Source organism: Streptomyces sp. NPDC054961 (assembly GCF_053609145.1).
In genome coordinates this window covers 391,335-446,210 of sequence record NZ_JBSGWY010000001.1, presented here as the reverse complement: position 1 = coordinate 446,210, position 54,876 = coordinate 391,335, and the positions used below count along the sequence as shown (strand labels likewise).

Here is a 54,876-nt window from a genome sequence, read left to right as displayed (position 1 = left end):
CTTCGGCACCGCGCTGACCGGCGTCGGCCAGGACGCCGACGGCGTGACCGCGGACCTCGCCGACGGCAGCACCCTGCGCGCCGCCTACCTGGTCGCCGCCGACGGCGGCCGGTCCACCGTCCGCAAGGCCCTGGGCATCGGCATGACCGGCGAGACCGTGGACCCCGCTCCGATGGTCGTCGCCGACGTGCGCCTGCGCTCCGGCGCCCTGGACCGCGACCACTGGCACCTCTTCCCGGGCGCGGACGGCGGTTTCGCCGCACTGTGCCCGCTGCCGGGCACCGAGGACTACCAGTTCGTCGCACGGACCGAGGACCTCGACATCCCCGCGGCGATCGCCGCCCTCACCCACCTGGGCTCGGGGGACGTCACCGAGGTCCGCTGGGCCTCCGGCTTCCGGCCGCGTGCGGCCAGGGCCGACCGGTTCCGCGCCGGACGGGTCCTGCTCGCGGGCGACGCGGCCCACGTGCACTCCCCCGCCGGCGGCCAGGGCCTCAACACCAGCGTCCAGGACGCCTACAACCTCGGATGGAAGCTCGGCCAGGTGCTGCGCCACGGCGCGGACCCGGTACTTCTGGACACCTACGAGCAGGAGCGGCAGCCCGTCGCCGAGCAGATGCTGGGCCTGTCCACGCGGATCCACCGCGGCGAGGAACAGCGCGGCGGGGCCACCCGCCAACTCGGCCTGGGCTACCGGGGCGGCCCGCTCTCCGAGGGTGCGGCGGGCGCCCTCGAGGCCGGCGACCGCGCCCCCGACGGCCCGCTCCCCGACGGCGGCAGGCTCTTCGACCTGTTCCGCGGCCCGCACTTCACCCTGCTCGCCGTCGGAACGGACGCGGAACTGCCGGCGCTGGACCCGCAGTTCACGCACGTCCACCGGATCGGGGCGTACGCGCCGTACGGCAAGGGGATCTTCCTCATCCGGCCCGACGGGTACGTGGGCTGGGCGGGCGAGGACACGACCGGCCTGGCCCCCTACCTCGCCCGCTTCGGCGGCTCACCGGCCGGCACGTGAGACGAAGCGCCCGCGCACGACGCCCCCGGTCGCCGAGAAGGCGGCCGGGGGCGTCCGTATGCGCCGCACACGGCGCGCGCCTCAGGCCGCGGGCGCCGAACCGCTTCGCCTGCGGTACGCGCTCACCGCGACGGACGCGGCCAGCGGGGCCCGTGAGCCTGGCCCAGAGCATCGCGTTCACCCCGACCGCGACCACGGCGAACGGCGCCACGGCCGCCACGAGCCGCCCGGCGCGTCCCGCCGAACCAGCCCGAGCCGCATGCGCGGCGCGTGTCCGACGACGTCGACGGCCTCGCGCATCCGCGCGGTCCTGCCCGCGCCCGCGGTGGCCTCGCGGTAGGCATCGGCGACCTCCTCGCCGAACTCCCGGCGGTAGGCGGCCGGGTAGAGCTTCACCAGCGCGGTCACGCGGTCACCGCCCGGCTGAAGGGGGAGCCGGACCCGCCGAGTTCCAGGCGACGGGCCGCTTCCCGGGCCGTACGCGCGATCCTGGCTGACCGACCTGTGCAGCGGAGGAAGCCTCCTCGGGAACGGCCGATTACCCGGCCGGGGCCGACTCGTTGGGCAGCACAGGATCCCCGCCCGGCGGGGACCCCCAGCCACCGGAAGCACTCCGGACACCAGCCACCCGAGGACCCCCATGAAGCCGCGTCTCGCCGCCACCCTGTCGTTCCTGGCCCTCACCCTGACGTCCTGCGGCGGCGCGACGACCGGCACGTCCGGCGTCCCCGCACCGAACGGCTCCCCCGCGGGCTCCCCCAAGAGCTCCCCCACGACGGGCGCGCCGGCCACGAAACGGGAGGCCCCCGCCTACGACGGCTCGAAGCTGGAGCCCGGTGAGAAGAAGTTCATGGACACCGTCTGGGCCGTCTCGGACAACCGGGCCAAGCTCGGACGAGCGGACGCGCAGACCGTCAAGTCCGTCGTCGCCGCCTACTCCCTGGAGTGCCTCGGCGAGGAGAAGGACCGCGAGAAGTTCGTGGACGACCAGGACACGGATCCCAAGATGCCCGCCGCCGACCGCGCGAGGCTCCTCGCCTCATGGCGCTCCGACCTGTGCGGCGAGACCGGCAAGAAGGCGTTCGCCAAGGACGTCGCCCTCACCCGCCAAGGCCGTCAGGACCACGACGTGTGGGGCAAGAACGCCTACGTGGTCACGTACAGGATCACCAACAGCGGGCCCGGGGCCGCGGATTACTTCGCACGGATCGAATTCCACGACAAGGACGGCGACTTCCTGGGTTCGACCGGCATCCTCGCCGACCGCCTCGGCCCGGGAAAGTCCTCCGTCGGCGAATCCGCACCGGTCGCGGCCGAGATCACCAACGGCACCCTCGCCGACATCGCCGGCGCCAAGGTCTCCGAGGTCGAACGCACCCCCGGGGGCTGATCCCGCATCGCGCGTTCCGCCTCTTCGAGCACCCGCTCGACCTCGCTGTGACCTCCGTCGCGGCGGCCGCCCGGAAGCGGCACCGGCGAAAGCCGAGGGGGTGCGGTCGAGGGGAAGCGGCTGGTGGAGCGGGGCCGGCCGGCCGAGGAGCGGCCCGGGGTGTTCACGCCGAGCCGTGGACGTCCGGGCCCGTCAGACGAGGTGGATCGTGAAACGCCTCACGACCTTGGGGGTCGTGGCGATCGTGTCGGAGTGGACCCAGCCGCGAGCCTTCTTGTAGTCCCCGGTGCCGCCAGTGATCGCGTTGTCGAAGGGACCCTGGTCGATGTAGTTGAAGTACATTCCCTGCACCGTGAGCTGGCCGCCCGGGAGGACGTAGGTCACGACGCACTGCTCCGCTTCATCGGCGCCGCCCCGGGTGGTGGTGCACGTGCCGTGGGTCTCGCCGACCTTGTTGTGCGCCTGGTCGAAGAGGTCCGAGCGGACGACGACTTGATCGCCCTGCGAGACGCTGCCGGGGGTGACGGGGAAGCGGGTCAGCTGCTGCACCTCGCCCAGGAGTGTGATGGTCCGGACCTTGTCCCTGTCCTGGGGGGACCCGGTGTCCGTCGCGGCGGCCGCGACGGGGGTGCAGGCGAGGAGGGTGACCAGCGTGGCCGTGCCGAGGCAGGCCGCTCTGATGGGGCGCATCATGCGACTCCTGAGGTTGGTGTTCGAGAATGACCGGATGGCGAACTTTCATCCGATTCCATCCGATTCCGTTCGACACCCTTCATAACCTCGACTCCGCCGCGCCGCGGAGCACCCCGGCACGAACCACCGGCATATCCAGCCGGTCGGACCAAAGCCAGGCGGCGGAGCTCGGCACGCAGGCGAACGGCAGCTCCAGGTGATGCCGGGCCATGAGCTCCTCACCGACGACAATGCCGCCCGCGCTCCAGCCGCCCGCCCGTCGCGAACCGCAGGGGCCAGGTTCGATGCACAGCCACGCTCGCCCGGTGGAGCTTCCGGGCAGGACTCGCACAAATATTCGAACAACTGATTCAATAAGGGGATGGCGCACTTCCCCTTCCCTGACGACCTGGTCACCCTCAAGCGACAGCAGATCCGGATCTACGGCCGGCTCGCCCTCCAGCCCGCCCTGGGCACGGCGGAGCTGCGGCGCGAGCTCATCCGGCTCTCCTGTCTGATCAGCTCGCATCCCTACTGGGAGCAGGGCGGCTGGAGCACCGCGGGCCAGGTCGAGCTGCACCGGGCGGCCTCCACCGGGCCGGCCGGTCCTCGGGGACCGGCCCCCGAGGCGAGGCCGTCGTGAAGGAGCCGGACGGCCGCCTCGAAGCCCGCCTGGAGAGCTGGCGGGCCGTGCGGGCCTGGCTCGCCTGGCAGCAGCGACAGGCCGAGCGGACGATCCGCGCCCTGGAGGCGGAGCTGGCCGCCCGCGCACCGCGCCGGGCGGCCCCCGTGCCCGCGGCGCCGGACTGGAAGCTGGAGGCGGTCCGGACGGGGCACGGCCCGGAGGCACTGTCCGTACACATCGGCGACTGCTCCATGGCCGACGGCAAGGCGATCACCCGCGAGGAGGCCCGGCGCCTGCTCGCCGAGGGTGTCGGGCCGTGCCCGTTCTGCAGTCCCGAGAACGCACTCGGCATGACCGGCTGATCACCGGCCCGGACCGGGTGACGCGCCGGGCCGTGCGGCGTTGATCCCTCCATGGAAGAGATGCTGGAGGTACTCCTCGACGGAGTGACGGAGCCGCGGCTGAAGCTGATCAGCGGCGACGAGGGCCGGGCCCTGATGATTCTCCTGGGCGTGCTCGACGACCAGGCGTGGTCCGACGAGGTCCGGCGGTCCGCGGGGGAACTGCGTATGCGCCTCGCGGCCCGCCTCGCCGAACCCGCGGGCCTCCCGGGCGGCCGCGCCGACGTCTCCGCCCGCGCCGGTGCGGTTCTCGGCTAGGCCGTCTCTTTCGGACCGTGCCGGTCCCGGCACCCGAGCGGGGGGCCACGCCCCCGCCCGCACGCCGAGACGGGCCGGAAACGCCCGAGGTGGGGTTCCGGCCCGCCCTGTACGTCACAGGGGCCGTGTGGCTACTTCGGCATCAGGACGGTGTCGACGATGTAGACATTGGCGTTGGCGGTCTTCACGTCGCCGCAGACCACGTTGGAGCTTTCGTTGACCTCGTACGTCTCACCCGATCCCCTGGTGGCGATCTTGCTCTTCTCGAGCGTGTCGAAGGAGCCGTTCCCCAGCTGCTTCGGGGTGAGCCGCTCCCCCACGACGTGGTAGGTGAGGATCTTGGTGAGCATGGCCTTGTCGGCGAGGACCTTGTCCAGGTCGGCCTTCGGGATCTTGGCGAAGGCGTCGTTGGTCGGCGCGAACACCGTGATGTCCTTCGCGTTGTTCAGGGTGTCGACGAGGCCGGCCTTCTTGACGGCGGCCACCAGGGTGGACAGCGCCGGGTTGTTGGAGGCGGCCGTGGCGACCGGGTCCTTGGCCATGCCGTCGAAGCTGCCCGCACCGTCCTTCGGGACGCCCGAGCAGGCCGGGCCGAACGGCCCGTCCGGCGCCGTCGACGCGGCCGCGGCATCGGGCTGCGAGGGGGCGGAGGCGGCGGAGGCGGCGGCGCCCTGGTCGGCGGAGGAACCCGACGCGCCGTCGTTCCCCGAGTCCGAGCAGGCGGTGAGCGCGAACGGCAGCAGGGCGGCCGCCGCGACGGCGAGGGCGGTACGGCGCAGGCGAGGAGTACTGGTCATGAGGGATATCTCCTGATCGGTTTGCTGGACTTCGGGAAGGGATGCGTGAACTTCTGTCCCGGCCCGCCGTGTTGTCGGGACGGGCGGTCTGGTGGTCTGGTGGGGGGAGGCTGGTCGGGGGGCCGGTTGGGGGGCTGGTGGGGGGTCCGGTCCGGGGGCCGGTTGGGGGTATGGCGGTCTTGGGTTATCCCGCGGTCACGAACACGCTGTGCCAGCCGCTCGCTCCGTCGGGGACGGTCCGGGTGCGCTCTTCGGTCTGCGCCTGTCCGGTGCCGTCGGTGGCGCGCACCGTGAGGGTGTGGCCGCCGGGGTCGGCCTTCCACGGGTAGGACCACTGGCGCCACGTGTCCGGGCCGGCCTGGGCGGCGAGGTCGGCGTCCCGCCACGCGCCGTCGTCGACACGGACCTCGACCCGGCTGATGCCGCGGTGCTGGGCCCAGGCGACCCCGGCGACCATCACCGTTCCGGCCGCCGGGCGGGCGAAGGGTCTGGGGGTGTCGATACGGGCCTGCGTCTTGATGGGTCCCCTGCGGGCCCATCCGCGCTTGACCCAGTACGCGTCGTACGCGTCGAAGGTGGTGAGCTGGATGTCCTCGATCCACTTGCAGGCCGAGACGTACCCGTAGAGACCCGGTACGAGCATCCGCACCGGGAAGCCGTGGGCGAAGGGCAGCGGCTGACCGTTCATCCCGAGGGCCAGCATCGCGTCCCGGCCGTCCATCACGTCCTCGACCGGGGAGCCGAGGGTCATGCCGTCGACCGATCGGGCCACCAGCTGGTCGGCCGGTCCGCCCTGCGACGGCGGTGTCACACCGCACTCGCCCAGCAGATCGGCCAGGCGTACGCCCAGCCAGCGCGCGTGGCCGACGTAGGGGCCGCCGACCTCGTTGGAGACGCAGGTCAAGGTGACGTCCCGCTCGATGAGGGGGCGTGCGAGGAGCTCGTGGAAGGTGTACGTACGGGGCCGCGCCACACCCTTGCCGTGGATCCTCAGCCGCCAGGTGCCGGCATCGACCTTGGGCACCACCAGCGCCGTGTCCACGCGGTAGAAGTCGTCGTTCGCCGTGGTGAAGGCGCTGATGTCCGCCACCTTCAGCCGCACCGAGGAGGGCAGCGCGGGCGCCGGCGAGGCGGGGGCGGGCAGAGTGACCGCGGCCCGGGAGGCCACGGCGCCCTCGCCCCGCCGCCCCGCCAGCGCCCTGCCCACGGCCCCGGCCCCCGTGGCGGCCACGGCCGTGACGGACGCCGCCAGCAGGAAGCCCCTGCGCGAGAAGACCGAGCCGGGGCGGCCGGTACCGGGCCGCGAGCCAGGGCCGGAGGCGGGTTTCCCGGCGAGGAGGAAGAGGACGCCCGCGCCCGCGGCCGCCCCGGCCAGGGAGGGCAGGGCGTCCGCCAGGCCCTGGGCGTCGGGGCGGGTGAGCGCGGCGGCCGCACCGACGGCACCGAAGAGGAGAACGCCCGCGGCTCCCGAGCGGCGGTAACGCGACGAGGCGACGCCGAGGACCACGGCGAGGAGACCGAGGACGGACAGGATGCCGAGCTGCAGTACGAACTTGTCGTTCTCGCCGAACGTCCGGATCGCGTAGTCCTTCAGTGCGGACGGCGTCCGGTCGATCGCCGCGCCACCGACCACGGTCACCGGTCCGGCCTGGGGCCGCACCAGCGACGCGACGAACTCGGCCACCGCCAGGGCCGCGAAGGCGGACAGCAGGCCGGACACGGCGCCCAGTGCGCCGCGGGTCAGGGAGGTACGGAAGGTGCTCACACCGGCCATTCGGTGTGCTCCGTACGGCGGATTGGTGCTTCTTGCCGGGGACTTGCCGTCCGCCGGGCCGCCGGGCCCCGCGCGGACGGGAGGCGCCCGGTTCCCCCGATCGGATGACCGATGACCGCAAGATTGGCCGAGACCCGGAGCAATCCGCGGCCGTGGCCACTACGAAGGACGTTCAGGAACACCGGAACGATGTCCGCCACCGGCCCTACACGGAGTAGTGGCCGGTCTACCGTCCGCCAGTTAAGGACTGTTCATGCCATGGATGCACCAGGACGGCCACCTCGGCACCGGGCCACCGCTGTGGGCCCGAGGACGTGGGAGGGGACGCCGATGAGGCAGCAGCCGTACTTCGGCGGCACCGAATCCGGCGGCACCGATTCCGGCGGCCCCCGGCTGGAGGACGTCATGGAACAGGTGGGCCGCGGCGACAAGAACGCCTTCTCCGTCCTCTACGACGCGGTGGCGAACACCGTCTTCGGGATCGTCGTCAAGGTCGTGCGGGACAGGGCGCAGTCGGAGGAGGTGGCGCAGGAGGTGATGATCGACCTGTGGCGCCAGGCCGCCCGCTACCACCCCGCGCAGGGCTCCGTGATGTCATGGGTGGCGACGATCGCGCACCGGCGGGCGGTGGACCGGGTCCGGTCCGCGCAAGCCTCCGCCAACCGCGACAAGGCCACGGCCGCGCGCGATCAGGCACGGCCGTTCGACGAGGTCGCCGAGCAGGTCGAGACCCGGCTGGAGAGCGAGCAGGTACGCCGGTGCATGCGCGGGCTGACCGAACTGCAGCGCCAGGCGGTGACCTTGGCCTACTACCAGGGCATGACGTACCGGGAGGTCGCTGAGACACTGCGGTCCCCGCTTCCGACCATCAAGACCAGAATGCGCGACGGGCTGATCCGGCTGCGCGACTGCATGGGGGTGACCACGTGAAGAAGCACCGGCAACACGAAGACCTGCACGCCCTCACCGGCGCGTACGCCCTGGACACGCTCCCGGAAGAGGAACGCCGTTCCTACGCCGCCCATCTCGAGGAGTGCGCCGACTGCGCGCGTGAGGTCGCCGGCTTCGCCGCGACGACCGCCCGGCTGGCGGCCGCGGTGAGTGCGCCCGCACCCCCGGATCTGAAGCTTTCGGTCATGCGGGCGGTCGACGGCGTCCGCCAGTTGCCCCCGCACACCCGCCCGGACCGGCCGGCCCGCCCTCCCTGGCTCCTGCCGCGTCGGCTCGGTCCGTTCGTCGTCGCGGCCAGCATCGCCGCGGCCGCCGCCTTCGGCGGGATCGCCGTGTGGCAGCACCAGGAGAACCGGACCCGGGCCCAGCACGCCGAGGCGCAGGTCAGGGAGGTGTCCGCCGTGCTGGCCGCAGCTGACGCGCGGACCGTGCACGGCCGTACGAGCGGCGGGGCGACCACCTCCGTGGTGACCTCCCCGAAGCTGAACAAGTCCGTGTTCGTCGCCGCCGGGCTGCCGCCCGCGCCCGCCGGGAAGACGTACCAGTTGTGGTTCGACGACCACGGCACCATGCGCCCCGCGGGTCTCATGCGCCAGGACGGTGCCCGCGTCATGCAAGGGGATCCCAGCCGGGCACTCGCCGTCGGACTGACCCTGGAGCCCGAGGGCGGCTCGCCCCAGCCGACCAGCAGCCCCCTGATGCTGCTCAGCCTCCCCGCGTGAGCTCGGGCCACCGCCGCCGTCAGCGTCCTCGGAGGTGGCGACGCGCGTGAGGGGGGTGCCGCCGCCGACGGCGTGGACGTGGTGCCGGGACGTACCCGGGCCGGCCGTCCGTCCTGGCCTGAGCGGCCGGCGCCCCCGCCCGGTCAGCCGGCGAGGGCGACGAGCCTTTCGTACGCCAGCTGCGGCGTCTGCCGGGCCGTGAGGTGGACGCGGACGTCCAGGAGGTATTCCTTCAGGGCGGTGTAGCCGGCCGTGTACGCCTCTTCCCGCTCCTTCGCGTTCGGCGGCATCCAGAAGACCAGCAGCGGTTCGTGCCGGCGGGCGCCGTCCGGGGCGGCGAAGGACAGTTCGTGGACGAACAGGCGCGCCTCGTCCGCGGGCAGGGCCGAAACGAGCTCGTCCTGCGTCAGATTGCCCTCCACCTCCACCTCCAGCATCAGCATCCCCGGGGTTTCGTCGAGGAGGAGGATCACCGTGTTGATCTCCCGTGTCTCCCTCAGGTGCTGAAGGGCCTCACGGGAGCCTTCCGAGAGGCCGATCGGGCTGCTCATGACATACCTCGGTTCGCTCGTGGCCGGAGCCTGGGGACGGGCAACACGGTTCAGCCCCCACACCGGTGGACGCGTGCGGGGCGGCATGGTGTGCGGACGCCGCCGGGGTGGACAGGAGCACCGGCCGGGCAGGCACCGGCACCACCATCGCTCCACGGACGCGGAAGATCCCGCTTCCGGCACGGGACACACGAGAGACCGCCCGCCCGGACCAGCCCTTACCGGCCGCGGGAGGGTGCGGGAGGCCGCGGGAGGGTGCGGCAGGGTGCGGGACGTGGCGCCGGTCGGACGGGGCACCGTCACGGAGGCACGGCACCGGGCCGCGCCGGTGCCGGCGCCTGCGCGTCGGCCCCCCGCCGGCCCCGGCGCGCGCCGTACGCGTGCGGGTCGTCCTCGGGACGCAGGCCGAGCATGTCCAGCAGCAGCGCCAGATCTCCGGGATCGACGGCGCGGGAGGCCACGGCGCGGCGCGCCGCCGCCCGGTCCGTCGTTCCGGAGGAGGCCAGGAGAGCCGGTTCGTCACAGCCAAAGGGATCCTTCACCTGGCAGATCCCACCATGCCCGCCCCCCGCGTGCAGCCGGACTGCTCCACCTGCACCGCGGTCCCGCCCGGGGGCGCCCCGGATGGTGGTGGGGTGCGGCAGACCGGCGACGCGGTGGATTCAGTGCGCGCCGGTGTCCGTCCTCGGCTCGCGGGGTGTCGTGGCGGCGGCGCGTTCCTCGGAGCTGGTGCAGGCGAAGCGCGGCATGAAGAACTGGGTGACCGGGCCGACGGCGAGTGCGTACAGCACCGTCCCCGCGCCCACGGTGCCGCCGAGCAGCCAGCCCACGCCGAGCACGGTGATCTCGATGGACGTGCGGATGAAGCGGATGGAGCGTCCCGTGAGGGCGGACGCTCCGGTCATCAGGCCGTCCCGGGGCCCGGGGCCGAAGCGTGCGCCGACGTAGACGGCGATGGACAGCGCGTTGAGGAGGATCCCGCCGACGAGCAGACCGATCCGGGTGGGGAGCCCGAGCTCCTCGGGGACGAGCCAGAGTCCGAGGTCGGAGGAGAACCCGAGGACGACGATGTTCGCGACGGTGCCGAACTTCGGCCTCTGCTTGAGGGGTATCCACAGGAGCAGCACCACCGCGCCGACCAGTGCGGTGATCGTGCCGAAGCTCAGGGACGTGTGGCGCACCAGGCCGTCGTTCAGGACGCTCCACGGGTTCAGGCCCAGCGAGGCCCGGACCATGAGCGACAGGCTGAACCCGTACAGGGCGAGGCCGATGAACAGCTGCGGCAGTCTGCGCAACGGCCGCTCACCGAAGCGGACGTAGGAGAGCGGGGGCACGGCCGGGCGCGCACCGGGTCTCGCGGGAGCCCCGACGCTTGCCACCGCTCGGCGCTCCGTCCCGCGCCCGTAGCCGTCGGTGGTCTCCTGCTGCATTCCGCTCGCCTCCATATGGTTCCGGTGGCCTCGTTCCGGGCCGATGAGGTGAGTGTGCAGGGTGACCGGGCCCGACGGCATGGCCAATTTCGGAGAAATGGCTGGTGGACGACCCCGGGCCGGTGCGGCGCCGTGGAGCGGTGGCCCCGCGCCGGACGGACGCGCGCGCCGTCAGACGGACGCGCGCATCCCCGCGGTGGCGGTTCCGGCAGCGTTTCGCGCGGCGCGTTTCCGCGCGGCGACTACCGCCGGGTGCCGGCGCCTCCGGGCGCACGGGTGGACGGCGACCGGAACAGCGCCAGCACGCTCAGGCCGAACATCAGCACGCCCAGGGGGACATGGACCGACGGCACGCGCGCGATGCCCAGCACCACCTGCACCGAAGCGAGCACGAGGAAGCCCGACGCGTAGAGGATGGGGCGGGGTGAGCCACCGCCCGGCCGCCACGCCAGGACCGCGGCGAGCACGTACAGCATGGACGCGCCGTACATCACGCGGGCTCCGACACCGTGCAGGACCTCGCCGTGGGGCGAGGACAACAGCAGTCCCGCGGTGGCCGCTTGGAAGAAGACGGCCAAGGTCTGCAGCGCCACCGCGACCTGCACGAAGGTGAATCTGCCCTGCTCTGCCGTCGTCTGTGTCGCCATGACGCGGTCCCCTCTTCTGCCTCGCGGCGGTGGATCGGTAGTGTCTCGGTAGTCCGACGACGCGGGCCCGCGAAATGTGAGGCGAAGCGCCAACCTCGCCGGCCGGCGCGGAGTTTCGTCAGGGGCGCTGGAGCGGCAGCGGCGGCAGCGGCAGCGGCAGCGGCGGACGAGAAGAACCGAGGAGCGGTCGTCACCATGAACACCCCATCCGTGCCGGTGGACGACCGGTCCGTGCCGGACCTCGGCGTGCTCGTCGGCGAGCGGCGCCGGCTGATCAACCTCGCCTACCGGCTGCTCGGTTCGCTGGCCGAGGCCGAGGACGCCGTGCAGGAGACGTACGCCCGCTGGTACGCGATGTCACGGCAACGGCAGGAAGCCGTCGAGTCGCCCGGAGCCTGGCTGACCACGGTGGCCGGCCGCATCTGCCTGGACACGCTCGGCTCGGCACGGGTCCGGCGCGAGCGCTACGTCGGCCCGTGGATACCCGAGCCGCTGCCCGACCGTACGGAGTGGGTCAGCGGGCCCGCGGGCGGGGTCGGGCCGGCCGACCCCGCCGACCAGATCACCCTGGACGAGTCGGTGAACATGGCCTTCCTCGTCGTACTGGAGTCGATGACACCGGCCGAACGCGTGGCGTTCATCCTGCACGACGTCTTCCGGTACCCCTTCACCGAGATCGCCGAGATCGCCGGCCGGACGCCCGCGGCCTGCCGGCAGCTGGCGTCCTCGGCGCGTCGACGCGTGCGCGCCGAGCAGGCTCCGGCCGTTCCGGCCGCCGGGCCCGCCGGGCCCGCCGGGCCCGCCGGACAGACCGCGCAGGCCGCGCAGACCGCGCAGGCCGGTCTGGTGCGGCATTTCAAGGAGGCCTGGGAGGCCAAGGACATCGGGGCCCTCCTCGGCCTCCTCGATCCCGATGCCACGATGACCGCCGACGGCGGCGGCCTGGTCGGCACCGTCCTGCGTCCGGTCGAGGGCAGCGCACGCATCGCCCAGTACCTGATCCACATCGCCGACGCGGCTCCCGGACTGACGCTGCTGGAACGGTCGGTCAACGGCCGGCCCGGCCTGGTCGCGCAGAACGCGGGCGTCACGGTGACCGTGGCGGCGTTCGGCCTCACCGGCGGCCGCATCACCCGCATCTGGGCGGTCCGCAACCCGGAGAAGCTCGGTCCGTGGACCGAGCACGCGGGGAACGGGCAGGGCTGACGACCGGCCGGCCGGGCGTGGTCGGAGCGAAACCGAGCCGCCCGGCGTCAGCCCCGGGAGGTGAAGGCCGCCCCCACCACGGTCCGCCGGGGTCCGGCGTCAGGTGCCACGAGCCCGCTCGCCGGCGAGCTCGGCGAGCTCCGCGAGGTGGTCGTCGCGGGCGGTCTCCCACGGGACTCCGCCCTCGGCCGAGGGGTATCCGTGGGCGGCGATGTCCTCCAGGACGCTCGCCAGGAGGTCCGCCTTGGCCCGCTCGCCGGCCGCGTACGCGCGGACCGCGTCGGCGGCGGTGGCATCGAGCGGCCGGCGTTCGGCGGCCGGCTGTTCGCTCATCGGGGCCTCCTGGGCACAGTCTCGCGTGGCGCTCCAACGGTAGCGCCAGCCGGGGCGCCGGGACCGCAGGTCCGAGGATCCGGGACTCCGGAATTCCGGATCCCGGCCCGCGCAGGCCTCTGGAGGCCACCCGGCCCTCGAGACGCAACCTGCGAGTTGCGCCCGACGCCCTTGATGTGCAATCCTGGAGTTGCACATCAAGGGCGTCGATGAACGGAGTCAGCTCATGAGCGAGGACCGGATCGAACGCGAGACCCTGATCGCGGCACCCCTGGAACGCGTCTGGTCGCTCGTGGCCCAGCCCGGATTCTGGGCCGCCGACAAGGCCAGCCTGCCCGGCACCGTGGCCAGGGAAGGGGAGTCGATGATCGCGATCCACCCCGAGCACGGCGAATTCCCGGTGCGCGTGGAGAAGGTGGAGCCGCCGACCTACCTGGCGTACCGCTGGACCAGCGCGTTTCCCGGAGAGGAGCTGCGCGAGAACAACAGCACCCTCGTGGAGTTCACGCTGACCCAGGAGGGCGACCAGACGCGGCTGCGCGTCGTCGAGAGCGGCTTCGCGGCGCTGGCCGGGTCCGAGGACCTGCGGACCCGGAACCTCCAGGATCACAGCGAGGGCTGGCCCCTGGAACTCGACGCGCTCAGGACACGCGCGGAACAGACCTCCGCGTGAGCGAAGAGGGTCCCGGCGCCGGCGCCGACGAGGTCGTCAACAACGTCCTCGCCGCGCTGTCCGACCCGACGCGCCGCCGGCTGCTCGACCTCCTCGCCGCACGGCGCGAGGCCACCGCGACGACGCTCGCCGGTGAACTCCCCGTCTCGCGCCAGGCCGTGGTCAAGCACCTCGCCGTCCTGGACGCCGCCGGCCTGGTCTCCGGCAGCCGGGTCGGCCGCGAGGTCCGGTACACGGTGCGGCCGGCGGCACTGGACGCGACGGCACGGTGGATGGCCACGCTCGCGACCGACTGGGACCGCCGACTGGCCACCATCAAACAGATCGCCGAGGCGGCCGAGGCGGCCGACGCGACCGACCAGGACGCACGTCCGACGCCACCCGACTGAGCGGGAGCAACCGCATCATGGACACCACAGCACTGCGCGACGCCTACGGCCACTTCCTCGACGCCGCGGCCGTCCCCGGCCTCGGCGACGCCGAGGACGGCGGGTGGAACGCCGACCAGATCCTGGCCCACGTCCTCAGCGTCGACGCCGCGATCTCGGCGACCGCCCTCGGCGTCGTCGCCGGGGCGCGGCCCGCCTTCGACAACCGGATCTCCCTCGACCCGTGGAACCTCGAGCGGATCATCGCGGAGCACTCGGGCAGGGAGGATCTCGCCGATCACGTCCGCAGCCAGGCCGCCGTGCTCTGCGGCATCGCCGACCGCCTCAGCGAGCAGGCCGCCTCGGTTCTCGTACCCGTGCTCCTCCTGTCCAACGACGCGCTCGCGCTGGACCGGCCGATCCCGCTCGCGAGCCTCATCGACGGCCTCGCCGAGAGCCACGTACCGGGACACACCCAACAGCTCCTCGCGCTGCGCCGCACCGGCCCCGGACACGCCTGAACTCGGCACCGGAGGGGGCCCGTCGAGGCGCCCCCGCCCCACACCGCCCCCCCACCGCCGCGGCAGCCGCAGGGCCCCGTCCCGGCCAGGGCGCTCCCGTCACGTGACCGGGCGTCAGTCGCGGGCGGTCCGGGTGAGCCAGGCGGTCGTCGTGACGGACGCGATCAGTTCCTTGTACGTCTCGTCACCGGGCACGGGCACGACGAGCCAACGGCTCGGCGGGAAGAACCGGCCCTTGGTGAAGGCCAGTCCGCCGTACACGGACCGGAGGAAGGCGGGAACGGCGCGCTTGGGCACGTCGTGGAACTCGACGCCGTCCACGGTGATCTTCGCGTCGTCCTCCGGGAAGAGCCGGACGCTCACCTCCGGGACGCCGGTCAGTTCGACGAACGCCTCGTGCGGCAGCGAACCGTCGGGATCCACCGTCACGAAGGCGCCGGCAGACGTGCGGCGCGAAGTCTGGTCCGCGCCGATGTCCTCGGTCACGGTCATCGTCAGGCGGTACTCGTCGGCGAGGGCGCGGATCGCGCTCACCGCGGCCTCTGTGGTCAACGGACGGGGATGCTCCATGATCGAGATTCTGCCTCATGGAAGGGGCCGGGTCGCGTCGCGGATCCGCGCAACTCCCTTTAGAGCGGCACGGTGTCGTCGGCGCGGAAGGCTCCACCGTGGCCGGGGACGATCAGGTCCGCGGTGGCCAGCACCCGCTGCCGGGAGGCGCGCAGAACCTCGCGGTCCGGCGCGACCGGGTCGTCGGCCGGACCCGCCGAGTGCCACCACAGGTCTCCGGCGAACGCCACCACGCCCGAGTCCGTGCCGGCCAGCAGGGTGATGTCCTCGGGACTGTGTCCGGGCGTGCGGATCAGGCGCAGCGAGGGGGTGAGTTCGTACCCCTCGGCGTCACGGTTGTTCCACCGGTTGCCCTGGTACTCCACCTTGTGGTCGTGGACCCGGGCCCGGCCGAACAGGCCCACGTTCATGGTGTTGTCCGGGTGGTGGTGGCTGAGTACCACGTCGGTGATGTCGTCGGGACCGAGCCCGAGTGCGGCGAGCGGGCCGAGGATGTCGTCGTGGCTGGCCACCATGCCGGGGTCGAAGATCACGTGGCGGCCGGCGTCGGAGATGTAGGAGACGGTGGCGGCGACTCCGGGGCCGGTGGAGCCGACGTAGCCGGTGGTCAGGATCGTGTACACGGCGCTGCGTCCGAGCGGTGCGTCCGTCGCGGTGCCCGCCGCGGTCTCGGTCTCGGTCTCGGTCTCGGTCCGCGTCGTGCTGTCCGTCGTGATGTCCGCCGTCGTGTCGGTCGTGATGTCGGTCGTGATGCCGGTCGCGGTGACTGCCGTGGTGTTCGTCATGGCCCCCATCCTTCCTGTCGGCGGCGGGTGTTCACGAGTGGCACTGCTGCCGCTGATCGCAGGAATCGTGCCATCGGTGCGACACTGGTCCCGTGCCCCCTTTCACGACGGTCGCCGCGTACGTCCCGCCCGGTGTCGGCATGCTCGCCGTCGGCATCGTCACAGAGGTGTTCGGTCCGCACGGGCAAGGGGTACCCGGCTTCGACTTCGCCCTGTGCGCCGACCGGCCCGGTCCGGTCCCCACCGACCTCGGCGTCCCGCTCGCGATCGCGCACGGCCTCGACCGGCTGGCCGCCGCCGACCTGGTGATCGCCCTTCCCGGAGCCGGTTTCCGCACGCCTCCCGGGCGCGCCGTGCTCGACGCCCTGGCGGCGGCGTACGAGGGCGGCGCGCTGGTCGCGGCCCACTGCGTCGGTACGTTCGCGCTCGCCGCGGCCGGTCTGCTCGACGGGCGGCGGGCGACGACGCACTGGCGGTTCGCCGAGTTGCTGGCGCACCGCCACCCGGAGGTCGTCGTGGAGTCCGACGCCCTGTACATCGACGAGGGGCGGATCATCACGGGTGCCGGGGCCGCCGCGGGTTTCGACCTGTGCCTGCACCTGCTGAGGCGGGAGCACGGGGCCGCGATGGCCAACGCGGTGGCCCGCGACATGGTGTTGCCCTCGCACCGCGATGGCGGCCAGGCCCAGTACCTGGCCACCCCCGTCCCCGAGGACTGCCAGGACGAGCGCCTCTCCGAGGTGCTCGGATGGGCCCGCGAGCACCTCCACGAGCCGCTCCCCGTCGCGGAACTGGCGCGGCGCGCCGTGATGAGCAAACGGTCCTTCGCCCGCCGCTTCACCGCCGCGACGGGCACCACCCCGCACGCCTGGCTGCGGAACCTGCGGCTGAGCAGCGCCGAGGAACTCCTGGAGACCACGGACCTGCCCGTCGAGGAGATCGCCCGCCGGGTCGGCTACGGGAGCGCGGCCGTGCTGCGCGAGCAGTTCGTACGCCGCCGGGGCGTCCCGCCCCGCTCCTACCGCCGAGCCTTCACCAGCACGCCGTAGCGGACGGGGACGGGCCGGGCGAACAGCCAGCGCGCATCCGGGCGTCGGGCATGCGGGCCCACGTCCCGCCGGGGACGTGGGTCCGCACTCCCGACAGATACCCCGGCTGACCCGGTTTCAGGCACTATGAGGACGACTTGGTCGCTGCCGGGAGGAATCCGGCGGCTGTCCGCTCCCGCGTCACCCCGAGCCGTGCGGGTCCGTCCGGGTGAAGGAGCCGCCGATGTAGCGGGCGTCCGGGTGGTCCGGGTCGAGGGGGCCGTGGGCGGCGAGGAGGGCTTCGGCGTAGGCCTCCGCGTCGTCCTGCGGGTCGTAGCCGAGGGCCCGCGCCGAGGCGAGGTCCCACCAGGCGCGGGTGTTGGCGCTGATGCCGTTGACGACGGTGTGGCCCACGTCGGGCGCGGTGAGGGCCGCGTGCACGAGGCGGGCGCAGTCCGCCGGGCTGAGCCAGGTGGCGAGCATCCGGACCGAGCGCGGCTCGGCGAAGCAGGAGCCGATGCGCAGGGAGACGGTCTCCACCCCGTACTTGTCGGCGTAGAGGGAGGCCATGTTCTCGCCGAAGGCCTTGGAGAGGCCGTAGTAGGTGTCCGGGCGGGCTGGGACCGTGCTGGCGATCCGGGCGCCGCTCGTCACCGGGACGTAGCCGACGGCGTGGTTGCTGCTGGCGAAGACCACCCGGCGGACTCCCTCCAGCCGGACGGCCTCGTACAGGTGGTACGTGCCCTGGACGTTGGCTTCGAGGATCGCCTCGAAGCTGTCCTCCAGGGAGATCCCGCCGAGGTGGACGACCGCGTCGACGCCGCGCACCGCGGCCCGCACGGCCTCGGCGTCGCGCAGGTCGCAGAGGACGGACCCGGCGGACCCGGCGATGCCGGCGGGTCCGACAGACCCGGCGGTCCCGGCTCCGGCCCGGTCTTCCACCGGCCTCAGGTCGGCCAGGCGCAGCCGGTAGCCGTATCCGGGCAGGCTCGCGCGCAGGAAGGTGCCGACGCCGCCCGCGGCGCCGGTGAGGAGGACGGTGCGGGGGCGGGTCATGAGCGGAACTCCTTTGCCAGTTCTGCGAGGAGCGGCAGCCGGCCGGGGGCCGTCAGACCGAGGTGGTAGAGGCTGAGCCGACTGGCGCCCGCGGCGCGCAGCCGGCGTACGTGGGCGGGCAGCAGCCCGGGATCGGCCGGGGGCTGCACGGTGACGTAGGCGTCGACGGGCAGGCCGTGCCGCGCCGCCTGCCGGACCAGGTCGGCGGTGCCGGGCGCGGTCGGCCAGCAGGGGACGAGCAGGGCGTCCACCTCCTCGGCGGCCCGGACGGTGAGCCCCGGGGAGGGCCCGGTGGCCCAGGGATCGGGGTGGGCGTGCAGGGTGACCCGCGCCCCGGGCAGGGTCTCCCGTACGGCGGCCAGCACCTGCCCGCGCAGTGCGTCGGCGGCGGTGTGCCGCGCCGCGAGGAGTACGGATCCCAGGTCTGCCGGGACCGCGAGGCCGTCCGTGGAGTCCGCGCAGCGTCGGAGCAGCACCACCGCCACGGCCGGGTCGAGGCCCGAGGCGCGCCAGAGCGAGCGGCAGGCGGCGCAGCAGCACACCGACAGGGCGCGCAGGGCGGCGGGCGGGTAGGCGCCGTCGGTCTTCTCGTGGCAGCCGAGGTGGGTGGCGCCGAGCTGGCCCGCGGACTCCAGGGACACCCCGTGGACGGCCCCGGGGGCCAGGCCCCGGAGCGCCTCGGCGGTGAGCGCCGCGCAGTGGGCCCGGACTTCCTCCTGGGCGGGACACAGCGCGTACGGGTAGACCTCGCCGAAGCAGTTCGTGACGGCGAGTTGCGGGTGGAGGGAACCCAGGCGGCTGTTGTGGGCGAGCACCAGCCAGGCGTTGACGGGAAGGCCCTCGGCGGCGAGTACGTCGACGGCGGCGCCGGCCGGGTCGGGTCCGGGCACCCAGTCGGCGGCCACCGGCACGAGCCGGCGGCCGGCCCAGGCACGGTCCCGCACGGGGCGGTAGAGGGCCGAGTGGCGGGCGTCGACGAACCGGCGGTGCGGGTGGAGCGGGGTGGCGGCCCGGGTGGAGTGGTAGGTGAGGGCGAGCGTGACGGCGTCCAGGCCGGCTTCGCGGACCCGGTCGGGGAAGGCGGGGTCGCCCAGGACGTCCCAGGGGTAGGCGTGCGCGGAGACGGTCGGCACGGGACCGGCCGGGGACACGCCGGTCGGCGTCGGGCCGGCCGGTATCGGGCCGTTCAGAATCGAGCCCTGTGGTATCGGACCGTTCGGTATCGGGTCGGTCGGCATCGGGTCGGTCGGGTTCACCATCGCGGGCGCCTCCTGCGGTACTCGGGGTCGAACCGGCGCATGTACGCGGTGTCGTCGCGCTCCCGGATGCCACACCGCAGGTAGTTCTCGTGCAGGCGGGCCAGGGCGTCGGGATCGAGGCGGACGCCGAGGCCGGGGCGCTGCGGTACGGCGACGGACCCGCCTTCGATCGGCAGCGGCTCGGCGACGACGTCCACCCCGTACTGCCAGGGGGTGTGGGTGTCGGCGGCGTAGGCCAGTTCGGGGAGGGCCCCGCCGAGGTGGGTCATGGCGGCCAGGCTGACGCCGAGGTGGCTGTTGGAGTGCATGGACACGCCGATGCCCCAGGTACGGCAGATCGCCGCGAGTTCCGCGGTGCGGCGCAGGCCGCCCCAGTAGTGGTGGTCGGCCAGGACCACACCGACGGCCCGGTCGGCGAAGGCCGGCGGTATGTCGTCCGGGCTCACCACGACCATGTTGGTGGCCAGCGGCATGGGGGCGCTGCGGGCCACCTGGGCCATCCCCTCGATACCGGGGGTGGGGTCCTCCAGGTATTCCAGGAGGCCCTCGGTCTCGGCGGCGATCCGCCGCGACGTGTCCACCGTCCAGGCGGCATTGGGGTCCAGGCGCAGGGGGTGGTCGGGGAAGGCCTCGCGCAGGGCGCGGATCGTCTCGACCTCCTGGTCCGGCGGGAGCACGCCGCCCTTGAGCTTGAGGGACCGGAATCCGTACGCGTCGGCCATCCGCTTCGCCTGGTCGACGATGCCGTCCGCGTCGAGCGCCTCACCGTAAGGGTCCGCCGGCTCCTCGGCACGGATGTCGCGGCCGTCGCGGCCGTCGCGCCCGTCGGCGGGCTCCGGGTGGGCGGCCCATTTGTAGAAGAGGTAGGCGGAGTAAGGGACGCGGTCGCGGACCGTGCCGCCCAGGAGGTCGGCGACCGGGCGGCCGGTGAGCTGTCCTTGCAGGTCGAGGCAGGCCACCTCGAAGGGACTGAGCACGCGCAGGGTGGTCTTCTGCGGGCTGGACCCGCCGGTCAGCCCGTGCCGGTCGGGGGTGTCGGCCCGGTCGCCCAGGACGCCCCTGACGCGGCGCAGCAGGCCGTGCGTGTCGAAGGGGTCGAGCCCGGTGAGGGCCGGGGCGACGGTGCGCAGCAACCGCAGGTGGGGGGCGTCCGCATAGGTCTCCCCCAGCCCGACGAGGCCGTCGCCGCAGCGCAGTTCGACGATGGCGCGCAGGGCCCAGGGCTGGTGGACGCCGGCGGAGTTGAGCAGCGGCGGGTCGGGGAAGGCGACCGGGGTGATGACCGTCTCGCGTACGCGCATCAGACCTCCAGCGTGGCGAGGGCGGCGCGGCCGCGGGCGATGACGGCGGCGAGCCGCTGTTCGTGTGCGGGGGTGGTGTCCACGAGGGGTGGACGGACGGATCCCACGTCCAGGCCGGACAGGCGGGCGCCGGCCTTGACGAGGGAGACGGCGTAGCCGGGCCTCTCGTCGCGCAGGGCGACGAAGGGCAGGTAGAAGGCGGCGAGCAGGGTCTGGACGGCGTGCCCGTCGCGGGCGCGCACCGCGCGGTGGAAGGCGGTCGCGATGTCGGGGGCGAAGCAGAGCACGGCGGAGGAGTAGCACTCGACGCCGATGGCCTCGTAGGCCTGTACGGAGAGTTCGGCCGTGGGCAGGCCGTTGAGGAAGCCGAACTCGGCGGCGCGGACGTGGCCGCTGGTGCGCACGGCGGTGACCAGGCGGAGCATCGCGTCCACGTCGCCGAGGCCGTCCTTGATGCCGGTGACGGTGGGGATGTCGAGGAGGGCGAGGGCGGCGGCCTCGTCGAGGACCGCGTTGGCCCGCTGGTAGACCGTGACGGGCAGGTCGGTGCCCTGGGCCACGTAGCGGATGTGCTCGACGAGACCGGCGGGGGTGGAGGAGACGAGGTAGGGCGGGAGCAGCAGCAGCCCGTCGGCTCCGCATTCGGCGGCGGTGGCGGCGAAGTCACGGGCCAGGCGCGGACCGCCGCCGCAGCCGGCCACGACGGGGAGCCGGCCGTCGGCCACGCGGACCGCGGTGGCGACGACGTCGCGGTACTCGTCCTGGGACAGTGCGGTGAACTCGCCGGTGCCGCAGGCCACGAAGAGACCGGCGGGACCCGCGGCCACCTGCTGCTCCAGGTGTTCGGCGAAGACCGCCAGGTCCACCTTGTCGTCGGCGGTGAACGGGGTCAGCGGGAAGGACAGCAGGCCGTGCAGGCGCATGGGATCCCCTTGGTGCGAAAGAGCGTACGAAGGACTCGAAGACGCGGCGAACGCGGTGGATTCGGTGGAGGAGAGGGGTGTCGTGGATGAGGCGGGTTCGATGGGTACGGACGAAGGGCAGGACGAGCGGCCGTGGCCGGTCCCCCGGTCAGCCCTTGACGGCGCCGGACGTGAGCCCCCGCATGAACTGGCGCTGCATCGCGATGAAGGCGAGCACGCTGGGCAGCAGGGCGAGCAGCGCGGACGCGAGCAGGACGCCCACACCGGCCTCCTCGTCGGCGCGCAGGGTGCGCAGGGCGAGCGGGAGGGTGAACTGACGGGCATCGGTGGCGACCAGGAGCGGGAGCATGTACTGGTCCCAGATCATGGTGAAGCCGAAGATGCCGATGACTCCGAGCGCCGGCCGGCACAGCGGAAGGATCACCGACCAGAAGATGCGCAGGTCTCCGGCGCCGTCGAGGCGGGCGGCCTCCTCGAGCTCGACCGGTATCTCCTTCATGAACTCCGCGGTGACCAGGATCGAGAAGGCCCACGCGCCGACCGGGATGATCATTCCCCAGAGGCTGCCGGTGAGGGAGAGGTCCGAGAGGACCAGGGAGAGCGGGACGGCCAGGATCTCCTCGGGCAGCATCATCGTGCTGAGGATCAGCAGCAGGACCAGCCGCAGGCCGGGGAACCGCTTGCGGGCCAGGGCGTAGGCGGCGGAGATGCTCACCGCGATCTGGAGCAGGAGTCCGCCGCCGACGACGAGGAAGGAGTTGAGGAGGTAGCGCAGCACGTCGCGGTCGAAGGCGGCCTCGAAGTTGGCGAGCGTGGGCCGGGTCGGCAGCAGGGTCAGTGAGGTGGGGTCGGCCGTCCGGTTGAAGGAGCTGGTCAGCAGCGCCAGCAGGGGGCCGGCGAAGACCAGTACGAGCAGGGCGTACAGCAGCAGTTTGACGACGAGGGCGACCGCGCCGCGCCGGGCCTCCAGGCCGAGGGCGGTGTCCAGGCGGCTCACGGGGCTTCCTTTCCGACGCGGGTACGGGTCCGGGTCCGGGTCCGGGTCCGGGAGCTGCCCAGCCGGACGGCCAGGGTCAGGCCCACCGATGCCGTGAGCAGGACCATGGAGCCGGCGGCGGCCACGCCGGGCTCGCTGCGCTCCAGGCCGAGTTTGTAGATCAGGGTCATCAGCACCTCGGTGGAGCCGTTGGGGCCGCCGTTGGTGAGCAGGAAGATCTCGGTGAAGACGCGCAGGCCGCGGATGGCGGCGAGGGTGGACAGGATGAGGAAGGCCGGGCGCAGGGCCGGGAGGGTGACGTGCCAGACCCGGCGCCACACCCCGGCGCCGTCGGCCGCCGCGGCCTCGTAGAGGCTTCGGTCCACGCCCGCGAGCGCCGCCAGGAAGATCATCATGTCGTAGGGGGCTCCGCGCCAGACGCCGACCGTCATCACGGACCACAGGGCGCTGTCGGGGCTGTTGAGGAACTGCGAGGGCGCCGCCCCGAACCAGCCCAGCAGGGTGTTGACGATTCCGTCGGCGGCCGGGTGGTAGAGGATGCGCCACAGCTCGGCGACCACGGCCATGGCGGTGACGGTCGGCAGGAACACGGCCGTGCGGATGATCCACAGGTGGCGCGCGGTTCCTTCGAGCAGCAGCGCGAGGGCGAGGCCGAGGAGCAGCGAGCCTCCCGTCTGGCCGACGGCCAGGACCAGGGTGTGGCCGATCGCGTCGAGGAACGCCCCGTCGGTGACCACCTGACGGTAGTTGGCCGTGCCCACCCACCGGTCGCCCAGATAGGGCCGTACCTCGTGGAAGCTCATCTGGACGGCCCGCCCCATCGGCAGGAACTTGAAGAGCGCGAAGAGGAGCAGGGCCGGGGCGAGGAAGAGCCACGGCGTGAGCGCGTCCCGCCTCGGCGGCCGCATCAGGAGCCCGCTCCCTGCTTCTTGAGCTCGGCGGAGAAGGACGCGGCGAGCTGGGCGAGCGTGGCCCGGGGGTCGGAACCGCAGTCGGCGACCATGCCGTTGAGGGCTTCGGACGATGCCTGGCGGAAGGGGGTCCAGTCCTTGACGACGGGCGAGTAGCGGCCCGCCGTGCGGTAGACCTCGTCGAAGACGAGCCAGCGCTTGTCGGCGCGTACGGAGGCCAGGTCGACGGACCGGTTGACGGGCAGCCGGACGACGTTGCCCGCCGTGTCTCCGGCCATGCCGGCCTTCTGTCCCTCGGCGCCGATGAGGAACTCGGCGTACTTCAGCTGGCCCCGGGGGTTCTTCGAGCCGGCCATCAGGTACGTGTTCTCGCCCTCGGCGAGAACGGAGGGCGCGGCTCCGGGGCCGCCGGGCAGCGCGAGGACCTCGTACGCGTCCGCACCGAGGGCCTTGTCGAAGCGGGCCATGTTGTAGGGGCCGGTGAAGTAGATGCCGCCCTTGCCGCTTTCGAAGAGCGGGTGGGACTGGGTGGTCTCGGCGGTCACCGCGCCCGGGACCACGCTCCTGGCCGCGCAGAACTGGTCCTTGAGCCGCTGGGCGGCGCCCGCGGCGGCCGGACCGTCGATCGCGGGTCGGAAGCTCTTGGCGTCGGCGCCGCTGAAGTAGTCGCCGCCCGCGGACCAGAGGAAGCTCGAGAAGTACCAGTCGAGGTAGCCGCGTTTGGTGCTGCCGGGGATGACGTACCCGTACGTGTCGTCCTTGCCGTTGCCGTCGGGGTCCCGGGTGGTGAAGGCGGCCGCGAGGGCGTCCAGTTGGTCCCAGTCCGTCGGCTGCGCCATGCCCAGCTTCTCGCGCCAGTCCTTGCGCACGAAGAGGGCGAAGGTCTGGGCCGAGAAGGGAACTCCGTAGTACTTGCCGTCGACCGCCTTCGCCGCGTCCCAGGAGGCGGGTATGAGCTGGTCCCCGCCCTGGACCGCTCCCTTGTCGACCTCCCGTACGAGGCCCTGCTTGACCAGCGTGCCCAGCTGGGCGGTGTCGTTGACGATCAGGTCGGGCAGCTTCTTCTGCGCCGCGGCCTGCTGCAGCTTGGTCTCGAAGTCGTCGAACAGGGCGGTCACTTCGGCCGGGATGCCGGTCTCCTTGGTGAAGGCGGCCGCCAGGTCACGGTGGGTCTTCTCGGTGGGCGAGCCCGGGGGCTTGCGGACCCATATCCGCAGCGGTGCCCCGGCGTCACCGGCGACGGCCCCGGAATCGCCGCCGCAGCCGGTGAGGGAGGTGAGGGCGAGCACGGCGGCCAGCGAGGCTGCCAGGGAGGTGGATGCGGCTCTGCGATTCATCGGATGCGATTCCCCGTCTAGATATGTGGACAGGATCTGAGAATGTGGTCGCTCTGCAAGGGGAAGTTAGCCTCCGCTACCATGCCGGTCAACACTCATGAGGAAATGATCTGGAGGGTGGACATGCCCGCTGCCGCTGCCCAGTCGGACGTCTCGACCGTCAAGTCCGCCGAACGCACCGTGCGCATCCTGGAGGCGCTCGCCGCCTCCGCCGAGCGGCTCACCGTCTCCGAACTGCAGGAGCGCCTCGGCTATCCGCGCAGCAGCCTGCACGCGCTGGTCCGTACGCTGCGCGAGCTCAAGTGGGTCGAGGCCGACGAAACCGGCTCCGCCTTCGGGGTCGGACCGCACGCCCTGCTGTCCGGCACCGCCTACCTCGACCGCGATCCGGCCCTGCCCCACGCGCACGAGGTCATCGAGGACCTGCGGGCCGAGACCGGCTACACCGTGCACTTCGCCCGCCGCGACGAGGCCTACGTCCTCTACCTCGCGAGCCGCGAGGCACGCGACAGCGTCCGCGCCATCTCGCGGGTCGGCCGTCGGCTGCCCGCCCATCTCACCGCTCTGGGACAGGCGTTGCTCGCCGAGCTCACCACCGAGGAGGTGGACGCGGTGCTGCCGCGGCGCCTGGAGGCACTGACCCCGAGCACCGTCACCGACCGCGCGGCCCTGCACGAGGAGCTGGCCCGTACCCGCGACCGGGGCTGGGCCCTGGAGCGCGAGCAGGGCACGCCCGGGGTCGCCTGCCTGTCGGCCCCCGTGCACTACCGGATCCCGGCCACCGACGCGATCAGCTGCTCCATGCCGGTGGAAGCCGCCACCGAGGAGGAGGTCGAGCGGGTGGCGAGGGCGGTGGTGGCACACGCCACCGCCCTCGCCACCACGCTCCGCCGGCACGGCATCAGGTAACCGCTCGGCCAGCGGCCGCCGTTGACCGCACGGGAACTCGTCACCGGAACCGGACGCCGTCGTACGGGGCCGGGGCCGGGGCCCCGGTGCGGGCCGGTCAGGGCGTGACCGGGATGTTGGTCAGCCCCTTCACCGCCCTCGTCACGGTGTTGGAGGCGTGGACCACGTTCGGCCGGCCGGAACACTGCGAGACGGAGGTGACCTTGACGGCGTACGCACCGACGCCGCCCAGGTCCGAGGTGTTGTTCCGCCACACCGTGCCGCAGCCGTTCGGGAAGGACGGGGTCGTACCCGGGTGGTGCGTCTCGTAGCCGTTGGCGAAGATGCCGGGTGCGGCGAAGCTGCCCTTGTTGCCCTCGATCAGGTAGTCGACGCCCTTGACGTCCACCCACGAGTCGGCCGAGTTCTCACCGGTGATCCCGCGGCCGTCGAAGGTGTTGCCGCGGATGATCCCGCCGGACGTGCCCTCCTTGACGTCGATGGCCTCGGCCGCGACGTACGGTCCGATGCGGTTCCCCTCCACCAGCACCCGGTCGGAGCGGTCCGCACCGCCGGAGTTGCCGTGGCAGCCCCAGTTGGAGCCGGCGGAGCCGAGGTAGACGCCCTCGCCGTAGCCGGGCTGGACCAGGCCGGTGTACTCGATCACGGAGCTCCGGATCACACCGTCCGCGGACGAGCGCCGGAAGTGGACGCCTTCCTCCTCGACGTGGTGGACGTACAGCCCGTCGAGGGTGACGTGGCGCGAGCTGTCCAGCACCACGCCCTTCTTCGAGTCCCTGACGGTGAAACCGGTCAGGTTCCAGTACGAGGCCCCGTACAGCCAGAGCCCGTAGCCCGGGTCCCAGCCGGTCGTGGGTACGGGGCAGGACGGGGCCTCGCCCGAGGGGCCGTCGTTCACGAGGACCGCGCTCCGGGGACCGGTCAGCGTGATGCGCTGGGCCGCGGTCCCCGGGCGCCGGGTCGTGAAGGAGCCGCGGTACTCCCCCGCGGCCAGCCGGATGGTCTGGCCGGGCACCGCCGCCGCGAGGGCGCTCCTCAGCTGGGCGGAGGTGGCCACGTCGACCGTCCGCGGAGCCGCGGCCCGTGCGGTCGGGCCCAGCAGCCCGAGGGTGGCGAACACGGCGGCCGCGGCCGCCAGAGCCGGGATCACTCTGCGCATGGTGGTCTCCTATCGCTGACGGGCGGTGAGCTGGGAAGGCGCTCCGAGGCCCGCGGCGTTGAAGCCGAAGCTCTCCTCGCGGCCGGGGGCGATGTCTCCGTTGAAGCCGGCGTTGACGAAGGTGAGGCGCCGGCCGCTCTGGGTTCTGGTCGACGACCAGCTGCTGGAGACGCTGGTGCCGCTCGGCAGGTCGAAGCTCACCTGCCAACCGCGCACGGGAGCGGCGCAGTTGTTCCTGACGAACACGTCCATGCCGTAGCCGCTGCCCCAGGCGGACGTCTGGACCGTCCGGGCCGTCAGACAGCCGGCCGGCGCGGTTCCGCTGGGTGTCGGGGTGGGGGTCGGTGTCGGAGTGGGGGTCGGAGTCGGAGTGGGGGTCGGAGTCGGAGTCGAGCTTGCCGTAGGAGTCGGGGTCGGCGTAGGCGTCGGGGTCGGCGTAGGCGTCGGGGTCGGAGTCGTCCCGGCCACCGACGTCAGGAAGAGCGAGGCTCCGGCGTCCGAGCGGGAAGTGTCCACTCCGTGACCACCCGCGTAGTCGAGCCGCTCGCGCCCCGCCCAGTCGGCGATCGCGATGCCGCCCACGTCCAGGTGCCGCCACCCGGTGCCGCTCCAGCCGAACTGGTAGACGCGCTGGTGATCGGCGTAGAACGGGGCGTACGGGCCCCCGGCGGTGGCCTGCTTCGTCATGCTGTTGTTGAAGAAGACGTTGCGCGGGCCGCTGGAGCCCGACCACTTCACCGCCTTCTTTCCCGCGCCCCACCAGATGGGGAACCAGGTCGAGTCGTCCGGTGCTCCGCCTCCCTCCTCCCCGCAGTTCGAGCGGCAGTTGGCCGAACGGTGCTCGTAGGGCACGGTCACCTTGTTCAGCTCGAACAGGTTGTTGCGCTCCCAGCCGCCGTGCAGGTTGAGGTCGGAGTCGAAGTCGTTGCCGATGACCACGTTCCCGGAGGCCGACCACTGGAAGGTGAAGTGGCGCAGGTTCCGGGAGGTGTTGCCCGCGTAGAGCGAGTCCCAGACCCGGGAGCCGCGGAAGTAGCCGTTGCCACCCTTGCCCTTGTTCCAGGATCCGTCGAGCTGGTTGCCGACGATCTGGAGGTGGTAGGCCTCCTCGGTGACGATCGGGTGCGAGCCCGTCATCTCGGTTCTGATCCCGCGGACCCAGGAGTTCGCCGCCCACTTGAAGACGATGCCGTGCATCTCCTGCGCGGGCTCCATGTTGCCGTAGTTGCGCACCGCGTCGGCGGGGTCGAGGCCCTGGATCTCCTGGGTGAGCGCGAAGTCCTCGAAGCCGACGCCGAGCACCGGGTCGACCAGGGGCGCGGCCTTGGAATCGTAGACGGCACCCTCGATCGGCGCCGAGCCGTCCGACGTGGAGGTGACGGGTACGTCGTACTCCAGCGGCTTGTCCAGCGTCAGCGTGCGGTTCGCGGTGTCCACGGCGGTGACCGTGAAGATCTGCTGCCGCATGTGGATGTTCTGCAGTCCACCGTCACCGGGGTGGATGTCCTGCTGGGCGTAGAACGCGAGGGAGTTGGCGGCGCGGATGTTGACCAGGCCGCCGACGGTGAAGGGAGCGAGGGAGCCGCTCGTGGCGAGGGGGACGACGGTGTCTCCCGCACGGGCGGCGAACGCGGCGTCGCCGGTCTTGCCGCGCAGTTTCAGCCCGGACTTCCAGTGCACGTTGACCGTGCCCTCGAAGAGGTCCTTGCGGTTGGCGGGGGCCGCCGCGTATTCGGAGGCGTAGGCCGGGTGCACCGCGCGCGACTGCACTCGGAACAGTCCGCGACCGGGCCAGATCCAGCCGCCCTTGGCGGAGCCGGAGGTCATGCCGTCCTCGTCCCAGTCCGACCCGTCGGGGGTCAGCGCGTCGTACCGGGTATCGGCATCGGGCCGGAAGACGATCCGGGTGCCGCCCGCGCCGCTGCCGGCCCCGCGCAGGGTGAGGTGGTCGGCGTCCACGGAGATCTGGCGGGACACGTCGAGGACGCCCGCGGGAAGGGTGATCAGGGAGACCCTGGTGTAACTCGCCCCCGGCGAGCAGGCGGTGCGGATGTGGTCGACGGCGGACTGGAGTCCGGTGGAGTCGTCGGCGCCGTCGCCCGCCACGACGCCGTACTGGGAGGCCAGCTCGGCCGCGGTGATCCGGCACGCCTCGTCGGGGGTGGTCTGGGCGTCGCCCGGCAGATCGGCGCCGCCCAGATAGCCCGCCTTCGACCAGTCGTACAGACCCGGCAGCGGGGCGCGGCGGTTGGCCCGGCTCAGGTCCGGCCCGGCGGGCGCGGCGACATCGGCGCCCGCGCCGTCCCGGCTCTCGGCGGACGGCGTCTCGCCCGATCCGGTCGCGACGCCCGAGGCCAGCAGTACGGCCGTCACGGCGCCCAGTGCGCAGGCGGCTCTCCTTCGTGCGGTGCGTGGGGACAAGGTTCCTCCTGGCGGTGGGGGGAGGTGACGGCGTACATCGTGCTGTTAAGCGTCCAGCTGGTCAATGACTGTCTCAGCATCAATTTTCGTTCCACATATGTGGATTGCCGATCCGGAGCCTTGCGCGCCGACGCCGGACGTTGATATTCCATGCTGTTAGGAAAGTTTCCTTACGGAGCCCGGATCGTCAACGGGCCGGAGACCATCTCGTGCGACCCCCACGGCCGCGGCCGCTCATCGGAACCACGCACCGAACCACGCACCGGAAGCACGAGCCAGCACCACGAACCGGCACCACGGACGGGACCCACGAGCGGGCGTGGGGGCCGGTCCAGGCAACGTGCGGGTCCCATCCGGCCGTGTCAGGCTGGCGGAGTACCCCTCATGAGACGAACGGGGCGTGCCGTGGAACGAGGAGAGCGGTCCGGAGGATCCTCCGGATCCTGGCGTCGCCGCATCGTCGGCGGATGCTGCGCGCTGTTGCTCCTGGCCCTGGTACCGGGCACGGCGGCCGGTTCGGGCCGCTCACCGGCCGAGGACGGTACGGACGGTCTCGACCCCCGGATCATCGAGATCATGCGGAAGCCGGAGTACCAGAACGCCCAGTGGGGCTTGCTCCAGACCGACCCGGACAGCGGGAAGGTGGTCCACAGCCAGTTCCCCGAGCAGTTCTTCATCCCCGGGTCGACCGCCAAGCTGTTCAGCGTGTCCGGGCCCTGGGACGTCCTCGGCGGGGACCACCGCTTCAAGACCCCGGTCTACGCCGTCGGCGAGCGCAGCGGGAGCACGCTGAAAGGCGACCTCGACCTGGTCGCCCAGGGCGACCTCACCATGGGGGGCAGGACCCGCCCCAACGGCACGGTCGCCTTCACCGACCTCGACCACACGTACGCCAACGACTTCCCCGGCGCCACCCTCACCCCGGAGAACCCGCTCGCCGGGATCGACCTGATCGCGCAGCAGGTACGGCGCACCGGCATCACCCGCGTCGAGGGGGACGTGATCGTGGACAGCCGTCTGTTCCGGCCGGACCCGGTCCTGGTGCCCACGCCGACCCCGCTGATCATCAACGACAACCTCATCGACCTGATGACCAGCCCCGGCGACCGGGCCGGCGCGGCGGCACGGCTGGACTGGCGCCCGAAGGTCGCCCCGTACCGCGTCACCTCGACGGTGAAGACCGTGGCGGCCGGGAAGCCCACCGACATCCAGGTGACGGCCTCCCCCGACGGCACCCGGATCGCACTGTCCGGCACGATCGCCGCGGGCGCGGCCCCGCTGCTGCGCGTCTCCGGCATCACCGACCCGGCGGCCTTCGGCCGCACCGCGCTGATCGAGGCGCTGAAACGGGCCGGGGTGGAGGTCACGGCGGCTCCGACGGGGCCCAATCCGGCCGGCCGGCTGCCCGCCACGTACACGGGCCGGCCCCGCGTGGCCTCGTACGACTCGCCGCCCTACTCCGAGTACGCCGAGCTCATCCTCAAGGTCAGCCACAACCTGGGCGCCAATCTCGGCATCTGCCTGATGGCGGTCACGACGGGCAGCAAGGCCTGCATGGACGGGTTCCCGGTCCTGTCCGCGTACCTGGACCGGGCGGACGTCGACCGCAAGCAGGTGCAGCTCCTGGACGGGCGGGGCGGCAACCCCGCCGACCGGGCCACCCCGCAGTCCGAGGTGCAGATGCTGACCCATTGGACGCGCACCCCGCAGGCCGAGCAGTTCCGGGAGTCGCTGCCGATCCTCGGGGTCGACGGCCTGCTGGCCGACAACTGCCGCGCCTGCCCGGCGCGCGGCAAGGTGTTCGCCAAGACGGGCGCCGCCGTGGGGCTGGACGCGCTCAACGACCGCCTGGCCGTCGGGGCCATCACGATCGCCGGCTACCTGGACAAGGGCGACGGCCACTTCGACGTCTTCTACGCCGGAGTCAACGGCGCCTCCACTCCGACCCTGGACGTGAACGGCGTGAAGAACATCGCCAACGACCTGGCCATGATCGCCGCGTACCTCCAGGAGGCGGCCGCCCGCCCGGACCGGTGAGACCCGGACCAGTGAGACCCGGACCGGTGAGACCCGGGCCGGGTCAGTCCGCCGTCACACCGTCCCGGTCACGCTCAGCGGGTCCAGCTCGCGGCGCCGGCGGCTGATCGAGTCGGGGTCCCAGCCCGGACGGGGTACGGATGCCAGCAGCAGCCGCGTGTACGGGTGGTGGGGGTCGGCGAGGAGCTCGGACACCGGGCGGTGTTCCATCGTCCGGCCCCGGTACATGACGAGCGCCTCGTCGCACACGTACCGGACGACGGCCAGGTCGTGGCTGACGAAGACCAGGCCGATGCCGGTGTCGCGCCGGATGTCGGAGAGCAGGTTGAGCACCTGCGCCTGCACGGACACGTCCAGGGCGGACACCGCCTCGTCCAGCACCAGGACGGCCGGTTCGACCGCCAGCGCCCGCGCGATCGCGGCGCGTTGGCGCTGGCCTCCCGAGAGGCGGCGGGGCAGCGCGGCTGCCTCCCGGTCGCCGAGCCCGACCAGGGCGAGGAGCTCGGTGACCCGTGCGGCCCGGGCCGCACGGTCGGACATGCCGTGCAGCCGGAGCACGCCGTCGATCGTCGCCCCGATGCTCAGCCTGGCGTCCAGGGAGAGGTAGGGGTCCTGGAAGACGATCTGTACCGCCTTGGCCCGTGCCAGGCGGGCCGCCCGCCCCCGTACGGACGCGGCCAGCGGCTCGCCCCGTACGAGGATCTCGCCCGCGTCGGGGCGTTCGAGACCGATCAGCATGCGGGCGGTGGTGGTCTTGCCGGAGCCGGACTCCCCCACGATGCCGAGCGCGCCGCCCGCCCGCAGGGAGAAGGACAGGTCGTCGACCGCGACGACCTCGGTCCCTCCGGTCCGGTAGGTCTTGCGCAGGCCGGACACCCTGAGCAGGAGTTCCGGGGCGGCCCCGTCCACGTCCGTCGTCCGTCCGTCCGTACTCGTCTCGCGGGTCAACTGACGTCCTTCCGGGTGAGTTCGGCAGCGAGGTGGCAGGCGACCTCGGCCGGCCCGTGCGCGCGCAACTCCGGTACGGAGCGGTCGCAGCGGCCCGGTTCGGCGAAGCGGCAGCGCGGGGCGAAGGCGCAGCCGGGCGCGGACTCCAGGAGTCCCATCGGGGCGCCGGGGATGGGGGTGAGGCGGGCGAGGGGGCCGGTGAGCGGCGGCGAGGAGCCGAGCAGGCCCGCGGTGTAGGGGTGCCGGGGCGAGGCGAAGAGCTCCGCCACGGGCGCGGTCTCGACGATCCGGCCCGCGTACATGACGTAGATCCGGTCGCTGACGGAGGCCGCGAGTTCGATGTCGTGGGTGATGAGGAGGAGGCCGAGGCCCCGTTCGCGTTGCAGCCGGCCCAGGATGGCCAGGATCTCGGCCTGGGTGCTGACGTCGAGGGCGGTGGTCGGTTCGTCGCAGAGCAGCAGCCGGGGTTCGGCGGTGAGCGCCGCGGCGATGACCACGCGCTGGAGCATGCCGCCGGAGAGCTCGTGCGGGAACTGTTCCAGGTGCCGCACCGGGTCGGGCAGGCCGACCGCCTCGAGCAGTTCGGCGGCCCGGACGTGCGCGCGCGCCTTGGTCCAGCCGTGGACGAGGCGCAGCGGTTCGGTGAGGAAGTCCCCGACCCGGCGTACCGGGTTGATGGCGGCGCGGGGGTCCTGGTAGATCATCGCCGCTTTGTTCGTCCGTACCTCGCGCAGGCTCGCGGCGTCGGCACCGACCAGGTCGGTCCCGTCGACGAGGACCCGGCCGCCGATCTCGGCGCCCTGCGGGAACAGGCCGAGGGCGGCGCGGGCGGTCACGGACTTGCCTGAGCCGGATTCCCCGACGAGGGCGACGACCTCGCCGGCGGCGACGGTGAGGCCGACTCCGTCGAGGACGGGGCGGGCCATGCCGGGAAGGGTGACGCGCAGGGCGTCGTAGGCGAGCAGTGTCATCAGGAGTCCCTCCCGGCGAGCCGGTCGCCGAGGTCTTCCCCGACGATGTTGAAGGCGACGACGACCAGGACGACCGCCACGGCGGGCGCGATCGCGGACATCGGCTGCCCCTGGAGCACGGCGGCCTGTCCCTGGTTGATCATGGCGCCCCAGTCGGGGGTGGGGGGCTGTACGCCGAGTCCGAGGAACGACAGGGCGGCGAGGTCGAGCAGGGCGTAGCCGAAGTTCACCGTCGACTGGGCGAGCAGGGTCGGGGCGATGTTGGGCAGCATCCTGCGGACGGTGACGTAGAGGGCGGAGTGGCCCTGCACCTGGTAGGCGGCGACGTAGGGGCGGGTCTTCTCCTGAACGGCCAGTCCCCGGACGAGGCGTGCGGTGTACGGCATGTAGGCGACCGCCATGGCCAGGACCGGAGCCGTCATCCCCTTGCCGAAGAGGGCGACCGCGAGGATCGCCAGCAGCAGGGCGGGGAAGGCGAACAGGACGTCGAGGAAGCGGCCGACGGCCGTGTCGATCCAGCCGCCGCGCCAGGCGGTGAACAGGCCGACGGCGGTGCCGAGGAGGGTGGAGAACAGGACGACGGCGAGCGGGCCGGCGAGGCTGGTACGGGTGCCGGCGACGAGCGCGGAGAAGGTGTCGTGGCCGCCCTGGTCGGTCCCCAGCCAGTGGTCGGCGCCCGGCCCGAGCAGGGTGTCGCCGAGCCGGCCGAAGGTCGGGTCCTGCGGGGTGATCCAGGGTCCGAGCAGGGCGACCAGCACGAACAGGACGAGGAGCGCGAGCGAGGTCCGCTGGAGCGGACCGCCGCCGAGGTGGCGCAGGCGGGCGAACCGGTCGGGCCGGACGCGCGGGGTGCGGGCCGGGGCGCCCGCTTCGGAACGTGTGCTCATCGGGCGCTCCCGGCGGCCGCCATGCGCGGATCTATCAGCGGGTGGACGAGGTCCACGAGGGCGTTGACGACGACGAACGCGGCGACCACCAGCAGCACGATGGCCTGGACGACCTGGAAGTCCAGCTGGTCCACGGACTGCACCAGCAGGGAGCCCACGCCGGACATCCCGAAGGCGGTCTCCACGATCGCGGTGCTGACCAGCATTCCGGACACCAGGAGCCCGGAGACGGTGACGATCGGTCCGAGCGCGTTGCGCAGGACGTGGCGCCGGATGACGGTGCGGCGCGGTGTGCCGCGGCTCAGGGCGACCTCGACGTGCTCGCGGCGCAGCTCGTCGAGCATGGCCGAGCGGGTCACGCGGGTCACCAGGGCCGTGAAGGTGACGGACAGGGCCACCGCCGGGAGGATCACGTGGTGCAGCCGGTCCAGGGCGTCCACGCCGTTGCCGATCGTCGGGAACCAGCCCAGTTGCACCCCGAACACCGACCTCAGCAGCAGGGCGGCGACGAAGGCGGGCGCGGCCGCGCCCACCGTCACGAGCAGCATCAGCGAACGGTCGGTGCGGCTGCCACGGCGCAGCGCGCCGATGATGCCGGAGCCGATGCCGAACACCGCGATCATCAGGCCGGACACGCCGATCAGCAGCAGCGACGAGGGCAGGCGCGACCAGATGACCGAGGAGACGTCCTGGTGGAAGAGGTAGGAGCGGCCGAAGTCGCCGTGCAGCACCCCTTCGAGCCAGTTCCAGTACCGGACGAGGAACGGTTCGTCGAAGCCGTACTGGCTGCGCAGCGCGGCGAGGTCCTCCGGGCTGGGGCTGCGTCCCTTGATCAGGAACGCGGCCGGGTCCCCGGGCGCCAGGAAGAGCGAGGAGAAGACGAGGAAGGAGGTGGCGAGCAGGGTCGCCGCCATGCCGGCCAGGCGGCGCAGCACCCGTCCGGCGCGGGCCACCGCGGCCGTCATCCGTTGGCTCCGATCTCGGCCGCCCACGGGTAGTAGAGGTAGGCGATGGAGGGCTGGACGCCGGTGATCTTCTTGCCGAGGAAGACGCTCACGGGCTGGGTGTACAGGGGCAGCCAGGGCAGTTCGCGCGAGGCTATCTTCTGGGCCTCGGCGTTGGCGGCCGCGTGCTCGGCGGGGTCGTAGGCTCCGACGGCCCGGTCGACGGCCGCGTCGAAGGCCGGGTCGGACCAGTTGCCGTAGTTGCTGAACGCGCCGGTCTCCAGGGAGGCGAACATGTCCAGCGGGTCGGTGATGGAGGTGTACCAGAAGGTCAGGAAGAGGTCGATGCCCTCACGGGCCGCCGGGTCGGTGAAGAGGGTCGTGTACTTCTCGGCGGAGAGGGAGTCGATCTGCGGCTTCAGTCCGATGGCGGTGGCGGCCTGGGCGACGGCCTGGGTGATGATGGTCGTCTGGGAGTCCAGCGGGCTGGTCGCGATCACGATCTTCTGGCCGTTCACTCCGGCCTCGGCGGCGAGCGCCTTGGCCTTGGCCGGGTCGTACGGGTACTTCGGCAGTTCCTTCTGGAGCGCGTCGCGGGCCGCGGAGGGCGCGCCGGTCCAGAGGCTGTCGGCGACGAGCGAGTCGGAGACCTCTCCGACCCCGCCGGCGCCGGCCTTGACGATGCCCTCGCGGTCGATGGCCATGAGGAGGGCCTGGCGGACGCGGGGGTCGCCGAGGGGGCCCTTGAGGTTGCTGACCACCTCGTCGGCGACGGTGGTGTTGCGGCCGAAGTAGAGCTTTCCGGCCTGGCTGGAGCCCAGTTGGGCGTAGGCGTTCGACGGGACCATCCAGCCGCCGTCGACCTCGCCGCTCTGGAAGGCGTTGACGCGGGTGGTGGCGTCGGCGAGGAAGACGAACTTGACCTCGCCGGACTTGGCCTTCAGCTCCTGGTTCCAGTACCCGTCGAACCGCTTGAGCGTGAGCGACTGGCCCGAGGTCCAGGACCCGAACGAGAACGGGCCGGTGCAGTTCACGCCCGTCTGCGGATTGCCGTAGTCCTTGCCGGACTTGGCCAGGGTGGCGGCGGACTCCACGGTGCCCGGGCCGGCGGCCAGGTACTGGTTGAAGGTGGAGTCGGGCTTCGTCAGGGTGACGGTGACTTCCATCGGGCCGCTCTTGTCGATGGACCGCACGTTCTTGTACTGGTTGGCCCAGACGCTGGCCGTCTCGGGGTCGAGGTTGCGGCGCAGCGAGGCGACCACGTCGTCCGCGGTGAGCGGCGTCCCGTCGTGGAAGGTCACGCCGGGGCGGATCTGGTAGACCCAGGTGGTGGGCGTGGGGTTGGCGTACGAGGCCGCGAGGTTGGGCGAGGTCGTCAGGTCGGGGTTCCAGCGCAGCAGGCTCTCGCAGACGTTGGCGAGGATCTGGTTGGGCGGGAAGTCGAAGGAGTAGGCGTAGTCGATGGTGGTCGGCTCCGCGTAGACGGACCAGGTGAAGGAGTCCACGTTCGCGGTGGCGGCGGGCGTCTTGTCCGTGAGCCGGTAGGCGGTCGCCCGGTCCTTGGAGGGGTGCGCGCTGCCGCTGCACGCGCTCGTGACGAGCACGGCGGCCGCGGCGAGGACGGCCGCCGCGGTGTGGCGGATGCGACCGCGGACGCTCCGGTGCAGTGGGGATCCCGATCGGGCTGATGACATCGTCTGGCTCCCTGAGGGGTGAGCTCGGTGGGGTGGGTGACGCCCGGCCGGTGGCGGGCCGGCCGGTGACTTCATGGCCGGTGGGCTCGGCCGGTACCTGCTCGGCCGGTGACCGCGCGGCTGGTGACCGCTCGACCGGTGGCCGCGCGGCTGGTGACTGCTCGGCTGGTGACTGCTCGGCTGGTGACTGCTCGGCCGGTCGCCGCGCGGCCCGCGGGGCGGCTCAGTCGGTGGCGGCGAAGACGAGCTCGCCGTCGATGTACGTGCGGAGCACGCGGGTTTCGGCGATCTCCATGGCCGGGTGTACGAAGGGGTCGCGGTCCAGGACCACGAGGTCCGCGTACTTGCCCTCCTCGACGGTGCCGGTGACGTCGTCGAGGTGGTTCACCCAGGCGCTGCCGGCGGTGTAGGCGGTGAGGGCCTCGGACAGGGTCAGGGCCTGCTCCGGGAAGAACGGCGCCGCCGGTTCGAACGTCCCGGGCGAGTTGGGGGCCTCGTCGGGTACGGAGCGGTTGACGGCCACGTGGATGCCCCACAGCGGGTTGGGGCTGCTCACCGACCAGTCGCTGCCCGCGACGAGTCGGGTCCCGGCGCGCTGGAGGTCGCCGAACGGGTACTGGAGCCGGGCTCGCTCCGGTCCCAGGAAGGGGATCGTGAGCTCGTCCATCTGCGGCTCGTGGGCGGCCCACAGCGCCTGGATGTTGGCGGCGGCGTCCAGGGCCGCGAAGCGCCCGATGTCGTCGGGGTGGACGATCTGGAGGTGTGCGAGGTGGTGGCGGTTGTCGTTGGCCCCGTTGGCCTCGCGGGCCTCGGCGAGGGCGTCGAGGACCTCGCGCACGGCCCGGTCGCCGAGGGCGTGGAAGTGGAGCTGGAAGCCCGAACGGTCGAGCCGGGACACCGCCTCGGTGAGCACCTCCGGGTCGATGAAGCTCAGCCCGGAGTTGCCGGTGGCGCAGCCGCAGCCGTCGAGGTAGGGCTCCAGCAGGCCGGCCGTGAAGTTCTCGGCGATGCCGTCCTGCATGATCTTCACGCTGGTCGCGTTGAAGCGGCCGACCCGGCCGGTACGGCGGCGCTCCTCCAGATCGGGTATCTGCTCCAGTCCGCGCTCGCGGTCCCACCACAGGGCACCGACGACGCGTGCGCGCAGGGAGCCCTCGCGCGCGGCGCGCAGGTAGACGCCGTAGTTGTCGGGGTTGCCGGGGAAGGCCCCGATCATGGCGTCCTGCCAGCTGGTGACGCCGAGGGAGAACAGGTGCTCCTGGGCGGCGAGCAGTCCGGCGTGGGCCTCGTCCGGGGTCGCGATGGGGACGTGACGCGCCACCAGGTCCATGGCGCCCTCCTGGAGGGTGCCGGCCGGGCCGCCGTCCTCCTCGCGCTCGATCCGGCCGTCGGCCGGGTCGGGGGTGGTGCGGTCGACCCCCGCGAGCTGGAGCGCCAGGGTGTTGACCCAGGCTCCGTGGCCGTCCCGGTTGGTGAGCATGACGGGCCGGTCCGGGACCACCGCGTCGAGCATGGCGCGCGTCGGCGTGCCTCCGGGGAAGATGTCCATCGACCAGCCGCCGCCGCGGATCCAGGCGGCATCGGGGTGCTTCTCGGCGAACGCGGCGACCACCGCCAGGTAGCCGTCGATGGAGCGCTCCTCGCTCAGGTCGCAGCTGAGCATCTGGACGCCGGCGACCGCCGGGTGGACGTGGGCGTCCTGGAACCCGGGGACGAGGAGCCCGCCGGCGAGGTCGACGACCTCGGTGTCGGCGTCCGCGAGGGAGCGCACGGTGCCCGCGTCGCCGACGGCGATGATCCGGCCGCCGGCGACGGCCACGGCGGCGTCGATCGGAGCGGGTGCGGTCCCGGTGAAGACCCGCCCTCCGACGAAGACGAGGTCGGCTCGCTGCGCGGCCCGCTGCCCTGTGTTGCCCATCGACGCATCCTCCGGCTCGGCGGGGCATGCCCGCACGGCTTGTTTGTTGAGGAGGAGTGAACGGGAGCGCAACAATGTTGTCAACGGTGTTGCGCTCCCTCTGTTCCAAATCGATACACTGGCCGCACCATGCCGAAGCCAACCGACACTCCCACCCGGTCCAAGCGCGCGGGCAGCCAGCTCACACCCGACGCGATCATCGAGGCGAGCCTGCGCATCGCCGCTCGCGGCAGCGAGGACGCCTTCACCGTCCGACGTCTCGGCGAGGAACTCGGCGCCGATCCGACCGCGATCTACCGCCACTTCCGCGACAAGGACGAGCTGCTGCTCTCCGTCGCGGACCGCACGCTCGGCGAAGTGCTCGACCGCATCCCCGAAGGCCTCGACTGGAAGGACCGGCTGCGGGCACTCGCCGACGGATCCCTCGAGGTCGCGCTCAGATATCCGGTGGTCGGCTCGACCATGGCCAGCCGGACCACCCGCAGGAGCAACGAGTTCCGGGTCGTCGAACTCATCCTGGGCGCCGTGACGGAAGCGGGGCTCGAAGGAACGGAGGCGGCCGTCCACTACCGGATGGTCGGCGACTCCCTGCTCGCCTACGTCGGCCAGCGCGCCGCCTACCTGCTGTTCGACCCGGACGTGCGGGCCGCCGACGAATCCTCCTGGAACCGCGAGTACCGCCTCGTCGATCCGGAAGGATTCCCCAACATCACCCGACTGAGCGGCGAACTCGCCGAGGTGACGGACGAGCAGATCTTCGAGGCGCGGGTCGAAGCGCTGATCACCGCCATCGAGACCCGGGTCGAGGCGCTGCGCGGGGCGTAGGCCTCGCCGCGGTCACGCCGACCGGCGCTCCCGGTCGGCACCCTCCCCCCTCCACGCACCCTCACCCCTCCACGCACCCTCCCCGCGCCGCGCACCCGCGCCCCGCCGCGCGCCCGGATCCCTCGGCACGCCTTCCCCCCGCCGCGTGCCCGGATCCCTCCACGCGCCCGCGTCTCTCCCCGCGCTTCTGCCCGCGCCGGCCCGACCGCCCGTGCGCCCTCGTCCGCGGAAGCTGGCGCAACACCGTTGACAACGACGTTGCGCCAGCGGTTCACTCCCCCTCAGCCCGAGTCCATGCCATCCGCAGGATTTCGAAAGAGGGATTCCATGCCCCATGCGCACCAGTCGGCCAACCGCGCCGGCATCCCCGACCCGCTGCGCCTCGCCTTCTCCGTACACGCCGAAGCCCGCCGCCGCGGCGTGCCCGTCGCCGAAGTCGGCGGCGAGGGCCTCGAGATCACCCGCCGCGCACGTGCCCGCCGCGCCGACGAACAGAGCTCCCCCGCCCGCACGCCGAGCCGTCGCCAGCTGCTCGGCGCGGCCGGCGCGATGGCCCTCGCCGGGGCACTGCCCGGCGGCCTGCTGTTTCCGCGCGACGCGTCGGCGGCCACCGGCGCCGCCGCCCCGCGCATCGTGATCGTCGGCGCCGGACTCGCGGGCCTGCGGTGCGCGCACAGCCTGTGGGCCCGGGGAAATCCGGTCGCCACGACGGTGTACGAGGCGGACGCCACCCGCGTCGGCGGCCGCTGCTGGTCCTTGCGCGGGTTCTTCTCGGGCGGTGCGGTCCACGAACACGGCGGCTCCTTCATCAGCTCCACCGACACCGCGATCCTCGCCCTGGCCCGTGATCTCGGCCTGCACCGGGAGCTCGCGAACGGCGGCGCACTGAACTCCGGTGACTTCGCCGCCTGGATCGACGGCGCCTCCTACCCCGGCACCGTGCAGCAGGACGACTGGATCGCCGCCGCCTACGACGCGTTCAGCGCCTCCTACGCGGCAGCCGGCACCGCCCGCTTCGACGGCTACACCCCGGAGGCGTACCGGCTGGACCACCTGTCCTGCCTCGACTACCTCGACGAGATCGGGCTCGCCCCCGGCTCCCGGCTCGGCCGGCTGATCCGTTCCCTCCAGCTCCAGTCGGGCGGCGAACCCGGCGAGACCTCCGCCCTCGCGATGATCAGCTTCTTCGGGGGCTCGTCCGTGTTCGCGGGCGGCGGCTTCGACGAGAAGTACCACCTCGTTGGCGGCAACGACCAACTGGTCACCGGGATGACGCAGCAGCTCCCGGCCGGTTCGGTCCGGCTCGGGCACGAGCTCGTCGCCCTGCGCCGCGGCGGCGACGGCTCGTACACCTGCGTCTTCGACCACGGCGGCAGCACGGTCTCGGTACCGGCCGATCACGTGGTGCTGGCGCTGCCCTTCAGCACCCTGCGCGACGTCGACCTCTCCGGGGCGGGCCTCTCCCCGCGCAAGCTGACCGCCATCCGGCAGCAGGGGATGGGCCAGAACGCGAAGATCGTCACCGAGCTCTCCGCCAAGACCTGGCCGCGGCTCGGCTACAACGGCATCAGCAACACCGACCCGGCCGGCTACCAGACCGCCTGGGACGGCTCGGTCGCGCTCGGACCCACCGGGTCACCCGCGCTCCTCGCCGGATTCCCGGGCGGGAACACCGCCCGGGACACGCTCACCGGCGCCGCGCACGGCCCGGCGCCCGCCGCGGACGTCGACTGGTTCCTCTCCCAGGTCGAGCACGTGTTCCCGGGCACCCGCGCCGCGTTCACCGGCAGGGCGTACGAGGACCACTGGTCGCGCGCTCCGTGGCAGCGGGGCGCCTACCAGTACTACAAGACCGGCCAGTACACCTCGATCGCCGGGTGCGAAGGACTCCAGGAAGGCCGGATCCACTTCGCGGGCGAGCACACCGACATGAACGACTCCACGCTGAACGCGGCGGTCTCCTCCGGCGAGCGCGTCGCGAACGAGATCTCCTGCCAGATCTGATCCGCGCCCGCGCACACCATCCGAGCACCTCGGCGGGGCCACCCGCCGAGGTGCTCGTGCGTGCGCAGGGGGTGCGTGCGCAGGGGGTGCGTGTACGGGATGCGTACGGGGCGTGCGGGTACGGGGTGCGGGGGTGCGGTACGGGGTGCGGGTGCAGGGCGGGCGCGGCCGGCGGCCCTGCACCCGTCCGGACGTCGGGCGCGCCGGCATGCGTACGTTCTCCTCTCGACTGCTCGGCTGGGGAAACGGGGCGTGCGAAGGGCGCTGAGCACAAGCTCCGAACCAGTGGGAGCGCTCCCACTGTGCAGACGGGACGCAGCGGCGTCAAGACGCGCGAAGAGTCGAAGGCTTCCTGCGGCCAATTTCCTCAACTCCTCTTTTGCTTGGCGCCAGTTGCCGCTACGGTCTGGCCCCAACCAGTGGGAGCGATTCCGTCAGTCGGCGCGCCGTCAGGGCGCGCCCTCGCTGCGAGGACTCGCTCATGCGACATCCCCCACGTCCCTTCGCGCTGCTCACAGGGGCAGCGCTCGTCACGGCGAGCTGCGCGTTCGCCGTCATGGGTACGGCCCCAGGAGCCGCGGCCGCACCCCTGTGCACGGTGAAGTACGCGGTCGTCGGCCAGTGGGCCGGCGGATTCCAGGGCGCGGTGACCGTCACCAACCACGCTTCCGCGCTGAACGGCTGGAGCCTCGGCTTCACCTTCCCGGCGGCCCAGACCGTGAGCCAGGGCTGGGGCGCCAAGTGGTCCCAGACCGGACCGGCCGTCGTGGCCGCGAACGAGAGCTGGAACGCCGCGCTGGACACCGGAGCGAGCGCGACGACCGGTTTCATCGCCTCGTGGTCGGGCGCCAACACGGCGCCCAGCGCCTTCACGCTCAACGGAACCCCTTGCGCCACGGACCCGGGACCGGACCCGACGCCCACACCCACACCCACCCCCACACCCACGCCCACGGACCCGACCGATCCCCCCGACCCCGTGTCCGGCGCACCCGAGTTGAGCGTCACCGGCAACCGCCTCACCGACCAGAACGGCGCCACCCGCCGCCTCCTGGGCGTCAACCGCTCCGGCGCCGAGTTCATGTGCGTCCAGGGCAACGGCATCTTCGACGGTCCCGTCGACGACGCCGCGGTGCGCGCCATCGCCGACTGGAAGGCCAACACGGTCCGCATCCCGCTCAACGAGGAATGCTGGCTCGGCCTGGACAACATCACGCCCGAGTACCGGGGCGCGCGGTACGTCGACGCCGTCAAGGGGCTGGTCGACCGGGTGCTCGCGCACGGCATGACCCCGGTCGTCGAACTGCACTGGACCTACGGCCAGTACACCGGCAACTCCTCCGGGTGCGCCGACGTCCACGCCTCCTGCCAGAAGCCGATGCCGGACGCCCGGTACGCGCCGGCGTTCTGGACCTCGGTGGCGAACACCTTCAAGAACGACCGGCGGATCACCTTCGACCTGTTCAACGAGCCGTATCCGGACCGGGCGGCTTCCTCCCCCGCACAGGCGTGGACCTGCTGGCGCGACGGCGGCACCTGTCCGGGCATCGGCTACGAGGTCGCCGGCATGCAGGACCTGGTGGACGCCGTCCGCGCCACCGGGGCCCGCAATCTCCTGCTCGTCCCGGGCATCGCGTACTCCAACGACCTGAGCCAGTGGCTCACCCACTCCCCCACCGACCCGACGGGCGATCTGGCCGCGGCCTGGCACGTCTACAACTTCAACACCTGTTCCAACGAGTCGTGTTGGGACTCCACCCTCGCCCCGGTCGCGGCCAGGGTCCCGCTGGTCGCGGGCGAGATCGGCGAGAACACCTGCGGACACGCGTTCATCGACCGCGTCATGGCGTGGTCCGACGCGCGCGCCCTCTCGTATCTCGGCTGGACCTGGAACACCTGGAACTGCTCCTCGGGACCGTCCCTGATCACCTCGTACGACGGCACACCCACCGCATTCGGCCTCGGGCTGCGCGACCGCCTGCGCGCCCTGAACTGAAAGGCACCCCCCGACATGAGCCGCACCATCCCCCATACCGCCCTGCTGGCGGCCCTCAGCCTCGTCACCGCCGCCGGCGCCACCGCCACCGTGTTCGGTACGAGCGCCGGCGCCGCCGCCGCCGGCTGCAAGGTCGACTACCAGATCACCAACCAGTGGAACAACGGCTTCGGCGCCAACGTCACCGTCACCAACACCGGCGACCCCCTCACCTCCTGGACCCTCGAGTGGTCCTACGCGAACGGCCAGCAGATCACCCAGGGCTGGAACAGCGCCCTCACCCAGTCCGCAGCCGCGGTCACCGCCAAGAACCTGTCCTACAACGGCAACCTGACCACGGGCGCCTCCACGTCCTTCGGCTTCAACGGCTCACACACCGGCACGAACACCGTCCCCGCCACCTTCAAGCTCAACGGCGTCACCTGCAACAACCCCACCGACCCCACCACACCCCCCACCACCCCGCCGACCACCCCGCCCCCCACCGGCGGCAAGGCCGACAACCCCTATGCCGGCGCCAAGGTGTACGTCAACCCCGAATGGTCCGCCAAGGCGGCCGCCGAGCCGGGCGGCAGCCGGATAGCCAACCAGCCCACCGGCGTCTGGCTCGACCGCACCGCCGCCATCACCGGCTCGACCACCTCCATGGGCCTGCGCGCCCACCTGGACGCCGCCCTGGCGCAAAAGGGCAACGGCGAACTCGTCGTCCAGCTCGTCATCTACAACCTCCCCGGCCGCGACTGCGCCGCACTGGCCTCCAACGGAGAGCTCGGCCCCACCGAGATCGACAGGTACAGAACCCAGTACATCGACCCCATCGCCGCCATCCTCGCCGACCCCGCCTACGCGGCACTGCGCATCGTCACCACCGTCGAGATCGACTCCCTGCCCAACCTCGTCACCAACGTCTCCGGACGCCCCACCGCCACCCCCAACTGCGACGTCATGAAGACCAACGGCAACTACATCAAGGGCGTCGGCTACGCCCTGAACAAACTCGGCGCCATCCCCAACGTCTACAACTACGTCGACGCCGGCCACCACGGCTGGCTCGGCTGGGACGACAACCTCGGCGCCTCCGCCGAAATGTTCAGGCAAGCCGCCACCGCCGAAGGCTCCACCCTCGCCAAAGTCCACGGCTTCATCGTCAACACCGCCAACTACAGCGCCCTGAAGGAGGACCACTTCACCATCGACGACACCGTCAACGGCACCTCCGTACGCCAGTCCAAGTGGGTCGACTGGAACCGCTACACCGACGAACTCACCTACGCCCAAGGCATGCGGACCAAACTCATCGCCCTCGGCTTCGACTCCCACATCGGCATGCTCATCGACACCTCCCGCAACGGCTGGGGCGGCACCACCCGTCCCACCGCCCCCGGCCCCCGGACCACCGTGGACACCTACGTCAACGGCGGCCGCTACGACCGCCGCATCCACCTCGGCAACTGGTGCAACCAGGCCGGCGCCGGCCTCGGCGAACGACCCCAAGCAGCCCCCGCCGCCGGCATCGACGCCTACGTCTGGATCAAGCCCCCGGGCGAATCCGACGGCGCCAGCAAGGAAATCCCCAACAACGAGGGCAAGGGCTTCGACCGCATGTGCGACCCCACGTACACCGGCAACGCCCGCAACGGCAACAGCATGTCCGGGTCCCTCCCCGACGCACCCCTCTCAGGACAATGGTTCTCCGCCCAGTTCCAGGAACTCATGAAGAACGCCCACCCGGCACTGTGACCCACCGCCGGTGAGCCGGCGGCCCCGCACGTCGGCCGGAGCCGTACGGAACCCCTGGATTCCGTACGACTCCGTGCCGCGCCCCCGGCCGCCGGTACGGGCCGCGGCCGGCTCAGTCGTCGTCGCCGCGCTGGTGACCGCGGCGGGCGTCGCGGTCGAAGATGCCGAGGATCTCGCAGGGGCCGCCCTCGGCCCCGATGGCGTGCGGCAGCATCGTGGGGAACTCCGCCGCCTGGTTCGTCTCCACCCGCATCCGTCGGTTGCCCAGCAGCAGGACCGCGGTTCCGGACAGGACGACGAGCCATTCGCGGCCCGGATGGGCACGCATGCGGGCCGGGTTGTCGGGCGGCGGGTTCGTCAGCCGCTGACGCACGACGCTCATCCCGGGGTCCCACCGTACGGGCCAGCGCATGCGCCCGTGCGCCGCGTCGATCGTCGGGCTCGTGATGACGTCCTCGGTGGCGGTCTCGACAAGCTGGTCCAGGGAGGTGTCCAGGGCCCGGGCCAGGGTGACCAGCTGGTCCAGGGCCAGGCGGCGCTGGCCGTTCTCGATGCGGCTGAGCGTGGACTGGCTGACCTGGGCACGGGAGGCGAGCTCCTCCAGGGACCAGCCCTGCGCCATCCGCAGGGCCCGGATCCGTTTGCGCACCAGGCTGTCCAGCTCGTCCTTCTCTTGCGTCATAAGCAATATGATATGCACTTCCAGCAAGAGGCGTCGATCGTCGTGAGCGTGCACCCTCGCCCCTCACCCCTCACCCCTCACCCCTCACCCCTCACCCCTCACCCCCCTTCTACCGCGGCCGTCGCCCGTCACCGGTCACCCGTCCACCCCCGCGCGGACGCCGGCACGGTTCCTCTGCGCTCCGCGAGATCTCGAAACCCCGGAGCGCACAGCCGAGTCGAGCGCACACCGGCGAGGCGCACGGGAAACGGACCCGTCAACTGCACGCTCCCGGCGGCGCGTAGCCCCGCGCACCCCGGTGTGCCGGTGTCCCCGGACGAGCGCGGCAGGGGCCGGATCGAAGGCGGCATCGCCCCTCCCGCCCGCCGGTTGCCGTGGTTCACGGTGAACCGAGGGGTACGGATCCCGCCGGACGGGAACTATCACCGCCTGATGGTGAGTACCATCCGGCAGCAACACCGCACGGTACGAAGAGAGTGAGCAACCATGGCCGACGAGTCGGACACCACACCCATCCACAGCCTGTACGCGCAACGGTTCGCCGCTGATCTCGATGTCAACCGCAAGGAGCAGGAGAGCCTCACCGTACAGATCGCGGAGCTCGAGGCACGCCTGAAGCAGCTGAAGTCGGACGAGAGTTGGCTCAGCGGCATGCAGGGCACACTGGCACCGAAGGCGGAGGAGAGCGTGACCCCGTCCGCCGCCGCGGCGCCCGCTACCGCACCCCTGGCCGTCCCCGGCGCCACTCCCGGAGCCGTTCCCAAGCCCCGTCAGGCGAAGAGGGCGGCCGTCGGGACCTCGCGCGCCAAGAAGGCGGCGCCGGACAAGAAGGCCGCGGGCACCACGCCCGCGCCCGTCACCGAGGTCAAGGCACAGACGGTGAAGGCCAAGCCTGCACCGCGCAAGGCCGCCACCGCGACGGCCAAGAAGGCCACCCCCGCGGCTGCCGCCAAGACCGAACCGCCGCTCCGCGAACTCATCCTGGCCCTGCTGGTCGGCGCCGCCGAACCCCGCCTGGTCAACGAGATCACCACGGCACTGGCCCAGGCCCACCCCGCCCGCCCGGCCTCCACGCAGGTCGTGCGCAACGCCCTCGAGGCCCTCACCAAGAAGGGCAGCGTCGAGAAGGAGCACAAGCAGGGCTCGGTGATGTACACCGCCACCGCCCCCGCCGATGTCCCGGCACCCGTCACGACCGGGGCCACGACCGGGGCCGCGGCCGCGGACGTCACGGTCGAGAAGCCGGCCGTGAAGGTCTAGGCGGTATCCGGGGGGTGGTCCCCCGGGAGGTATCGGGCCCGGCGGTCCGTACGGAACTCACCCTTCGCACAGATGCTCGACGCGGAGGGTTCCGAAGGTGATGCGGGTGTGCGATCCGTCGTCCGCCCAGCGCACCTCGACGGACCCGTCGTCCACCGTCACCTCGGTGACCGCCAGGGCCGGCGGGGCCGGATCAGGATCGCCGGTCAGCACGGCCAGGGCCGCGTACGGGCCGGTGCCCCGCGCCTGGGCCGTGAGCCGTGGCACGCGGGCCCACCGAGTGAATGCGGTGCCCGCGGGCGCCCGGGTCTCCTCCTGGGCGCCCCAGCCGTGCAGCGGGTGCAGTGCCGACACGAGGGGTTCCTCCGGGCCGGTGGCCCAGCCGGTCTCTTTCCGCCCGCGAACACCGGCCGATGCCAGGAAGCCGCCCAGCCCCAGCCGTCTCCGTGTCCGGCCCCCAGGGGGTGGATGCGCCGCCGGACGCTGCGGTTGCCGGCCACCACCACGGCGAGGTGGTGGTCCGGGGTGTTGCCGCGCGCGGTGGGACCGGTGCGGGTCGAGTAGGCCAGACGGCCGTAGAGGGGGTCGGCGTCCACGGCCGCTTCCGCCGCGTCCGGCCGGACGTGGTCACTTCCGTGGTGGTCCAGTCGTACGATCCCGTCGGCGCGGGTGCTCCGCACGAGCAGGCCCGGTCCGGCCAGGGCGCGCACCTGGCCGGGGCCCTCGCTGGGCGCGGCCTCCTCCGTCGCGGTCCACAGGGGATGCGTCCGCGGGGCGAGCAGGCAGACGAAGGCCTTGGACGCCCAGTAGGGCGAGGCCGGCCCCTAGTAGGCCTGCAAGGTCGGCGCGTGCGGACCGTGCCAGCCGAGGCTGAGCAGCCCGTCGCCACCCACGGCGCCCCGGTCGAGGAAGTAGCGCAGTGCTCCGCTCAGGATCCGCCGTGACGTTCCGGGGGTGAGCGGGGTGTGGCCGGTGACCGCGCCGAGTCCGACGGCGGACGCCGCGGCGAAGCGGTAGGTCAGGGAGCGTCCGAAGTGGACCGGCGCTCCGTCGGCGCCGAAGAGCAGGGAGAAGCCCTCCAGGTGCGCGCGCAGCCGGTCGCCGTGCGGGGGCGCCGCGCCGACGGGGTCCGTGAGGTGTGCGTCGAGCGCCGGATACAGGTGCAGCGCCCAGCCGTTGTAGTGGTCGAAGGCCCGGCCGTCGCCGTCGGTGTACCAGTACCAGCCCTCCAGGAGGTCCATCGCGTGGCGGCGGACCCGGGCCGTCCGCGCGTCCCCCCGGCCCACGGATTCCAGGAACCCGGCCACGGTGAAGGGGAAGAGGTACCAGTTGTTGGGGGCGGGCGTGTGACGCAGCGCGCCCCGCAGCCACTCCTCGGCCCGGTCCTGTACCGCGCTGTCGAGGCGGTCCCAGAGCCAGGGGCGGGTCAGCCGCAGCCCGAGGGCCACGGAGGCCGACTCGACCATCGGCTGGCCGTGTCCGTACGTGCACGTCACGGATGACCGGCCAGGATTCGGCGTCGTCGCGGCCCGGCGTCCGGGTCCCCGCCGCCAGTCCGTCGGCGTACCGCTCGAGCCAGCCGTGCGGGTCCTCGCCACCGGCGCCCGCGACGCGGAACGCGGCGGCGAGGAAGGTGCGCGCGTACCCCTCGAGCCCGTCCGAGCGCACCCCCGAGGCGGAAGGCCTTCCCGGCAGGTCGAGCCGGGCACCGTGCGGGGTGGCCCACCGCCGGGCCGCACGCAGCAGTCCGTCGGCGACCGCCTCCCCATGCGCCCGGGTGTATCCGGTGTACGGGCTCAACTGGCGTTCCTCGCGGGGAAGTCCGGGAAGTCCGGCGAGCTCGGGGAGTCCGGGAGGGACCATGGGTGGAGGTGGCCGAGTGGCCACCTCCGGTCAACAGGCCCCGGCCGGGTGCGGTCGGCGGCTGTGCCGGGACGGCGCCGAGGAGGTCCTCGGACACCGTCCGCGTGTTCTCGTGCCGTCGTCCGGCCCGCGTCCGCGGCGCCGGATCCGCCGCTCCGGACCGGGCGCGCGCGTGCCGAAGGCCCGGCCGGCGTGCCGGTCGGGCCTTCGGGGGTGTCCGGGCGGCGGCTCGCGCCGCGACCTCGGTCAGACGGTCACGGAAACGCCGAGCATCGCGGACGCCTGCTGCAACGGGCTGAGGGCGGGCGCGGGCGCGGCGGGCTCGGGGAGTCCGCGGCAGGTGAAGCCGAGCTGGGACATGGCCCGGACGACTTCGGCGGCGCTGAAATCACGGCGGTCCTGGCGGGTGACGACCTGGCCGACCTGCTTGACGGGGTAGACGCGGCGGCCGATGATCACCGACTCGCCGGTGACTTCCTCGGGCTTGATGCCCTTCATCGATTCCAGGACGCCGTTCTTGGTCAGGTCGAACGGGAAACGAGCGATGACGACGCGCATGATGCCTCACAGGGAGAAGGAGGAGGGACGGATCCGCCGCGGTGGAGCGGCTCAGCGGGCAAGGACGAGGACGCCCAGAGCGCTGCCTTGTTCATCGACGACGGGCAGGGCGTCGAGCCCGCGGCAGCGCATGGCGTGCTCGGCCTCGGCCACCGTCGTCACCGACGGGGCGACCGGACCGCGGTCGCCCCCCATGACGTCGGCGACCGTCCGCTCCGCAGGACGGGCACGCGCCGAGCGGAACCGCATCCGCGTCAGCGTCACCACGTACCTCCTGCGGAGATGGGTCGGTTACCCGGTGACGGCGTCAGGCCGCCGCGTTGGAGCCGGACTGCCGCGCGTTCACGCGCCGGGCGGCCGAGGCGGGGCTGCGGCGGCCGCGGGAGGAGGCGCTGCGCTTGGGGCGCTCGGAGGCGGGGGCGGTGATGGTGACGGGGACGCCGGAGGGGGCCTGGGCGCCGGTGATGCGGTGCAGTGCCTCGTCGCCGGCGCGGACCTGGGTGGTCTGGGGCACGATGCCGGCGGCCGCCATGAGGCGGGTCATGTCGCGGCGCTGGTGGGGCGTCACCAGGGTGACGACGCTGCCGGACTCGCCGGCGCGGGCGGTGCGGCCGCCGCGGTGGAGGTAGTCCTTGTGGTCGGTCGGCGGGTCCACGTTGACGACGAGGTCGAGGTTGTCGACGTGGATGCCGCGCGCGGCGACGTTCGTGGCGACGAGCACGGTGACGTGTCCGGTCTTGAACTGCGTCAGGGTCCGGGTGCGCTGCGGCTGGGACTTCCCGCCGTGCAGTGCGGCGGCGCGGACGCCGTTGTCGAGGAGGTCCTGCGTCAGCCGGTCGACGGCGTGCTTGGTGTCCAGGAACATGATCACGCGGCCGTCGCGGGCGGCGATCTCCGTGGTCGTGCGCTGCTTGTCGGCGCCGTGGACGTGCAGGACGTGGTGTTCCATCGTGGTGACCGCGCCCGCGGACGGGTCCACGGAGTGGACGACCGGGTCGGTGAGGTAGCGGCGGACCAGGAGGTCGACGTTGCGGTCCAGGGTGGCGGAGAACAGCATCCGCTGGCCCTCCGGGCGCACCTGGTCGAGCAGGGCGGTGACCTGGGGCATGAAGCCCATGTCCGCCATCTGGTCGGCCTCGTCGAGAACGGTGATGCCGACCTGGTTCAGCCGGCAGTCACCCCGGTCGATGAGGTCCTTCAGCCGCCCCGGCGTCGCGACGACGACCTCCGCGCCGTTGCGCAGCGCGCTGGCCTGGCGGCCGATCGACATGCCGCCGACGACCGTGGTCAGACGCAGCCTGAGCGAGCGGGCGTACGGGGTGAGAGCGTCGGTCACCTGCTGCGCGAGCTCGCGCGTCGGCACCAGGACCAGGGCCAGCGGCTGACGCGGCTCCGCGCGCTGTCCGGCGGTACGGGCCAGCAGGGCCAGGCCGAAAGCCAGGGTCTTGCCGGAACCGGTGCGGCCGCGGCCGAGCGCGTCACGGCCCGCGAGGGTGTTGGGCAGCGTCGCGCCCTGGATCGGGAAGGGGACGGTTACGCCCTGCGCCGTCAGCGCGGCCAGCAGCTGCTCGGGCATGTCGAGGTCGGCGAACGCCTCGACCGCGGGCAGCGCGGGAGTGATCGTCTTCGGCAGGGCGAACTCACCCTGGACCGCGGCCGGCCGACGGCCGTACCCGCCGCCCGAGCGGCTCGGGCCACCGGAGCGGCTGGGGCCACCGGAGCGGCTCGGGGCGGACGAACCGAATCGGCTGCCCCGGCTCGAACCGCCGCCGGAGCCGGAGCCGCCGTAGGCGGGGGCGCCGGTGCGGCTGCGGGAAGAGCGTTCGTTCCTACGTGTGGGGTTCATTCAGAACCTTCCTTGATACGGCACGTATCAAGGAATTCCCGCAGCGAAAGAGCAGCGCGGGTAATCACGAGAACGGGCCGAATAGAATGCGAAAGTGAATCCAGCCTGCACAACCCGGTTCGGGTGCAAGCGGCAACATCAGGGATGTCCTGCGGATGTGAAACCCGCAACCTGTCCGGAGGGCGGCCACGAAGAGCTCTGCGTCCCCGGAGGGGCTTCGCGGGCGACGGTCGTCGCGCGGGCGAAACCCGATACGAAAAATGCCCGTAGCTGGGTCCCGCACCCCGAGGGATGCGGGCCCCAGCTACGCAATGCCGCGTCAGCGTCAGGCCGGAACGATGTTCTCGGCCGTCGGGCCCTTCTGGCCCTGCGCGATCTCGAAGGTGACCTTCTGGCCTTCCTGCAGCTCGCGGAAGCCCTGGGCGGCGATGTTCGAGAAGTGGGCGAAGACGTCAGCGCCGCCACCGTCCTGCTCGATGAAGCCGAAGCCCTTGGCGGCGTTGAACCACTTCACGGTGCCAGATGCCATGTTTTATCTCCTTTTGGGGCAGTACGCCGAGGTCCGCGATGTACGGATCCCGGGTCGCCGCGATGATGCCCCGCCCGGAGATGTCCGGAAATACAAAAGCGCTTTTCACCTGCGGAAAAACAACCGGTGAAAGCTCTTGAAGTTTTGGGAACCACAACTGCAACTGAGATCGACAGTAGCACGTCGGAACGGCCACCGTCCGATAGATAATTCCACTCTCATTGAGAGGGTAAGAACCCTGCCCGCGCGGCCCGTTAAACCCTCACTTCGCGGTCACAGATATTGATCCACCCGGAGCGCAGCTTTTCAGGCAGCACCCGCGGGTGCCCCCCGACTCAGGCCTCGGACGGCCCGGAGGCTCCGGCGGCCCGCCGGTATTCGGCGTTGAGGCGCTGGGCCTCTTCGAGCTGGTCCTCGAGGATGATGATGCGGCAGGCGGCCTCGATGGGGGTGCCCTGGTCGACGAGCTCGCGCGCTCGTGCGGCGATGCGCAACTGGTAGCGGGAGTAGCGGCGGTGGCCGCCCTCGGAGCGCAGCGGGGTGATGAGGCGCGCTTCACCGAGGGCGCGGAGGAAACCCTGGGTGGTGCCGAGCATCGCGGCGGCCCGGCCCATGGTGTAGGCGGGGTAGTCGTCGTCATCGAGACGGTCGAACGAGTTACCTGCTGTCATTACATAGACCGTACCACCACAGGTGAATGTCTCCCCTGGCCACCACAGATATCCGAGACCCCGGAAGTGAGGCAATCCCCCTCGAAAGGGGTGCCCGGAACGGGGCACGAGCCGGACGGCGGGTCCGGTGCGCCCGGCACGGCGCTCGCTCGTGCGGTGCCGGACCGGTGTGTCGTTCGCCGGGCCGGGGCACCTGATCAGGAGCGACGTCCGGGGCCCGGCCCCCGCGCCGACCACCGCGCCGACCGTGGCCGCCGGCGGATCGGCGCGAGGCGGCGGACGCCGTGAGGCGGGCTGCCGGTGCGAAGCCCGCCCGGGGCGGGTCAGCGCAGTCCGGCGAAGAGGTCGTCCTCGGGCGTGGCAGCGCCGGTGGCGTCCTTGACGCGTACGAAGGTCTCCGTGCCCATCAGCTCGCCGAACCTCTCCTTGCCCATCTTGAGGAAGAAGATGTTCTCGCCCTGACTGGCGTGCGCGGCCAGCGCGTCGAACTTCTGGCCGCTGAAGGCGAGGGTGTCCACCCAGGTGGTGATCTCGTCGTCGGGGAGGCCGATCTCGGCCAGCGCGGCGGCCTCGGCCGGATCCGGCTCCGGCATGTCCCCGTCGTGCAGCTCGCGCATGATCTCGCCGAACTTCTGCATCCCCGAGCGGGGCATCGTCGTCCAGTACACCTTCGGGGTCAGCTCGGTCATCTCCAGCGCCGCCATGGTGATGCGGTGGGCCTGGATGTGGTCGGGGTGGCCGTAGAAGCCGTTCTCGTCGTAGGTGACGACCACATCGGGCCGGTAGTGCCGCATGAGTTCCGCGAGGCGGGCGGCGCCCTCTTCCACGGGGGTCCGCCAGAAGGATCCGGGGGCGTCGTTGCTCGGCCAGCCCATCATCCCGGAGTCGGCGTAGTCCAGCGTCTCCAGATCGCTGATCTTCAGGACGTGACGGCTGGCCTCGAGTTCTTGACGGCGCATCACGGCGATGGCCGCCGGGTCGTGTCCGGGATCGCCCGGCTTGACTCCCCCGGGTCCGTCACCGCAACCGCCGTCGGTACACGTCACGAGAACCGTGCGGATGCCTTCCGCCGCGTACCGGGCGAGGACCCCTCCGGTTCCGGTGGCCTCGTCGTCGGGGTGGGCGTGCACTGCCATGAGCGTCAAAGGCCGGTCAGTCATGAAACAGTCCTCCTGCGGACATACGTCGTGGTCAAGCGTGCGACGGGCTACCGCGGCCGGCGAACCCGGATCCGGGCGGGGCGCACGGCCTCGCGGTCCCCGTGTTCCCCGCCCGTGCGGCATCGGCCCCTCGGTCGATGCAACGGTGCCGACGGACCGGCTTGTTCCCGACGCGGCCGCTCGGCCGTCCGGGGATCCCGCCGGAGGGCGAGGCCGATGGCCCGTACCGCGGCGCGGAGGAGTCTCGGCCGTCCGCGCGCAAACCTGCTTGGCGGACCGCGGTGGCCCCTGCTACGTTTCCGACGGCCGTGCGAGAGAACGAGGAGGTGGTACCCGTGAACGCAGTATCGACATGGGTGCTCCCCTCCGGGGTCACGGTCGGACGATAGGTCGTCCGGGAGCGCCGCTCTGAGCACTCCCGAAAGGCACGACCATGCACGTCACTTCCGAGCAGCGCCTCGACGACGGCGTCCTCGCACGCGAATTCACCCTCGGCGAGATCCCCGGCACCCTGTGGACGCCCGAATCCGGCGGACCGGTCCCGCTGGTCCTGATGTCCCACAACAACGGCCTGCCCAAGGCGGACCCCCGGCTGGTGGCCCGCGCCCGGTACACCGCGGCGCGCGGTTACGCGGTGGCCACCATCGACGCCGCCGGGTGCGGCGACCGGCCCCGTTCGGCCGCCGACGAGCAGGCTCGGGCCGAACTGCGCCGGGCGATGCGGGCCGGCGAGCCGGTCGACGAGATCTTCGAGTCCCTCATCGGCCCGCTGGTCGAAAACGCGGTCCCGGAATGGCGGACCACCCTGGACGCCCTCCTCGAGCTGCCCGGGATCGGCGGCCCCGTCGGGTACTCGGGGGGATGGACCGCCCTCGGCATCCGCCTCGCGGCGGTCGAGCCGCGCATCGCGGCCGCCGGCTTCTTCGCCGGGGGCTACGTGCCCCGCGCCCAACGCGAGGAGGCCCGGCAGGTCACCATTCCGCTGCTGTTCCTGCTGCAGTGGGACGACGAGGGGAACCCCCGGCAACGGGCCCTGGACCTGTTCGACGCCTTCGGCAGCAAGGAGAAGACGCTGCACGCCAATCTGGGCGGGCACACGGGCACCCCGTGGTTCGAGCTCGAGGACGGGTGCCGGTTCCTGGACCGGCACCTGAAGTGAGACCGGGCCGCCGGGCCGGCCGCGGCCGGTAGGCGGCGCCGGCCGGTAGGCGGCGCCGGCCGGGATGCCGCTCGTCGAGGACGGGTCCCGGCCCTCCGCGGCTCCCCGCCGCGGGGGGGGGGGGCCGCCCGCCCCCCCGGGGGCCCCCGCCCCCCCCCCCCCCCGCCCCCGCGGGCGGGCGCCGCCGCCCCCCC

52 protein-coding genes and 2 pseudogenes (1 of these 54 cut by a window edge) are annotated in these 54,876 nt (G+C 72.4%); 20 read left to right on the top strand and 34 right to left on the bottom strand.

From position 1 onward, the window contains the following. Positions 1-1,015: the 3' portion of an FAD-dependent monooxygenase gene (locus ACWF9Z_RS01930; protein WP_453596423.1), read on the top strand. Its footprint begins 416 nt before the window's first position; only the last 1,015 of its 1,431 coding nucleotides appear in the window; the start codon falls outside the window, past its left edge; its stop codon occupies positions 1,013-1,015. 177 nt (positions 1,016-1,192) lie between these two features. Here the strand turns inward: ACWF9Z_RS01930 and ACWF9Z_RS01925 are convergent, their stop codons facing one another. Beyond that, the gene (locus ACWF9Z_RS01925) at positions 1,193-1,423 is read right to left on the bottom strand and encodes a hypothetical protein (RefSeq protein ID WP_453596421.1); all 231 of its coding nucleotides are present in this window, start codon (positions 1,421-1,423) and stop codon (positions 1,193-1,195) included. Positions 1,424-1,655: 232 nt separating this feature from the next. Here ACWF9Z_RS01925 and ACWF9Z_RS01920 point away from each other — a divergent pair, with 232 nt between their 5' ends. Continuing rightward, complete coding sequence (locus tag ACWF9Z_RS01920; RefSeq protein WP_453596419.1) at positions 1,656-2,405, top strand: hypothetical protein; 750 nt, start codon at positions 1,656-1,658, stop codon at positions 2,403-2,405. A 192-nt stretch (positions 2,406-2,597) separates the two neighbouring features. Here ACWF9Z_RS01920 and ACWF9Z_RS01915 read toward each other — a convergent pair whose 3' ends face one another. Next, positions 2,598-3,098 (bottom strand): allene oxide cyclase barrel-like domain-containing protein, encoded by a 501-nt coding sequence (locus ACWF9Z_RS01915; RefSeq protein ID WP_453596417.1) that lies wholly within the window; start codon positions 3,096-3,098, stop codon positions 2,598-2,600. Between the two features lie 361 nt (positions 3,099-3,459). On the opposite strand from ACWF9Z_RS01915, the gene ACWF9Z_RS01910 reads away from it, so the two are divergent. The 3 genes from ACWF9Z_RS01910 to ACWF9Z_RS01900 are packed head-to-tail and all read left to right on the top strand — an operon-like array spanning position 3,460 to position 4,361. Then, positions 3,460-3,720, top strand: a complete 261-nt coding sequence (locus ACWF9Z_RS01910; RefSeq protein ID WP_453596415.1) for a hypothetical protein — start codon at positions 3,460-3,462, stop codon at positions 3,718-3,720. Then, positions 3,717-4,064, top strand: a complete 348-nt coding sequence (locus ACWF9Z_RS01905) for a DUF6233 domain-containing protein (RefSeq protein WP_453596413.1) — start codon at positions 3,717-3,719, stop codon at positions 4,062-4,064. Before ACWF9Z_RS01910 ends, ACWF9Z_RS01905 begins: the two co-directional genes overlap by 4 nt. A 51-nt stretch (positions 4,065-4,115) precedes the next feature. Continuing rightward, on the top strand, positions 4,116-4,361 hold the full coding sequence (locus ACWF9Z_RS01900; protein ID WP_453596411.1) for a hypothetical protein: 246 nt from the start codon (positions 4,116-4,118) through the stop codon (positions 4,359-4,361). Between the two features lie 131 nt (positions 4,362-4,492). Here the strand turns inward: ACWF9Z_RS01900 and ACWF9Z_RS01895 are convergent, their stop codons facing one another. Continuing rightward, positions 4,493-5,158, bottom strand: coding sequence for a fasciclin domain-containing protein (locus ACWF9Z_RS01895; protein ID WP_453596409.1), 666 nt, complete (start codon positions 5,156-5,158; stop codon positions 4,493-4,495). 184 nt (positions 5,159-5,342) lie between these two features. Next, positions 5,343-6,932: a molybdopterin-dependent oxidoreductase gene (locus ACWF9Z_RS01890; RefSeq protein WP_453596407.1), complete on the bottom strand. Its 1,590-nt coding sequence runs from the start codon at positions 6,930-6,932 to the stop codon at positions 5,343-5,345. Positions 6,933-7,262: 330 nt separating this feature from the next. Between ACWF9Z_RS01890 and sigK the strand changes: the two genes are divergently transcribed. Together sigK and ACWF9Z_RS01880 are read left to right on the top strand one after the other, a co-directional pair. Next, a complete protein-coding gene (gene sigK, locus ACWF9Z_RS01885) occupies positions 7,263-7,862 on the top strand; it encodes an ECF RNA polymerase sigma factor SigK (RefSeq protein WP_453596405.1) in 600 nt (199 codons plus the stop codon). Beyond that, on the top strand, positions 7,859-8,605 hold the full coding sequence (locus ACWF9Z_RS01880; RefSeq protein ID WP_453596403.1) for an anti-sigma factor: 747 nt from the start codon (positions 7,859-7,861) through the stop codon (positions 8,603-8,605). Before sigK ends, ACWF9Z_RS01880 begins: the two co-directional genes overlap by 4 nt. Positions 8,606-8,748: 143 nt before the next feature. Here ACWF9Z_RS01880 and ACWF9Z_RS01875 read toward each other — a convergent pair whose 3' ends face one another. From ACWF9Z_RS01875 to ACWF9Z_RS01860, 4 genes are all read right to left on the bottom strand, one after another. Then, positions 8,749-9,156 (bottom strand): cofilin family protein, encoded by a 408-nt coding sequence (locus ACWF9Z_RS01875; RefSeq protein WP_453596401.1) that lies wholly within the window; start codon positions 9,154-9,156, stop codon positions 8,749-8,751. Positions 9,157-9,455: 299 nt separating this feature from the next. Continuing rightward, positions 9,456-9,698: a hypothetical protein gene (locus ACWF9Z_RS01870; RefSeq protein ID WP_453596399.1), complete on the bottom strand. Its 243-nt coding sequence runs from the start codon at positions 9,696-9,698 to the stop codon at positions 9,456-9,458. A gap of 120 nt (positions 9,699-9,818) precedes the next feature. Next, positions 9,819-10,586, bottom strand: a complete 768-nt coding sequence (gene yczE / locus ACWF9Z_RS01865) for a membrane protein YczE (RefSeq protein ID WP_453596397.1) — start codon at positions 10,584-10,586, stop codon at positions 9,819-9,821. Between the two features lie 242 nt (positions 10,587-10,828). Next, positions 10,829-11,233, bottom strand: coding sequence for a hypothetical protein (locus tag ACWF9Z_RS01860; protein WP_453596395.1), 405 nt, complete (start codon positions 11,231-11,233; stop codon positions 10,829-10,831). Positions 11,234-11,428: 195 nt separating this feature from the next. Between ACWF9Z_RS01860 and sigJ the strand changes: the two genes are divergently transcribed. Then, the gene (gene sigJ, locus ACWF9Z_RS01855; protein WP_453596393.1) at positions 11,429-12,439 is read left to right on the top strand and encodes an RNA polymerase sigma factor SigJ; all 1,011 of its coding nucleotides are present in this window, start codon (positions 11,429-11,431) and stop codon (positions 12,437-12,439) included. 99 nt (positions 12,440-12,538) lie between these two features. Here the strand turns inward: sigJ and ACWF9Z_RS01850 are convergent, their stop codons facing one another. Further along, positions 12,539-12,772: a hypothetical protein gene (locus tag ACWF9Z_RS01850; RefSeq protein WP_453596391.1), complete on the bottom strand. Its 234-nt coding sequence runs from the start codon at positions 12,770-12,772 to the stop codon at positions 12,539-12,541. A 226-nt stretch (positions 12,773-12,998) separates the two neighbouring features. Here ACWF9Z_RS01850 and ACWF9Z_RS01845 point away from each other — a divergent pair, with 226 nt between their 5' ends. The 3 genes from ACWF9Z_RS01845 to ACWF9Z_RS01835 are packed head-to-tail and all read left to right on the top strand — an operon-like array spanning position 12,999 to position 14,334. Then, positions 12,999-13,445 carry an SRPBCC domain-containing protein gene (locus ACWF9Z_RS01845; protein ID WP_453596389.1) on the top strand — a complete coding sequence of 149 codons (447 nt, stop codon included), beginning with the start codon at positions 12,999-13,001 and terminating at the stop codon, positions 13,443-13,445. Further along, positions 13,442-13,834 (top strand): ArsR/SmtB family transcription factor, encoded by a 393-nt coding sequence (locus ACWF9Z_RS01840; RefSeq protein ID WP_453596387.1) that lies wholly within the window; start codon positions 13,442-13,444, stop codon positions 13,832-13,834. Before ACWF9Z_RS01845 ends, ACWF9Z_RS01840 begins: the two co-directional genes overlap by 4 nt. A 17-nt stretch (positions 13,835-13,851) precedes the next feature. Beyond that, the gene (locus ACWF9Z_RS01835; RefSeq protein WP_453596385.1) at positions 13,852-14,334 is read left to right on the top strand and encodes a hypothetical protein; all 483 of its coding nucleotides are present in this window, start codon (positions 13,852-13,854) and stop codon (positions 14,332-14,334) included. A gap of 114 nt (positions 14,335-14,448) precedes the next feature. Here the strand turns inward: ACWF9Z_RS01835 and ACWF9Z_RS01830 are convergent, their stop codons facing one another. Then, on the bottom strand, positions 14,449-14,904 hold the full coding sequence (locus ACWF9Z_RS01830) for a hypothetical protein (protein ID WP_453596383.1): 456 nt from the start codon (positions 14,902-14,904) through the stop codon (positions 14,449-14,451). Between the two features lie 59 nt (positions 14,905-14,963). Next, positions 14,964-15,689, bottom strand: a complete 726-nt coding sequence (locus tag ACWF9Z_RS01825) for an MBL fold metallo-hydrolase (RefSeq protein ID WP_453596381.1) — start codon at positions 15,687-15,689, stop codon at positions 14,964-14,966. 140 nt (positions 15,690-15,829) lie between these two features. On the opposite strand from ACWF9Z_RS01825, the gene ACWF9Z_RS01820 reads away from it, so the two are divergent. After that, complete coding sequence (locus ACWF9Z_RS01820) at positions 15,830-16,738, top strand: GlxA family transcriptional regulator (protein ID WP_453596535.1); 909 nt, start codon at positions 15,830-15,832, stop codon at positions 16,736-16,738. 180 nt (positions 16,739-16,918) lie between these two features. Here the strand turns inward: ACWF9Z_RS01820 and ACWF9Z_RS01815 are convergent, their stop codons facing one another. The 7 genes from ACWF9Z_RS01815 to ACWF9Z_RS01785 form a co-directional block, all read right to left on the bottom strand. Continuing rightward, the gene (locus ACWF9Z_RS01815; protein ID WP_453596379.1) at positions 16,919-17,773 is read right to left on the bottom strand and encodes an NAD-dependent epimerase/dehydratase family protein; all 855 of its coding nucleotides are present in this window, start codon (positions 17,771-17,773) and stop codon (positions 16,919-16,921) included. Further along, entirely contained in the window at positions 17,770-18,924 is a 1,155-nt protein-coding gene (locus ACWF9Z_RS01810) for a hypothetical protein (RefSeq protein ID WP_453596377.1), read from the bottom strand. The genes ACWF9Z_RS01815 and ACWF9Z_RS01810 overlap by 4 nt, the downstream gene beginning before the upstream one ends. Positions 18,925-19,025: 101 nt before the next feature. Further along, positions 19,026-20,333, bottom strand: a complete 1,308-nt coding sequence (locus ACWF9Z_RS01805; protein WP_453596375.1) for a glucarate dehydratase family protein — start codon at positions 20,331-20,333, stop codon at positions 19,026-19,028. Then, on the bottom strand, positions 20,333-21,256 hold the full coding sequence (locus tag ACWF9Z_RS01800; RefSeq protein WP_453596373.1) for a 5-dehydro-4-deoxyglucarate dehydratase: 924 nt from the start codon (positions 21,254-21,256) through the stop codon (positions 20,333-20,335). The genes ACWF9Z_RS01805 and ACWF9Z_RS01800 overlap by 1 nt, the downstream gene beginning before the upstream one ends. A 148-nt stretch (positions 21,257-21,404) precedes the next feature. After that, positions 21,405-22,253, bottom strand: a complete 849-nt coding sequence (locus tag ACWF9Z_RS01795; protein WP_453596371.1) for a carbohydrate ABC transporter permease — start codon at positions 22,251-22,253, stop codon at positions 21,405-21,407. Next, positions 22,250-23,161 carry a carbohydrate ABC transporter permease gene (locus ACWF9Z_RS01790; protein ID WP_453596370.1) on the bottom strand — a complete coding sequence of 304 codons (912 nt, stop codon included), beginning with the start codon at positions 23,159-23,161 and terminating at the stop codon, positions 22,250-22,252. Before ACWF9Z_RS01790 ends, ACWF9Z_RS01795 begins: the two co-directional genes overlap by 4 nt. Beyond that, a complete protein-coding gene (locus tag ACWF9Z_RS01785) occupies positions 23,161-24,501 on the bottom strand; it encodes a sugar ABC transporter substrate-binding protein (RefSeq protein WP_453596368.1) in 1,341 nt (446 codons plus the stop codon). The genes ACWF9Z_RS01790 and ACWF9Z_RS01785 overlap by 1 nt, the downstream gene beginning before the upstream one ends. Before the next feature lie 123 nt (positions 24,502-24,624). Here ACWF9Z_RS01785 and ACWF9Z_RS01780 point away from each other — a divergent pair, with 123 nt between their 5' ends. Further along, the gene (locus ACWF9Z_RS01780; RefSeq protein WP_453596366.1) at positions 24,625-25,410 is read left to right on the top strand and encodes an IclR family transcriptional regulator; all 786 of its coding nucleotides are present in this window, start codon (positions 24,625-24,627) and stop codon (positions 25,408-25,410) included. A 97-nt stretch (positions 25,411-25,507) separates the two neighbouring features. On the opposite strand, the gene ACWF9Z_RS01775 is transcribed toward ACWF9Z_RS01780, so the two are convergent. Next, positions 25,508-26,569 (bottom strand): right-handed parallel beta-helix repeat-containing protein, encoded by a 1,062-nt coding sequence (locus ACWF9Z_RS01775; protein ID WP_453596364.1) that lies wholly within the window; start codon positions 26,567-26,569, stop codon positions 25,508-25,510. A gap of 9 nt (positions 26,570-26,578) precedes the next feature. After that, positions 26,579-28,990, bottom strand: coding sequence for a cellulose binding domain-containing protein (locus tag ACWF9Z_RS01770; protein WP_453596362.1), 2,412 nt, complete (start codon positions 28,988-28,990; stop codon positions 26,579-26,581). A gap of 405 nt (positions 28,991-29,395) precedes the next feature. Here ACWF9Z_RS01770 and ACWF9Z_RS01765 point away from each other — a divergent pair, with 405 nt between their 5' ends. After that, positions 29,396-31,027: a D-alanyl-D-alanine carboxypeptidase/D-alanyl-D-alanine-endopeptidase gene (locus ACWF9Z_RS01765; RefSeq protein ID WP_453596360.1), complete on the top strand. Its 1,632-nt coding sequence runs from the start codon at positions 29,396-29,398 to the stop codon at positions 31,025-31,027. Positions 31,028-31,081: 54 nt separating this feature from the next. Here the strand turns inward: ACWF9Z_RS01765 and ACWF9Z_RS01760 are convergent, their stop codons facing one another. The 6 genes from ACWF9Z_RS01760 to ACWF9Z_RS01735 form a co-directional block, all read right to left on the bottom strand. Next, the gene (locus ACWF9Z_RS01760; protein ID WP_453596359.1) at positions 31,082-31,975 is read right to left on the bottom strand and encodes an ATP-binding cassette domain-containing protein; all 894 of its coding nucleotides are present in this window, start codon (positions 31,973-31,975) and stop codon (positions 31,082-31,084) included. Then, the gene (locus ACWF9Z_RS01755; protein ID WP_453596357.1) at positions 31,972-32,946 is read right to left on the bottom strand and encodes an ABC transporter ATP-binding protein; all 975 of its coding nucleotides are present in this window, start codon (positions 32,944-32,946) and stop codon (positions 31,972-31,974) included. Before ACWF9Z_RS01755 ends, ACWF9Z_RS01760 begins: the two co-directional genes overlap by 4 nt. Continuing rightward, positions 32,946-33,833: an ABC transporter permease gene (locus ACWF9Z_RS01750; RefSeq protein ID WP_453596356.1), complete on the bottom strand. Its 888-nt coding sequence runs from the start codon at positions 33,831-33,833 to the stop codon at positions 32,946-32,948. The genes ACWF9Z_RS01755 and ACWF9Z_RS01750 overlap by 1 nt, the downstream gene beginning before the upstream one ends. After that, positions 33,830-34,798, bottom strand: a complete 969-nt coding sequence (locus tag ACWF9Z_RS01745) for an ABC transporter permease (RefSeq protein ID WP_453596354.1) — start codon at positions 34,796-34,798, stop codon at positions 33,830-33,832. The genes ACWF9Z_RS01750 and ACWF9Z_RS01745 overlap by 4 nt, the downstream gene beginning before the upstream one ends. Then, the gene (locus tag ACWF9Z_RS01740; RefSeq protein WP_453596351.1) at positions 34,795-36,471 is read right to left on the bottom strand and encodes an ABC transporter substrate-binding protein; all 1,677 of its coding nucleotides are present in this window, start codon (positions 36,469-36,471) and stop codon (positions 34,795-34,797) included. Before ACWF9Z_RS01740 ends, ACWF9Z_RS01745 begins: the two co-directional genes overlap by 4 nt. 223 nt (positions 36,472-36,694) lie before the next feature. Further along, positions 36,695-38,389: an amidohydrolase gene (locus ACWF9Z_RS01735; RefSeq protein ID WP_453596349.1), complete on the bottom strand. Its 1,695-nt coding sequence runs from the start codon at positions 38,387-38,389 to the stop codon at positions 36,695-36,697. Between the two features lie 129 nt (positions 38,390-38,518). Between ACWF9Z_RS01735 and ACWF9Z_RS01730 the strand changes: the two genes are divergently transcribed. From ACWF9Z_RS01730 to ACWF9Z_RS01715, 4 genes are all read left to right on the top strand, one after another. Then, a complete protein-coding gene (locus ACWF9Z_RS01730) occupies positions 38,519-39,214 on the top strand; it encodes a TetR/AcrR family transcriptional regulator (RefSeq protein ID WP_453596347.1) in 696 nt (231 codons plus the stop codon). 327 nt (positions 39,215-39,541) lie between these two features. After that, entirely contained in the window at positions 39,542-41,218 is a 1,677-nt protein-coding gene (locus ACWF9Z_RS01725) for a flavin monoamine oxidase family protein (protein ID WP_453596345.1), read from the top strand. Between the two features lie 481 nt (positions 41,219-41,699). After that, positions 41,700-43,214: a cellulase family glycosylhydrolase gene (locus tag ACWF9Z_RS01720; protein ID WP_453596343.1), complete on the top strand. Its 1,515-nt coding sequence runs from the start codon at positions 41,700-41,702 to the stop codon at positions 43,212-43,214. A 15-nt stretch (positions 43,215-43,229) separates the two neighbouring features. Further along, positions 43,230-44,954 carry a glycoside hydrolase family 6 protein gene (locus ACWF9Z_RS01715; protein WP_453596341.1) on the top strand — a complete coding sequence of 575 codons (1,725 nt, stop codon included), beginning with the start codon at positions 43,230-43,232 and terminating at the stop codon, positions 44,952-44,954. A 112-nt stretch (positions 44,955-45,066) separates the two neighbouring features. Here ACWF9Z_RS01715 and ACWF9Z_RS01710 read toward each other — a convergent pair whose 3' ends face one another. Beyond that, a complete protein-coding gene (locus ACWF9Z_RS01710) occupies positions 45,067-45,636 on the bottom strand; it encodes a helix-turn-helix domain-containing protein (RefSeq protein WP_453596340.1) in 570 nt (189 codons plus the stop codon). Positions 45,637-46,122: 486 nt separating this feature from the next. Between ACWF9Z_RS01710 and ACWF9Z_RS01705 the strand changes: the two genes are divergently transcribed. Continuing rightward, positions 46,123-46,896, top strand: a complete 774-nt coding sequence (locus ACWF9Z_RS01705; protein WP_453596338.1) for a hypothetical protein — start codon at positions 46,123-46,125, stop codon at positions 46,894-46,896. A gap of 57 nt (positions 46,897-46,953) precedes the next feature. On the opposite strand, the pseudogene ACWF9Z_RS01700 reads toward ACWF9Z_RS01705, so the two are convergent. The 7 genes and pseudogenes from ACWF9Z_RS01700 to ACWF9Z_RS01670 all read right to left on the bottom strand — a co-directional run bounded on the left by ACWF9Z_RS01700 (position 46,954) and on the right by ACWF9Z_RS01670 (position 53,523). Continuing rightward, positions 46,954-48,759: pseudogene (locus ACWF9Z_RS01700) on the bottom strand (DUF2264 domain-containing protein). 246 nt (positions 48,760-49,005) lie between these two features. Beyond that, a complete protein-coding gene (locus tag ACWF9Z_RS01695) occupies positions 49,006-49,317 on the bottom strand; it encodes an SCO5918 family protein (RefSeq protein WP_453596336.1) in 312 nt (103 codons plus the stop codon). A 51-nt stretch (positions 49,318-49,368) separates the two neighbouring features. After that, positions 49,369-49,506 (bottom strand): annotated as a pseudogene (locus ACWF9Z_RS01690) (CBS domain-containing protein); the annotation flags it as partial. A gap of 118 nt (positions 49,507-49,624) precedes the next feature. Beyond that, entirely contained in the window at positions 49,625-51,163 is a 1,539-nt protein-coding gene (locus ACWF9Z_RS01685) for a DEAD/DEAH box helicase (RefSeq protein ID WP_453596334.1), read from the bottom strand. Between the two features lie 325 nt (positions 51,164-51,488). Further along, a complete protein-coding gene (locus tag ACWF9Z_RS01680) occupies positions 51,489-51,692 on the bottom strand; it encodes a cold-shock protein (protein ID WP_453596332.1) in 204 nt (67 codons plus the stop codon). A 335-nt stretch (positions 51,693-52,027) separates the two neighbouring features. Beyond that, complete coding sequence (locus tag ACWF9Z_RS01675; protein ID WP_453596330.1) at positions 52,028-52,363, bottom strand: MerR family transcriptional regulator; 336 nt, start codon at positions 52,361-52,363, stop codon at positions 52,028-52,030. A 323-nt stretch (positions 52,364-52,686) separates the two neighbouring features. Then, positions 52,687-53,523 (bottom strand): PIG-L family deacetylase, encoded by an 837-nt coding sequence (locus ACWF9Z_RS01670; RefSeq protein WP_453596328.1) that lies wholly within the window; start codon positions 53,521-53,523, stop codon positions 52,687-52,689. A gap of 433 nt (positions 53,524-53,956) precedes the next feature. Between ACWF9Z_RS01670 and ACWF9Z_RS01665 the strand changes: the two genes are divergently transcribed. Continuing rightward, on the top strand, positions 53,957-54,682 hold the full coding sequence (locus ACWF9Z_RS01665) for a dienelactone hydrolase family protein (RefSeq protein WP_453596326.1): 726 nt from the start codon (positions 53,957-53,959) through the stop codon (positions 54,680-54,682). The last annotated feature ends 194 nt before the right edge of the window (positions 54,683-54,876 follow it).

Excerpts from the sequence above, each read along its gene's own strand:
- ACWF9Z_RS01780 (WP_453596366.1), top strand. The coding sequence starts at position 24,625 with ATGCCCGCTGCCGCTGCCCAGTCGGACGTCTCGACCGTCAAGTCCGCC.
- ACWF9Z_RS01860 (WP_453596395.1), bottom strand. The coding sequence starts at position 11,233 with ATGGCGACACAGACGACGGCAGAGCAGGGCAGATTCACCTTCGTGCAG.
- ACWF9Z_RS01845 (WP_453596389.1), top strand. The coding sequence starts at position 12,999 with ATGAGCGAGGACCGGATCGAACGCGAGACCCTGATCGCGGCACCCCTG.
- ACWF9Z_RS01755 (WP_453596357.1), bottom strand. The coding sequence starts at position 32,946 with ATGACACTGCTCGCCTACGACGCCCTGCGCGTCACCCTTCCCGGCATG.
- yczE (WP_453596397.1), bottom strand. The coding sequence starts at position 10,586 with ATGCAGCAGGAGACCACCGACGGCTACGGGCGCGGGACGGAGCGCCGA.
- ACWF9Z_RS01775 (WP_453596364.1), bottom strand. The coding sequence starts at position 26,569 with ATGCGCAGAGTGATCCCGGCTCTGGCGGCCGCGGCCGCCGTGTTCGCC.
- ACWF9Z_RS01910 (WP_453596415.1), top strand. The coding sequence starts at position 3,460 with ATGGCGCACTTCCCCTTCCCTGACGACCTGGTCACCCTCAAGCGACAG.
- ACWF9Z_RS01750 (WP_453596356.1), bottom strand. The coding sequence starts at position 33,833 with ATGAGCACACGTTCCGAAGCGGGCGCCCCGGCCCGCACCCCGCGCGTC.
- ACWF9Z_RS01800 (WP_453596373.1), bottom strand. The coding sequence starts at position 21,256 with ATGCGCCTGCACGGCCTGCTGTCCTTCCCGCTGACCCCGTTCACCGCC.
- ACWF9Z_RS01820 (WP_453596535.1), top strand. The coding sequence starts at position 15,830 with ATGCTCGCCGTCGGCATCGTCACAGAGGTGTTCGGTCCGCACGGGCAA.
- sigK (WP_453596405.1), top strand. The coding sequence starts at position 7,263 with ATGAGGCAGCAGCCGTACTTCGGCGGCACCGAATCCGGCGGCACCGAT.
- ACWF9Z_RS01735 (WP_453596349.1), bottom strand. The coding sequence starts at position 38,389 with ATGGGCAACACAGGGCAGCGGGCCGCGCAGCGAGCCGACCTCGTCTTC.
- ACWF9Z_RS01680 (WP_453596332.1), bottom strand. The coding sequence starts at position 51,692 with ATGGCATCTGGCACCGTGAAGTGGTTCAACGCCGCCAAGGGCTTCGGC.
- sigJ (WP_453596393.1), top strand. The coding sequence starts at position 11,429 with ATGAACACCCCATCCGTGCCGGTGGACGACCGGTCCGTGCCGGACCTC.
- ACWF9Z_RS01720 (WP_453596343.1), top strand. The coding sequence starts at position 41,700 with ATGCGACATCCCCCACGTCCCTTCGCGCTGCTCACAGGGGCAGCGCTC.
- ACWF9Z_RS01665 (WP_453596326.1), top strand. The coding sequence starts at position 53,957 with ATGCACGTCACTTCCGAGCAGCGCCTCGACGACGGCGTCCTCGCACGC.
- ACWF9Z_RS01920 (WP_453596419.1), top strand. The coding sequence starts at position 1,656 with ATGAAGCCGCGTCTCGCCGCCACCCTGTCGTTCCTGGCCCTCACCCTG.
- ACWF9Z_RS01875 (WP_453596401.1), bottom strand. The coding sequence starts at position 9,156 with ATGAGCAGCCCGATCGGCCTCTCGGAAGGCTCCCGTGAGGCCCTTCAG.
- ACWF9Z_RS01675 (WP_453596330.1), bottom strand. The coding sequence starts at position 52,363 with ATGACAGCAGGTAACTCGTTCGACCGTCTCGATGACGACGACTACCCC.
- ACWF9Z_RS01895 (WP_453596409.1), bottom strand. The coding sequence starts at position 5,158 with ATGACCAGTACTCCTCGCCTGCGCCGTACCGCCCTCGCCGTCGCGGCG.
- ACWF9Z_RS01705 (WP_453596338.1), top strand. The coding sequence starts at position 46,123 with ATGGCCGACGAGTCGGACACCACACCCATCCACAGCCTGTACGCGCAA.
- ACWF9Z_RS01740 (WP_453596351.1), bottom strand. The coding sequence starts at position 36,471 with ATGTCATCAGCCCGATCGGGATCCCCACTGCACCGGAGCGTCCGCGGT.
- ACWF9Z_RS01825 (WP_453596381.1), bottom strand. The coding sequence starts at position 15,689 with ATGACGAACACCACGGCAGTCACCGCGACCGGCATCACGACCGACATC.
- ACWF9Z_RS01890 (WP_453596407.1), bottom strand. The coding sequence starts at position 6,932 with ATGGCCGGTGTGAGCACCTTCCGTACCTCCCTGACCCGCGGCGCACTG.
- ACWF9Z_RS01915 (WP_453596417.1), bottom strand. The coding sequence starts at position 3,098 with ATGATGCGCCCCATCAGAGCGGCCTGCCTCGGCACGGCCACGCTGGTC.
- ACWF9Z_RS01835 (WP_453596385.1), top strand. The coding sequence starts at position 13,852 with ATGGACACCACAGCACTGCGCGACGCCTACGGCCACTTCCTCGACGCC.
- ACWF9Z_RS01685 (WP_453596334.1), bottom strand. The coding sequence starts at position 51,163 with ATGAACCCCACACGTAGGAACGAACGCTCTTCCCGCAGCCGCACCGGC.
- ACWF9Z_RS01715 (WP_453596341.1), top strand. The coding sequence starts at position 43,230 with ATGAGCCGCACCATCCCCCATACCGCCCTGCTGGCGGCCCTCAGCCTC.
- ACWF9Z_RS01695 (WP_453596336.1), bottom strand. The coding sequence starts at position 49,317 with ATGCGCGTCGTCATCGCTCGTTTCCCGTTCGACCTGACCAAGAACGGC.
- ACWF9Z_RS01710 (WP_453596340.1), bottom strand. The coding sequence starts at position 45,636 with ATGACGCAAGAGAAGGACGAGCTGGACAGCCTGGTGCGCAAACGGATC.
- ACWF9Z_RS01805 (WP_453596375.1), bottom strand. The coding sequence starts at position 20,333 with ATGCGCGTACGCGAGACGGTCATCACCCCGGTCGCCTTCCCCGACCCG.
- ACWF9Z_RS01830 (WP_453596383.1), bottom strand. The coding sequence starts at position 14,904 with ATGGAGCATCCCCGTCCGTTGACCACAGAGGCCGCGGTGAGCGCGATC.
- ACWF9Z_RS01730 (WP_453596347.1), top strand. The coding sequence starts at position 38,519 with ATGCCGAAGCCAACCGACACTCCCACCCGGTCCAAGCGCGCGGGCAGC.
- ACWF9Z_RS01850 (WP_453596391.1), bottom strand. The coding sequence starts at position 12,772 with ATGAGCGAACAGCCGGCCGCCGAACGCCGGCCGCTCGATGCCACCGCC.
- ACWF9Z_RS01725 (WP_453596345.1), top strand. The coding sequence starts at position 39,542 with ATGCCCCATGCGCACCAGTCGGCCAACCGCGCCGGCATCCCCGACCCG.
- ACWF9Z_RS01900 (WP_453596411.1), top strand. The coding sequence starts at position 4,116 with ATGGAAGAGATGCTGGAGGTACTCCTCGACGGAGTGACGGAGCCGCGG.
- ACWF9Z_RS01745 (WP_453596354.1), bottom strand. The coding sequence starts at position 34,798 with ATGACGGCCGCGGTGGCCCGCGCCGGACGGGTGCTGCGCCGCCTGGCC.
- ACWF9Z_RS01670 (WP_453596328.1), bottom strand. The coding sequence starts at position 53,523 with ATGACTGACCGGCCTTTGACGCTCATGGCAGTGCACGCCCACCCCGAC.
- ACWF9Z_RS01815 (WP_453596379.1), bottom strand. The coding sequence starts at position 17,773 with ATGACCCGCCCCCGCACCGTCCTCCTCACCGGCGCCGCGGGCGGCGTC.
- ACWF9Z_RS01785 (WP_453596368.1), bottom strand. The coding sequence starts at position 24,501 with ATGAATCGCAGAGCCGCATCCACCTCCCTGGCAGCCTCGCTGGCCGCC.
- ACWF9Z_RS01790 (WP_453596370.1), bottom strand. The coding sequence starts at position 23,161 with ATGCGGCCGCCGAGGCGGGACGCGCTCACGCCGTGGCTCTTCCTCGCC.